Source organism: Herbiconiux moechotypicola, assembly GCF_024979255.1.
Classification (GTDB): domain Bacteria; phylum Actinomycetota; class Actinomycetes; order Actinomycetales; family Microbacteriaceae; genus Herbiconiux; species Herbiconiux moechotypicola.
Genome location: NZ_JANLCN010000002.1, coordinates 454,514 through 499,772 on the forward strand (window position 1 = coordinate 454,514; position 45,259 = coordinate 499,772).

Consider the following 45,259-nt stretch of genomic DNA (forward strand, 5'->3'; position numbering starts at 1 on the left):
CTGGGCCCTCGGGGGCGCGACGCGCGCGCGTCGTGGTGGTGGGCAGCGGCATCGCCGGGCTCGTCACGGCGCTCGAGTGCGCTCGCGCCGGGCTCGACGTCACCGTCGTGACGAAGGGTGCGATCGACGAGGGCAACACCCGGCACGCCCAGGGTGGCATCGCGGCGGCCGTCATGCCCGGCGACACCGTGGCGTCGCACGTGGCCGACACGCTCGTGGCCGGCGCGGGCCTCAGCGACCCGGATGCGGTCGGCGTGCTCTGCGAGGAGGGCCCGGCGGGGATCGCGGCCCTGGTGGAGTGGGGGGTGTCGTTCGACCGGGTCGGCGGGGTGGACGCGGCGCCCGATGCCCCATTCGACTCCGGGCTGGAGGGCGCGCACTCGTTCCACCGCATCCTGCACGCGGGCGGCGACGCCAGCGGGCTCGCGGTGGAGCAGGCGCTCCTGCGGTCGGTTCGGGCGGCGGGGATCGCCGTTCGCGAGCACACGTTCCTGATCGACCTCGTTCGGGAGGATGTGCCGCAGGGCGGAGCGGCTCGGCGCGACGCTTCGCCGAATGTCCTCCCGAACTCCACGAGCTCGACGGCCGGGGGCGGCATCGACGCGGCGGTGTGCGGTGTTCGGGTGCGCACGCCGGCCGGCGTCGAGACCCTCCGTGCCGATGCTGTGGTGCTCGCGAGCGGCGGGCTCGGGCAGCTCTACGCGCAGACCACCAACCCCGCGGTCACCACCGGCGACGGCGCGGCGGCCGCATGGCGCGCGGGTGCCGTGCTCGCCGACGTCGAGTTCGTGCAGTTCCACCCCACGGCGCTCGCGGTGCCGGGCTCGTTCCTCGTGTCGGAGGCGGTGCGCGGCGACGGCGCCGTGCTGCGCAACACGCGGGGCGAGCGGTTCATGACGTCCGTGCATCCGCTCGCCGAGCTCGCGCCGCGCGACATCGTGGCGCGGGCCATCGCGGCCGAGATGCGCCGCACGGGTTCCCCCGTCTACCTCGACGCCACCGCGCTCGGAGCCGAGGAGCTGGAGCACCGCTTCCCCACCATCTCCGCCGCCTGCCGCGAGGCCGGATTCGACTGGGCGCACGACCCCGTCCCGGTGGCGCCCGCGGCCCACTACTGGATGGGCGGGGTCGCCACCGACCTCGACGGCCGTACCAGCATCCCGGGCCTCTACGCGGTGGGCGAGGTCGCCTGCACCGGCGTGCACGGCGCGAACCGGCTCGCCTCGAACTCGCTGCTCGAGGGCCTGGTGTTCGCCCGTCGCTGCGCTCGCGCGCTCGCGGCGCTCCCCGCTCCCTCCGCGCTCGCGCCCTACGCTTCCCCCGTCGAGTGGGCGCAATCGGTCGCTCAGGCTGGTCGGGATGCGACGGATCGCGCCCACTCAATCGCCAGCGAGGGGCGCGTGACGACGCGACACGAGCTCCGTGAGCTCATGCAGCGCGCCGCCGGAGTGGTGCGGGATGCGGACGGGCTGCGCTCGGCGCTCGCCGCCCTCGAGGGGCGCGCGGCGGTCGACGGCGACCGCGAGTCGGCGTCGGTCGAGCAGCTCGAGACCGAGAACCTGCTGCAGCTCGCCCGCCTGCTGCTGCACTCTGCGCTCGCGCGGGAGGAGTCGAGGGGTGCCCACTCCCGAGACGACTTCGCGGAGACGTCGCCCGCGTTCGACGGCCACCTCGTGGTGTCGCGGATGCGCCCCCGGCCCGCGCTCGCCGCCACGGTCGCCGAGGCGGTGGCGCCCTGGCCGAGCAACCCGGCCCGCGCATCCGGTCTCACCTCCACCATAGCCCCGACCGCCATCGACCCCAGCGAGAGGATCGCCAGCTGATGCTCACCACCCAGATCGTCGACGACGTCGTCTCGCGGGCGCTCGCTGAAGACGCGCCGTGGGGCGACATCACCTCCGAGCTGCTCATCCCCGCCGAGGCGCGCGCCACCGCGGCCCTCGTCGCGCGGGAGCCCGGTGTGCTGAGCGGCGGCTCCGTGTTCGCAGCGGCGATGCGGCTGGTCGACCCGGGCATCCGGTGCGAACTGCTCGTCGCCGACGGCTCGCGGTTCGAGGCGGGTGAGCGCTTGGCCGTGGTCGACGGTCCGGCCCGAGGGGTGCTGCGCGCGGAACGGGTGGGCCTCAACCTGGTGCAGCGGATGAGCGGGGTCGCCACGCTCACCGCGCGGTACGTGGCCGAGGTGCAGGGCACGCGTGCCCGCATCGTCGACACCCGCAAGACAACGCCGGGCCTGCGCGCGCTCGAGCGCCAGGCGGTGCGTGACGGCGGCGGGCACAACCACCGCTTCTCGCTCTCGGACGCGGTGATGGCCAAGGACAACCACCTCGCCGTGCTCGCCGCGCAACACGACGGCGACGTGACGGCCGCCCTGCGGTCGGTGCGCGAGCGGATGTCGCACACCACGCACCTCGAGGTGGAGGTCGACCGCATCGACCAGATCGAGCCCGTGCTCGCCGCCGGGGTCGACACGATCATGCTCGACAACTTCTCGGTCGATCAGCTGCGCGAGGGCGTCGCGCTGGTGGGCGGACGGGCCCTCGTGGAGGCCAGTGGCGGCGTGAACCTCGACACGGTCGCGGCGATCGCGGCGACCGGGGTGGACGTGATCTCGGTGGGCGCGCTCACCCACAGCGTGCGGGCGCTCGACCTGGGGCTCGACGTGGAGTTCGCGGCGGCGGGGCCGGCCGAGGCCGTGAGTCCCGCTGAGGCCGTGAGTCCCGCTGAGGCCGTGAGCCCCGTCACCGCCCTCGGCGACGGGGCGAACTGAGCCGGCCGTGATCTACCTCGACGCCGCTGCCACGACCCCCGTGCGCCGCGAGGTGCTGGAGGCGATGTGGCCGCACCTGACGGGCGACTTCGGCAACCCGTCGAGCCACCACGGTGTGGGGGAGTCGGCGGCGCGCGCGCTGGCGGCGGCGCGGGCGGGCGTGGCGGGCGTGCTGGGCTGCCGGCCTGCCGAGGTGGTGTTCACCTCGGGGGGCACGGAGGCCGACAACCTCGCGGTCAAGGGCATCGCGCTCGCGGCGGTCTCGGGGCGCGCGGTGGCAGGTGCGGGCGCGGTGGCGGGTGCGCGTGCGCCGGATGCGGTCTCCGGAGGCCGCCCACCTCGTGACCGTCACGTCGTGATCAGCGCGGTCGAGCATCCGGCGGTCGTGGAGTCGGCCGAGTACCTGCAGCGCGTGCACGGGTTCGAGGTCACGACCGTTCCCGTCGACTCCGACGGACTCGTCGTGCCCGCCGAGTTCGCGGCGGCGCTCCGGCCGACGACGGCGCTCGCCGCCGTGATGTACGCCAACAACGAGGTGGGCACCGTGCAACCGATCGCCGAGCTCGCGGCCCTCGCGCGCGAACAGGGCGTGCCGTTCCACACCGACGCCGTGCAGGCCGCCGGCTGGCTCGACCTGCGGCTCGACGCGCTCGGCGTCGACTCCCTCGGACTCTCCGGCCACAAGCTCGGCGCACCGAAGGGCGTGGGGGCGCTGGCCGTGCGCCAGCGCGTGCGGGTCGAGCCCCTCGTGCACGGCGGCGGGCAGGAGCGGGGGCGGCGCTCCGGCACCGAGAACGTGGCGTTCGCCGTGGGGCTGGCGGCGGCGCTCACGCTCGCCGAGGCGGAGCGTGCCGAGGCCGCAGCGCGCACGACCGCGCTGCGCGACCGTTTCATCGAGGCGGTGCTGGCGCGGGTTCCGGATGCGCGTCTCACCGGGCATCCCACGTCGCGTCTGCCCTCGGTCGCCTCCTTCACCTTCGGCGCCACCAGCGGCGAGGCGGTGCTGCTCCAGCTCGAAGAGCGCGGCGTGATCGTCTCCAGCGGGTCGGCGTGCGCGGCGGGCGACGACGACCCGTCACCCGTGCTGCTCGCGATGGGCGTCGACCCCGTCGAGGCGCAGACCGCAGTGCGCTTCACGCTCGCCTCCTCCACCACTGCTGCCGACCTCGACACCGCCGCCGACGCCCTCGTCGCCTCGGTCTCCGCGCTCCGCGCCCTCCGTTGAGGAGCGTGACCGCTCGCTCGTCGTGATCACTCGCTCGCGGGGAGCGAGTATCCTTCATGTTCTGTGAGCCGGAGTTCGTGGAAGACCGTGCTGCGGGGGCCCGCGGGTCAGGTGGCGGCGGGCAGCGGGCTGTCGGCGGCGGTCGGGTTCGTGGTGCTGATCGTCGCCGCGCGTTCGTTGGCGCCGGCGGAGAACACGGTGTTCCTCACCTTCTGGTCGATGCTGCTCACCGGGTTCGGGGTGCTCGGAGGGCTCTCGACGGAGGCGATCCGGTCGGTGAGTCTCGCCGCCCGCGGTGCCCGGTCTCGTCACGGCGGTGCGGATGTGCGCCGGACCTCCCTTCTCGCGGCGGGCGCGATCTGGGGCGCGGTGCTCGGAGGGGTGGTCGCCGTCGTGTGCCTGCTCGGTCGGGAGGCGCTCCTCGGGGCCGACTGGCCGGTGCTCGCGGCGGCGCTCGTGGTGGCGATGGTGCTCGGGTCGGGATGGGCGGTGGTGGTCGGCGGTCTCGGTGGGCGCGGACGGTGGTCGGTCTTCGCTGCGATGACCGGTTGCGACGCACTGCTGAGGCTGGCGGTCGTGGCGGTGCTGACTTCGAGTGGTGCGGGCTCGACGGCGATGGCGATCGGGGTCGCGGTCACGCCGGGGATCTGGGTGATCGCGTTGTCGGCGTCCGCATCCGTTCGGCGCGCTGCCCGGGCCGAGGCGCCGGCGAGGCTCACGCAGGTGCTCGCGCTTGACGCGCACGCGATAGCGGCCGCCGCGTCGAGCGCGGTGCTCGTAGCGGGGTTGCCGCTGCTGATCGCGCTCACGGCCGGCGAGGGGGAGGGCGGGGTGGAGGGTCTCGGTGCGCTCATGCTGGCGGTCACGCTCGTGCGCGCGCCGCTGTTGGTGCCGCTGACCGCGTTTCAAGGGTTGATCGTGCGGCGGGCGGCGCTGCAGCCGGAGGGGGTCGAGCGGATGCTCGCGTGGGCGGGTGCCGGCTTGGCGGCGGTCGCGGTGCTGGGCACTGGAGCTGCGGCTGCCTGGGGTGAGGGAGTTCTCCGGTGGGTCTCGGGCGTCGGCGTGCCGGGCCTGGCGCTCGCCACCCTCGTTCCCGGGGCGGCGGCGCTCGCCGGGCTGACCCTGACGGGGGCGCTGGCGCTCGCGCGGTCGCGCCATCGTCGCGCCACCGCGGGCTGGCTGGTCGCGGCTGTCGTGACGGGTGGTGCGCTCTGTCTTCCGCTCCCATTGGAACTCCGCGTGGCCGGTGCCACCTTCGTGGGGCCGGTCGCCGGGATCGTCGTACACCAGGTGAAGTGGATCCGGTTGCACAGCGCTGAGCATTAATCAGATACTGAGATCTCGCTAGGTAAGAAGTTCAACGATGATTTCGAGAGGTGGGGTGGCCGCGGTGCTTTCCAGATGCGGACTGATGGGCACACTGTTCTTGGCTGCAGTGTGCACCGCCGTCGGGGTCGCCGGTCCGGCAGCCGCCTCGGACTCGACCGGTGTCGATGCCAGAGGCGTGGCGGCGTGCACGAGTGGTGGGTCGTTGGTCAAGGAACTAGTCGGCCAGACGTTGTATGTGCGGAACTGCAGCGGTGCGACCAGACGTGTGACCGCGCAGTACTTCTCGCCAGGGAACCCGCTCCCCAACGATTACGCGTGCACGTCGGTGAGAGCCAACGGTGTCGCGTCTTGGTTCGTGCACGCTGGCTTCAGCGTGGGCTCCGCAAAGTTCTGCTGATACAGCGGCGACAGGTGGGTGCGGTCAGGCGGTGAGCCAGATGGAGTCGGTGGCGTCGGGGGTGAGGGAGACGCCGGCGGGAGCAGCGATGGCGGCGGGCAGGGGGATGAGGGTGGCGCCGGGTGCGGCATCCGGGTCGGTGGGTTCTACGCGGACGCGGGTGCCGGGGCCGATGCCATGGGCGGCGAGGGATTCGAGGAGGGAGGGGTCGCGGTCGCTGATGCGCACGACGGTGCCCTCGTGGCCGGGGCGCGCATCCTGGAGCACCACGGCGTCGAACACCGGCACGGTGCCGTCGGCGGCGGGGATGGGGTCGCCGTGCGGGTCTTGGGCGGGGCGGCCGAGGCGGGCGTCGATGGCGTCGAGGAGGCGGTCGCTGAGGGCGTGCTCGAGCACCTCGGCCTCGTCGTGCACTTCGTGCCAGCCGTAGCCCATCTCCTGCACCAGCCAGGTCTCGATGAGGCGGTGCCGGCGCACCACGCCCATGGCGCGCATCCGGCCCGCCGCGGTGAGCGTGAGCGGCCCGTACGGCACGTGGCTGAGGTAGCCGGCCGCCGCGAGCTTCTTCACCATCTCGGTGACCGACGAGGGGGCCACTCCGAGCCGTGCGGCCAGCGCCGAGGGCGTGATGGGGTCGGGCTGCCACTCGGTGTGCGCGTAGATCGTCTTGAGGTAGTTCTCGGTGGCGGTCTCGGGCTCAGGCATGATGCCTCAAGCCTAAAGCCGGGGCTGGGTGCTCACGCCCCGAGATACCTGCCCGGCCGGTGGTTCACCGCGAGCACGAGGTTGAGCACCACCGCGCCCGCGGCCGACAGCAGCACGGTGAGCGGCGCCACCACGGCGAACGAGACCAGCACGATCGCCACGTCGAGCCCCATCTGCACATATCCGGCGCGCCAGCCGAGACGCTCCTGCGCGAGCAGCGCCAGGATATTGAACCCGCCGAGACTCGCCCGGTGCCTGAACAGAACCAGCAGTCCCACACCGGCCAGCAGGTTGCCCGCGATCGCGGCGTACACCGGGTCGAGGCGGTCGATCACGAGCGCGAGCGGGTTGAGCAGCGAGAACGCCGACACCAGGGCGACGCTCGCGGCGGTGCGGAGGGTGAAGTTCCAGCCCTTGCGCCAGGCGGCGAGGGCGAAGAACGGCAGGTTCACGGCGAGGAAGATCACGCCGAACGGCACGGGCACGACGTAGCTCACGAGCAGTGCGAGCCCCGCGGTGCCGCCGGTGACCGCGCCGCTGGACTTGAGCAGGAAGATCCCGATCGAGGCGATGACCGTGCCGGTGAGGATGCCCAGCACGTCGTCGAGCGGCGAGTGCGCCAGCGGGTCGCGACCGGGGTGGGGCGTGCGGGAGTCGCGCGTTGCCGCCGGGGTGGCGCCGACGGCGTCGGCGCCCGGGCGGGTGGCGCCGGGCGTCGGCGTGGCCGCATCCGTCGACGTGGGCGTGGCCGCATCTGTCGTCGTGGTCATCGCGGGGCTCCGGATGCGCTGAGCGGCCTCGTGGGACGCGCGCCGGCTGAGCCTTCGAGGCCGCGGCGGCTCTGCAGTTCGAGCGGGTCGAACCCCGCGAGGACGGCCAGCACGCGGTCGCCGGCGGCACGATCGGCCACCGAGATGCGCACCCCGGCGTCGGCGTAGCCGCGCACGAGGATGTCGTCGGCGGCGAGGGCGGCGATGACGCGGTCGCGGGCGTCGTCGCGCATCCGGAGCCAGATGAAGTTGGCGGCGCTGTCGGTGGTGGTCCAGCCGCGCGCGCGGAGGGTGCCGATGAGACGGGCGCGTTCGGCGCGCACCTGGGCCAGCCGTTGCGCGATCTCGGTGTCGGCCGCCGGTTCGAGGGACGCGATCGCCGCCTGCTGCGCGAGCGCGCTCACCGCGAAGGGCATGGCCGTGCGGCGCAGTCCCTCGGCGACCTGGGGGTCGGCGACCGCGTACCCCACGCGGAGACCGGCGAGCCCGTAGGCCTTCGAGAAGGTGCGCAGCACGCACACATTGGGGTGTCGGCGGCGCAGGGCGATGGCGTCGATCGTGTCGGCGGTGCCGGGGGGTGCTTCTGCGTACTCGAGGTAGGCCTCGTCTATGACGACGAGCACGGTGGGCGGAAGCCGGTCGAGGAAGTGCTGGAGCTCCGCGGCGCCGATCGAGACCCCGGTGGGGTTGTTGGGGGTGCACAGCAGCACCACGCGCGTGCGTTCGGTGACCGCGTCGAGCAGGGCGTCGAGGTCGTGACCCTCGTCGGCGCCGAGGGGCACCTGCACGGCGGAGGCGCCGACGAGGCGGGTGAGGATCGGGTAGGCGTCGAAGGAACGCCAGGCGAACAGCACCTCGTCGCCGGGCTCGCAGTAGCCGGTGAGGATCTGCTGCAGCACGCCGGTGCTGCCGGGACCGACGGCGAGTTCGTCGACGGTGACGCCGGCGCCGAGCCGGGCGGCGAGGCGGGTGCGGAGCTCGAGCGCGGCGTTGTCGGGGTAGCGGTTGAGGCGGCCCGCAGCCTCGTGCACGGTGTCGAGCACGGAGGGCAGCGGAGGGAAGTGACTCTCGTTCGAGGCCAGAGCCGCCACGAGCCCGGCATCGACGAGCGCGGAGTCGGCCCGGCGGCCGGGCACGTAGGCGGGCAGGTCGCGCACAGCGGTGCGGGGCAGGGGCGGGGGAGTCATGGGTCCAGCTTGAGAAGCGGATGCGGGTGTGCGCAAGTGAGATGGATTCTGCTGGGCATATTGCCCTCTTTGGGTGGTCTGTGTGTCAAAATGCCCAGCATGGAGCAGCTTGACGATCTGGATGCGCGCATCCTTCTCGCCCTCGACGCCGACCCGGATGCGACGGTGCTGGGCCTCGCCCACGCGCTCGGCGTGGCGCGCAACACGGTGCACGCGCGGCTCAGGCGCATGGCGGCCAGCGGGGCGCTCGGCTCGTTCAGCAAGCGGATCGACCCGGCGGCGCTCGGCTACCCCCTCGTGGCCTACGTGTGGATCGCGGTGAGCCAGGCGTCGAACGACCCCGTCGTGGAGGGGCTGCAGAAGATCGCGCAGATCGTCGAGATCCACACCACGACGGGCGACGCCGACCTGCTCGTGAAGGTGGTGGCGCGCGATCCGGCGCATCTGCACCGGCTCACGCGGCAGATGCTCGCGGTGGAGGGGGTGATGCGCACGAACACGACGCTGTCGCTCGTGGAGTCGATGCCGCACCGTGTGAGGGCGTTGCTCGAGGAGCGGGCGCGGGAGTAGGTGCGGAGTGGCGCGATCCGACGGAGGGATCGGCCGATGTCGGTGGCATGGTGTTGACTGATGCTCATGAACGATCGGATGCTCCGCCTGGACGCGATCCTCGACGAGCTCGTCGAGGTGGAGCGCTCGCTCGCGCGCGGTGCGGCCCGGCGGGCCCGCCTGCTGGCGGAGGCGACGGCGGTGCGGCTCGCCCAGGCGGAGCGGGGTTCGGAGGGGCTCGCGATGAGGTCGCTGGTGGCCGAGATCGGATGCGCGACGCGGGTGTCGGAGGGAACGGTCGCCCGTCTGGTCAATGAGGCGGAGATCCTCGTCGGTTCGTTGCCGGGAACGCTCGAGGCACTGTCGTCGGGGGCGATCTCGTATCGGCACGCGCAGGTGGTGGCGCGGCACGCCGTGAGTGTTCCGGTCGGGGCGCGTGCCGGGTTCGAGGCTGTGGTGTTGCACGAGGCGGAGGTGCTCACGCCGTCCCGGTTCGAGCGGGTGGTGCGGCGGGAGCGGGAGCGGGTGCATCCGGAGTCGATCGAGGAGCGCACGGTGGCCGCGCAGGCTGAGCGGAGTGTGCGGTTCGAGCCTGATGTCGACGGCATGGCGTGGTTGGTGTGCCATCTGCCGGCCGTGGTGGCGGTGGCGGTCGATGACCGGCTCGATCGTCTGGCGCGGGCTGCTCGCTCGGCCGGTGAGGGGCGCACGCACGGGCAGTTGCGAGCGGATGCGTTGGGTGAGCTGCTGCTGGGCGGTGGCGCAGGCGCGGGCGCAGGCGCGGGCAGCGACACCGGCTCCGGTTCGGGCGTGGGTGATGGTTGCGACCGTATCGTGCCGACGGTGGTGCTCACGGTTCCTGCGCTGACACTGCTGGGGCATGATGCAGGGCAGGCGCGGCTCGAGGGGTATGGTCCAATCGATGTGCCGACCGCGCGCCGTCTTGCTGCGAGGGCTCCGAGTTTCGTGCGAATCCTGACTCATCCTGAGTCGGGGGAGACGGTCTCGGTGGGACGAACCCGGTACCGGCCTCCGGCTGATCTGCGGTTGGCGTTGGAGCTCGCGGACGAGTTCTGCCGGTTCCCTGGGTGCGCGCGGCGGGCTTCCCGCTGTGAGCTCGACCACACGGAGGACTGGGCGGGTGGGGGCGAGACCTCGCGGGCGAATCTGCATCACCTGTGTGTGCGGCACCACCACGTGAAACACGACTCGACCGGGTGGAGGGTCGCGGCGGGTCGTGATCGCATCCTGCGCTGGACCTCCCCGACCGGTCGCACCTACGAGACCCGGCCGTCGGGGTCGCCGGCGTCTCCATGGCCCCGATCGGCGGTCCGCGCTCCGCTGCCCGCCCGCTCGACCCCTCTGGATTCGTGCACCCGAGGTCCCGAGCGTCGGCGAAGGCCTGTCTTCCGCGACGAGAGCGCTCGAGACCACCTGCTCGTGGGTTCGCCCGGGAGGTCACTCACCACCGGGCGGCCAACCACGCGTGGAACGAGCGCGCCGGATCCACGACTCGACGAACCGCCTCCGTTCTAGCGGCGGCACTCTCCTCTCGCGCTCGACGCTTCCCCTTGTGTGCTCGGTGTCTCTGCGCGAGCCCCTCGGCGTAGGGTGCCGCACCCGCACCCGCACCCGCACCCGCACCCGCACCCGCACCTGCACCTGCGCTGACTGCTGACGCTGGGTGCTGATGTGGACGCGGTGTCAGTGGGGGCGCGCGATGAGTTCGGGGGAGCCGAGGAGGCGGGTGGTCTCGAAGGCGAGTGCGACACGGAGGGGGTTGGGGCGTGGGGCGCGGTAGCGCACGGTGTAGCGCTCGACGGCGTCGCGCACGGAGGCCTCGTCGGTGAGCACCTGGGCTCTGCCGCTGAAGGTGAGCCAGCGGCCGCCGTCGACCTGGCTCACGGCCACCCGTGGATCGCGTCGCGCGTTGAGCGCCTTCTGGCTGGTGCCCGAGGTGATGACGCGCACGATGCCCGTGGCGGCGTCGAAGGTGAAGCCGACCGGGACGACGTGGGGTGAACCGTCACCGAGAAGGGTGGTGAGGGTCGCGAGGTGGTACTCGCTCACGAACGACAGTCCGGCGGGGGTGAGCAGCTCGGGCATGCCCTCAGCCTAGGCGCGACACGCCGGACGAGAGCCCAAGGGTTGCGTGCCCCTCGGCCGATCGCTAATTTTTAGGCATGCCTAAAAATGCGCCGCCGACGTTGCCGACGCCACCGCACTCCCGCGCCGGCGAGCTCGACGGGGGTGCCGTCGTTCGCCCTCGCTGGTGGCACGGCGTCGTGCTCCTGGGCCCGGCCTTCGTCGCCTCCATCGCCTACGTCGACCCGGGCAACGTAGCCGCCAACCTCACCGCGGGCGCGCAGTACGGCTACCTGCTCGTGTGGGTGCTGGTGCTCGCCAACCTCATGGCCATGCTCATCCAGTACCAGTCGGCGAAGCTGGGCCTCGTCACCGGCCGCACCCTGCCCGAGCACGTCGGCGCGCGGGCACGACCCTGGACCCGCCGCGCCTACTGGCTCCAGGCCGAGCTCGTCGCCGCCGCCACCGACATCGCCGAGGTCATCGGCGGGGCCCTCGCCCTCAACCTCCTCTTCGGCCTGCCGCTGGTGCTGGGCGGGCTCATCGTCGGGGTGGTGTCGCTCGTTCTGCTGATCGTGCAGTCGAGTCGCCGTCAGCGCAGTTTCGAATTCGTGATCATCGGGATGCTCGCGGTGATCGCTTTCGGCTTCCTCACCGGCACCTTCGTGTCGGGCGTCGACTGGCCCGAGGCGGTCGATGGACTCGTCCCCCGGTTCGAGGGCACCCCCACCGTGCTGCTCGCCGCGAGCATGCTGGGCGCCACCGTCATGCCGCACGCCATCTATTTGCACTCCGCCCTCGCCCGCGACCGCCACCACGCCGCCTTCGCCGCCACCGCCGAGAAGACCGACTTCACGCGTCGCGCCGCTGCCAATCCGGCAGCCGCGACAGCGAACCCGGCTGCCGACGCCGCCGTGAACCCGGCCCCCGACCCAGCGAGCATCGGCACCGAGCTCGACGTCGCGCCGAGCCGCGTGCGCCGCCTCCTCAGGGCCACCCGCTTCGACGTGATCGTCGCCCTCCTCCTCGCCGGCGCCGTCAACATCGCCATGCTCCTGCTCGCCGCCTCCAGCCTCCGCGGCGTCGAGGGCACCGACACCATCCCGGGCGCCTACGACGCCATCGCCGCCGCCCTCGGCCCGGCCGTCGCCACCATCTTCGCCATCGGCCTCCTCGCCTCGGGGCTCGCCTCCACCTCGGTGGGCGCCTACGCCGGCTCGGTCATCATGAAGGGGCTCCTGCGGGTGCGCATCCCGGTGGTGGCCCGCCGTGCCGTCACGCTCATCCCGGCCCTCGTCGTGCTCGGCGCCGGCATCGACCCCACCTGGGCCCTCGTGCTCAGCCAGGTGCTGCTGAGCATCGGCATCCCGTTCGCCCTCATCCCGCTCATCCGCCTCACCGGCAACCGGATGCTCATGGGCGAGTTCGCCGACCGCCTCCCGGTGCGCCTGGTCGCCTGGGCGGTCGCGGCGCTCATCGTGGCCCTCAACGTGGTGCTCATCGCCCTCACGCTGACCGGGTCGTGACACTCACGGGATCCTGACGCCGCCCGCACCCGTGGCGTCGCCGGCCGTTCACCCACGCGTCGTATCGTCGAGCCCATGACCCTCATCGACAACGCCGTGTACGTCGACGGCGTGCGCGTTCCCGACCCTCACACGCTCGACGAGACCTACTCGCTCATGCACGAGCGTGGAGGCATGGCGTGGATCGGCCTCTACCGGCCCGACGCCGGGGAGATCCACTCGATCGAGACCGAGTTCGGCCTGCACCACCTCGCCGTCGAAGACGCGCTCACCGGCCATCAGCGCGCCAAGCTGGAGCGCTACGGCGACACCCTGTTCGTGGTGTTGCGCCCCGCCCGCTACCTCGACGCCGAGGAGCGCGTGGAGTTCGGCGAGGTGCACGTGTTCATCGGCCCGAGCTTCGTCGTGACCGTGCGTCACGCCGAGAAGCCCGACCTCGGCGCGGTGCGGCACAGGCTCGAGGGCAACCCCGAGCTGCTGAAGCTCGGGCCCGAGGCGGTGCTCTACGCGATCGTCGACGAGGTGGTCGACGAGTACGGCCCGGTGGTGGCCGGCCTGCAGAACGACATCGACGAGATCGAGAAGCAGCTGTTCGGCGGAGACCCCGACGTGTCACGCCGCATCTACGACCTCATCGGCGAGGTGATGGACTTCCAGCGCGCCGCGCATCCGCTCGCCGCCATGCTCGAAGCGCTCCTGCGCGGCGCCGAGAAGTACCACGTCGACCTCGAGGTGCAGCGGGGCCTGCGCGACGTGCTCGACCACGCGCTCTCGCTGGCCGGCCACGCGGACGCGTTCCGCGCCACCCTGCAGAACGCCCTCACCGTTCACTCCACGCTCACCACGCAGCAGCAGAACGACGAGATGCGGCGCATCTCGGAGGCCAACCTCACCCTCGCCGAAGACACCCGCAAGCTCGCCGAGGCCAGCATCGCGCAGGGCGACCAGGTGAAGAAGATCTCGTCGTGGGCGGCCATCATCTTCGCACCGAGCCTCATCGCCGGCATCTACGGCATGAACTTCGACTACATGCCCGAGCTGCACTGGGTGTTCGGGTACCCGATGGCGATCGGTGGGATGGTGGTGCTGGCGGGAGCGCTGTATACGGTGTTCCGGCGCAACCACTGGCTGTAGCAGGGGTGCGGATGTGCGGGGGTGCGGATGCGCCGGGTTGCGGATGCGCGAGGTTGCGGATGTGATTGACGAGCCTCAGCGCGGTCGGCTCAGCCTCAGCGCCGTCGCTCGAGCGCCGCGTCGAGCCCGAACCGCACGGTGGGCCACTCGTCGTCGAGGATGGAGTAGACCACCGTGTCGCGCACGGTGCCGTTCTCGAACACGGTGTGCTTGCGCAGCACGCCGTCCTGCTTCGCGCCCAGCCGCTCGATCGCCGCGCGGGACTGTCGGTTGTGCCAGTGGGCGCGGAACTCCACCGCGAGGCAGCCGAGCGTGTCGAAGGCGCGTTCCAGCAGCATTCGCTTCGCCTCGGTGTTGACGCCCGTGCGCTGGAAGGCGGCGCCGAGCCAGGTCGACCCGATCTCCACCCGGCGGTTCGCGGGGTCGAGGGTGCAGTAGCTGGTCATGCCTACCGTGCGACCGCTGTCGAGATCGCGCACGGCCCACGGCGCCATGCGGCCGAGCGTCTGCAGCCCGAGACGGCGGTCGATCTCCGCCTCCATGGACTCAGGGGCGGGGATGTGGGTGTACCAGGTGCGCCAGAGCGCGTCGACGGCGACGGCCTCGGCGAGGTCGGCGGCGTGGGTGTGGGCGAGCGGTTCCAGCGCGACCCGCGTGCCCGTCAGCGTCGGGGTGGTGGAGTACTCCTCGGCGACCATGCGCCCAGCCTAGAGCGGGATGTGACCCCGCGGCCCACTACAGCGGCCGCACCCCGAAGGCCCGGGCGAGCTTGTCGATCTTCTCGGCGCGGCCGAGGCGGGGCAGGTCGCTGCCGTCGCGGATGACCCGGCCCCTGGCCTCGAAGTCGTCGAGGAAGTCGCGCGCCCAGGTGACGTCGGACTGCGTGGGGCTGATGACCTCGTTGATGACCGGCAGCTGCTCCACGTCGAGGCAGAGCTTGCCCGTGAGCCCGAGCGCGACGGCCACCGCCGACTGCTCGCGCAGCACCGGGTGACTCGACGAGACCGTGGGGCCGTCGATCGGGCCGGGGAGCTTGCCCACCCGGCTCGCCACCACGAGGCGGGAGCGAGGGTAGGCCATCGCGATGTCTTCGGCGCTGGTGCCGGTGTCGCGGCGGTAGTCGCCGCTGCCGAACGCGAGCCTGAAGGCTCCGCGGGCCCGGGCGATGGAGACGGCCTCCTCGATGCCGAGGGCCGACTCGATGAGTACGAGCACGGGCGTGGTGCCGCCGAGCCGGTCGAAGGTCTCGGTGACGTCGGCCGCCGACTCGGTCTTGGCGAGCATCACACCGCGGAGGCCGGGCACGCCCTTGAGCTCGTCGACGTCGTCGCTCCAGAAGTCGCTGGCGCGGTCGTTGATGCGCACCCAGCCGCTGCCGCCACCCGACAGCCAGTCGACCACGTCGCCTCGGGCGTGAGCCTTGTGGCTCGGGTCGACCGCGTCTTCGATGTCGAGCACGATCTGGTCGGCCCGCGAGCGCGCCGCAGAATCGAAGAGCTCGGTGCGCCGGCCCGAGACGAGCAGCCACGATCGTGCGATCTCCGGAGGGACGGTCGCGACGGCTGCGGGGGCGGTTCCGGGCTGCGGAGTCGCGTCGGTCTGGATCTCGTCGTTCTGCGTCACGTCGTCTCTCAGCATCGGGAGTGGTGGGCGTCGGGGGTGGTGAGTGGGCGCCGCGGGCGCACGACCTCCAGTCTAAGCCGAGCGCGGCCTCACGCCGGGGTTGCGACCGCCTCGGACGCCTCGGGTGCGGTCGCGCCGGCGGGCTCCTCGAGCGCATCCTGGGCGGGCAGGATGGCGCGGTTGCGCGCGTGGCCGACCGCCATGAGCACCACGCCGAGCGCGATCCAGCTCGCGAGCACGAGCCACGGCTGCAGCGTCGACGCCGACGGGAAGTACGACAGATCGCGCAGCAGCGTGGCCCCGGCGCCGGGCGGGAAGAACTGCCCGATGGCGCCCCACGGCTCGGGCAGGAACTGCCAGGGCTGCGCGGCACTCGAGATGGGGTTGCCGATGAGCAGCGACAGCACCGCGCCGATCGCGATGCCGCGCGGGCCCAGCACCGCGGTGAGGCCCACGATGAACGCGCTGATCGCGAGGATCGACGCGGCGACGGCGAGCGCGTTGAGCACGGGCGAACCCTGCAGGATGCCGAACCAGGCCTGGCCGATGAGGGTCACGACCACCCCACCGGCGACCCCGTAGAGCACCACGGCGGTCAGGCGCCGCCAGACGCCGGCCACGAGCAGGCTCACCACGACACCGCCGATCATGCCGCCGATGACGAGCGGGAACGACATGGTGGTGAGGCCGGTGCCCCGCGCGTCGGTGTCGGCGAGCGGCACGACGTCGGTGACGGTGATCGTCGGCACCGCATCCGCCGCGACGCCCTGCGCCGCGAGCTGCTGGGTGAAGCTGCTCTGCAGCGTGGCGGCCAGCTGCGAGAGCACCTGGCTCACGACCACGCCGTTGGCCGAGGCGGTGAGCACCTCGGGAACCGACTCGTCGAGCACGACCGCGCCGTACGCATCCCGGGTCTCGATGAGGTCGACGGCCTCGGCCCGGGTGTCGACCCGCACCACGTCGAACTGCTCGCCGGCGTTCTGCTCGATCTGCTCGGCCACCGTGTCGGCCGTAGTCGAGTCACCCGAGACGGCGAGCGGGATGCTGTGCACGGTCGACGTGATGGACGGCCAGGAGAAGGCGAGCACGAACACCCCCACGATGAGTGAGGCGCCGAGGCCGATGAGCAGCACGCGGCTCCATCGGGTGTGGGGACGGTTCATGGATAGGCCTCCGAAGAAAAACGAATGATCGTTCTTTATGATGCGTCAGAAGCGCTAGAGTGTCAACATGCCGAAGGTCACCGAAGATCACCGTGTGGAGCGCCGACGGCAGATCGCCCGCGCCGCCCTGGTGTGCTTCGCGCGCAAGGGATTCGACGCCACCTCGATGGCCGACATCATCGCCGAGTCGGGGCTCTCGGCCGGGGCCATCTACCTGCACTACGCCAACAAGCACGACCTCGTCACCCACGTGGTGTCGGATGTGCTGCGTGGCAAAGCCGACGACCTCGCGGCGATGATCGCGCGCGATCCGCTGCCGGCGCCGGTCGAGGTGGTGAAGGTGTTCGTGGGATCGATCGACGCCACCATGGGCGGGCCGTCCATTCTCGTGCAGGTGTGGTCGATCGCGGCGCGAGAGCCCGTGCTCAGCGACGTGGTCGCCGGATTCGTGAGCGAGCTGCGCACCCTCTACGAGCGCTATCTCACCGCCTGGTTCGAGCGTGGCGGCTCCGAACCTGCCGTGGCCGCCCAGCGTGCGGAGGCCCTGGTGCCTGTCGTCGTGGGCATCTGCCAGGGTTACATCGTGCAGTCCGCGATCTTCCCCGGCTTCGACCCCGACGACTATTTCGCAGCGCTCGGCCTGATCGATCTCGCCGCGGTGCCCTCGTGACCGAAGTCGGGCAGGCCGGGGACGCCGGGCATCCCGGGCCGCCGAGCCCCGAGCGCACGGCGGGAGGCGTCGGGCCGTGGGTGGGCCCGCATCCCGAGGGCCCGCAGTACGACCCCGAACTGCTCGCCCAGGGCGACACCCGCAACGTGATCGACCGCTACCGCTACTGGAGCATGGAGGCGATCGTCGCCGACCTCGACCAGCGGCGGCATCCCTTTCACGTGGCCATCGAGAACTGGCAGCACGACCTCAACATCGGGTCGATCGTGCGCAGCGCGAACGCCTTCGCCGCCGACACCGTGCACATCATCGGCCGCCGGCGCTGGAACAAGCGCGGGGCGATGGTCACCGACCGCTATCAGCACGTCGAGAACCACCCCGACGTCGCGACGTTCGTGGCGGCGATGAAGGAGGCGGGGCTGCCGATCGTGGCGATCGACAACGTGCCGGGGAGCGTCATCATCGAGACCTTCGACTTTCCCGAGCGCTGCGTGCTGCTGTTCGGGCAGGAGGGCCCTGGTCTCTCGGCCGAGGCGATCGCGGCGGCGGACGCCGTGGTGGAGATCTCGCAGTTCGGCTCGACGCGCTCGATCAACGCGTCGGCCGCGGCCGCGGTGGCGATGCACGCGTGGATCGTGCAGCACGTGCCGTTCGGCGGAAGAGGGAGCGCCGGTCAGGCCTGATCGGAGCGGGTTCGCGAGCGACGCGACGAGATCGCCGCTCCCGCCCCCACGGCGGCTGCGCCTGCCGCGACCGCAGCGGTCGCCGTCACGGCACCCGTCAGTGCACCCGCACCCGAAGCGCCGGTCGCCGCGAGCGCCGGCGGCGTGACCGGAGCGGGCGGCACCACGGGCGTGGGCGTCGGCGGCGGCACCGGCGTCACACCCAGCACCGAGTCGAGCCAGTCGAACACCACCTCGTTGCGCACCTGCGGCGCCATCGGCGCGCAGTGGAACTCGGTGCCCGTGGCGTAGCCGAACAGGTGATTCGACACCGAGGCCGCCTTCGTGAGCCACGCCTCGACCTGCGCACCCTGCCCCGAGAAGAACACGTCCGACTCGTACTCGTTCAGCAGCACGTGCGAGGTGACCTCGCCCATCAGCGCGGCGTCGGCGTTGAGGGCGGTCAGCGCATCCAGCAGCCCCACGATGTCGGAGACCACCCCGCCGCTGCGGGCCTCGTCGTGCAGAGCCGAACCGTAGATCTCGCCGCGCTTGTTCACCAGGAACTTCAGCGCATCCTGCCCGTCGGTGCCGTAGGCGGGCGTGGTGCCCTCGAACAACTCCATCCAGTTCGCGTTGCTGACCGACCCGAAGTACTGCTCCATCGCCTCGACGAGCGGCTGCCAGGGCTGCGTGTTGTCCCAGAAGCCGGGGTCGGCCACCACCGCGGCCAGCCGGTGCTCGGTGGCGGCGGCCCGCATCACGAGCAGGCCGCCGAAGCTCCAGCCGGTGAGTGCGAGCCGGCTCGCATCCGTCTCGGGCTGGGAGAGGGCGAAGTCGACCAGCGGGGTGATGACGTCGCCCCAGTAGGGCGTGAACGGGATGTTCTGCTCGAACAGTAGTGAGCCCTGCCCCGGCCCCTCGAACATCAGCACGTTGTAGCCGCGTTCGAGTGCGGCGGCCCCGCCGAAGGCCCAGAGGTCGACCAGCTGGGCGTCGCTGCCGTTGTTGATGATGACGGTGGGGTGGCTGCCGGCTCCGGATGCGCGGCCCCAGTACGCAGGCAGGGTGACGGTGCGTGTGGTGACGGTGCCGTCGAGCTCGCGGAAGCGAACGGATGCGGGCACCTCCACCCGCTGCAGCACCGGGTTCATCAGCGAGGCCGCCGCGGCCCAGCACCGCTGCATCGCCGCGTAGACCTCGGCCTCGCGGCCGGGGGCGTCGGTGCCGAGCACGAAGAACAGCACGCAGTTGTAGTACGACGCGGCGCGCAGGTAACGGGCGCGCGCGGTGACGAGACGGCCGGCCGCGAGCTCGGCGTCGGCCTCGCCGGCGAGCTGGGCGGCCAGCGCCTCGAACGAGTCGGCGTAGGGCTGGTAGGCCGGGATCGCCTCGGCGCCGCCGGCTGTGATCGCGGCCTGCACCGCGGCGACTGCGCTCGCGACCTCGCCCACCTCACCGGCCTGGTAGGCGGCCTCGCCGTAGGCGGTGAGGGTCTGGAAGTTCAGGTCGGTCTGCTGGGGGAAGGGGGTGAGACCGGGGTCGGGGGTGGCGGCGGCGGTGACCGCGGGGGCGAGTGCCGAGGGGGCCGTGGTGCCCGCGGTGGCGGTCGCGCGGCCGGCGGCGCCCGCGGAACGGGCAGCGCCCAGCGCGCTCGCGGCGGCGGGAGTCGCTGCACCGGGCCCGAAGGCGCCGGCGGCGCCGAGCGCCACCCCGAGTCCGCCCGCGGCGGCGAGCCCCAGTACTCCGCGTCGGGTCAGGTCGGTCGTCATGCCAGTCCTCCGGTCGTGTCGCAGCGTGGGCCGCGCATCCTGCCGCGCCGCCGCTCTGTCGCCGAGCCTAGCGGCGCATCCGGTTCGCCCCGGGTTCACTAAACTCGTCAGCATGTCCAAAGTCCTCACCTCCCTTCCCGTCGGCGAGCGCGTCGGCATCGCGTTCTCCGGTGGCCTCGACACCTCGGTCGCCGTCGCGTGGATGCGCGAGAAGGGTGCGGTGCCCTGCACCTACACCGCCGACCTCGGCCAGCCCGACGAGCCCGACGTGGAGGCCGTGCCCGGCCGCGCCGGCGAGTACGGCGCCGAGATCGCGCGCCTGGTCGACTGCCGGGCGCCGCTGGTGGAGGAGGGTCTGGATGCGCTGCGCTGCGGTGCGTTCCACATCCGTTCGGCGGGCAAGACCTACTTCAACACCACGCCGCTCGGCCGCGCCGTCACCGGCACCCTGCTCGTGCGCGCCATGAAGGAGGACGACGTCGAGATCTGGGGCGACGGCTCCACCTACAAGGGCAACGACATCGAGCGGTTCTACCGCTACGGCCTGCTCGCCAACCCGCGCCTGCGCATCTACAAGCCGTGGCTCGACGAGGCCTTCGTCACCGAGCTCGGCGGTCGCCAGGAGATGAGCGAGTGGCTCGTGGAGCGCGGCTTCCCGTACCGCGCCTCGGCCGAGAAGGCGTACTCCACCGACGCGAACATCTGGGGCGCCACCCACGAGGCGAAGACGCTTGAGCAGCTCGACACCGGTGTGGAGATCGTCGAGCCGATCATGGGTGTGCCGTTCTGGCGCGACGAGGTGGAGATCGCCTCCGAGGTGGTCAGCGTCGAGTTCGAGGCGGGCCGGCCGGTGGCGCTCAACGGCGTCGCGTACGACGACGCGGTGGCGCTGGTGCTCGAGGCGAACGCCATCGGCGGGCGCCACGGCCTGGGCATGAGCGACCAGATCGAGAACCGCATCATCGAGGCGAAGTCCCGCGGAATCTACGAGGCCCCCGGCATGGCGCTGCTGCACATCGCCTACGAGCGCCTCGTCAACGCGATCCACAACGAGGACACCGTGGCGAACTACCACCTCGAGGGCCGCCGTCTCGGCCGCCTCATGTACGAGGGCCGCTGGCTCGACCCGCAGGCGCTCATGCTGCGCGAGTCCATCGGGCGCTGGGTGGGCTCCGCGGTCACCGGCACCATCACGCTCCGGCTGCGCCGCGGCGACGACTACTCGCTGCTCGACACCACAGGCCCCGCGCTCAGCTATCACCCCGACAAGCTCTCCATGGAGCGTGTCGGCGACGCCGCCTTCGGGCCGCTCGACCGCATCGGGCAGCTCACCATGCGCAACCTCGACATCGCCGACACCCGGTCGCGGCTCGAGCAGTACGCGCGTCAGGGCATCGTGGGCGGGGCGACCGCGCAGCTCGTGGGCGACCTGCAGGCGGGCGAGGGCGCGGCCATCACCGCGGGCCCGGCCGAGACCGAGCTCGAGGCCGCCACTGACGCGGCCAACGAGGCCTCCGCCTTCGACCTCGGCACCGACTGAGGCGACACCGGTTGAGCCCGGTGCCGACTGAGTGCGGCGCGGGCTGAGCTCAGCCGGCGGTCGCGGTGGGGGACTCCTCGGCGTCGAGATCGCGGGGGAGGCGGCGGCGCGGGCGCCAGGCGACCGTCGCGATGAACACGCCGGCCACCACGACGGCACCGCCCACGAGGTCGCCGACGGCGGGCACCTCGCCGAGGATGAGCCACGCGCTCGTGAAGCCGGCCACGGGCACGAGCATGGAGAACGGCGCCACCCGGCTCGACGGGTTGCGCTTCATGAGGGCCGTCCAGATGCCGGTTCCCACCACGGTGCCCAGGATGCTCGTATAGGCCAGGCCGAGAACGGCCGGAAGCGCCTCGATCGTGAACACCGTGCCGAGCGCCTGCCCGATCTCGGCGGGCCCCTCCACCAGCAGCGACAGCGCGAGCATCGGCAGCGGCGGCACCACCGACATCCACAGCGTGAGCCGCAGCGGGTTCTCGGGGCGGGCCTGCCGGCTGCAGATATTGCCGAACGCCCAGCCGAGCGCCCCGCACAGCGTGAGGATGACCGGCAGCAGCGCCGAGACGCCCGCCCGTTCGGCGGCGATGATGCCGAGCCCCGCCACGGCCACCCCGATGCCGATGCCCTGCACGAGACTGAGCCGCTCGCGCAGCCACACCGCCGCGAGCACCACGGTGAACGGCGCCGACGCCTGCAGAACCAGCGAGGCCAGCCCGGGTGGCATGCCCGCATCCATCGCTGCGAAGAGGAACGCGAACTGCAGGATGCCGAAACCGAGACCGTAGCCGAGCAGCCAGCGCAGCTTCACGTTCGGCCGCTTCACGAACAGCAGCGTGGGGATCGCGATCACCGCGAAGCGGAGCGCCACCAGGAAGAACGGCGGGAAGTGCTCGAGCGAGAAGTGGATCGCGACGAAGTTCACGCCCCACAGCACCGCCACGAGCACGGCGAGGAGGCGGTCACGGGCGGGCACCCCTCAAGCCTCGCCGTCGCCGGCTCGCGCCACAAGCGAGCGTCGCTTCACCCTGCCTGTGGCGGAGCTTGACAGTCGGGTGCCCTGCGCGGCCCCGCGCTACTTGCCGTGCTCGGCGAGGATGGTGTCGAGGTCGATGCGCGAGAGCACGCCCGCCCAGTCGAAGGCGCGGGCCGCCTCGATCGCGTGGTCTTCGGCCAGCACCTTGCCCGAGCGCTCCACGGTCACCCCGGCGGGGGCCGCGGCGTTGACGATGCGGAGGATCTCGTCGTTCACCGCCTCCGGGTCGAAGTCGGCGCCGTAGCGCGCGTAGACGTCGGCGTTCACGGTGTAGGGCAGGACGGTGATCTCGGTGTGCGTCACCTGTCCATCATCGCCCCTCGGGCTCTCCCGCGGTAGCGGTGTGGGTGGTGGCGGGTGGGCGACCCGGGCGGGATGCGCGGAATGCGCGGGCGGATGCGCGTGCCGGGCGGACGCGCGGCCGGGCGAGCCTAGACTCGTGCGGTGAGCAGATCGTCGCGCGTCGGAGCCGCGGCACCGCCCTGGGTGGCCGTGCTGCTCGACACCGCACTGGTCGTCGTGTTCGTCGCCATCGGCCGACGGTCGCACGACGAAGACGCGGCGTTGCTGGGCTTCCTGGTGACCCTGTGGCCGTTCCTGGTGGGCGCGCTCGCCGGCTGGCTCGTGGCCGCCGCGCTGAGACGGCCGCTCGCCGCCGTCGTGCCGTCGGGGCTCGTGGTCTGGGGCGCATCCGTGCTTCTCGGCATGGTGCTGAGGGTGCTGTCGGGCCAGGGCGTGCAGCCGAGCTTCGTGCTGGTGACGGCCGTGGTGCTCGGGGTGTTCCTCGTGGGCTGGCGCGCGGTCGCGTCACTGGTGCAACGGCTTCGCGGGAGGCGCTCAGCCGCGTGAGCCTACGATGGCGCATGCGTTCGAAGCTGTGGGCCTCGGCGGCCGGTCTGGTCTCGGCCGCGGTGGTGCTCGCGGTCGCTGAGATCGCCGCCGTGGTCGCCGGCGCGGAGACGAGCCCGCTGTTCGCCGTCGGCTCCTTCGTGATCGACCTCGCGCCGGCCGGCGTGAAGGAGTTCGTCATCGCCCTGTTCGGCACGGGCGACAAGGCCGCCTTGCTCGTGCTGCTCGGGCTCGTGGTGGCGGCGCTCGCCGTGGCCGCGGGGCTGCTCGAGCGTCGTCGCCCACCGTTCGGCGTGGTGGTGCTCGTGGCCGTCTCGGGCGTCGCGGTGCTCGCGGTCACGACGCGCGCGGGTGCTTCGGGCTTCGCGGCGGTGCCGACCGTGCTCGGCATGGTGGCCGGTGTGCTGGTGCTGCGGATGCTCATCGGCCGGCTCGCGGCGTGGGAGCGCGCGGAGAGCGTGGAGCGTCTCTCCCCCTCCGTCGGCACCACGGGCCCGTCGACGCAGGCGCGGCTCGACCGCCGGCGCTTTCTCGGTGCCACCGGCGTGGCCGCGGTGGCCGCGGTGTTCGGCGGGGTGCTGGCACGGAGCATGAACGCCACGGCGACCGCGGTGAGCGCCGTGCGCGAGGCCATCACGCTCCCGGTCGCCTCGACCGCCGCCCCGGCCGTGCCCGCCGGCGCCTCGCTCGACGTGGCGGGCATCACGCCGTACGTCACCGGCAACGACTCCTTCTACCGTATCGACACCGCACTGCAGGTGCCCCAGGTGGACTCCTCGAACTGGGCGCTGCGCATCACGGGCATGGTCGAGCAGGAGATCGAGCTCGGCTACGACGAACTGCTCGCGCTCCCGCTCGAGGAGCACCTCGTGACCCTCGCCTGCGTCTCGAACGAGGTGGGCGGCGACCTCATCGGCAACGCGCTCTGGCTCGGCTACCCCATCCGGCTGCTGCTCGAGCGGGCGAAGCCGCTCGCCGGTGCCGACATGGTGCTCTCCACGAGCACCGACGGGTTCACCGCAGGGTCTCCCCTCGAGTCGCTCACCGACCCCGACCGGGTGGCGTTGCTGGCCGTCGGCATGAACGGCGACCCGCTGCCGGTGGAGCACGGCTTCCCGGTGCGGATGGTCGTGGCCGGCCTGTACGGCTACGTCTCGGCCACGAAATGGGTGGTGGAGCTGAAGGTGACCCGCTTCGCCGACGCCGAGGGGTACTGGACACCGCGCGGCTGGTCGGCGCTCGGCCCCATCAAGACCGAGTCGCGCATCGACGTGCCGAGCGCCGGGGCCTCGGTAGAGGCGGGCACGGTGGCCGTGGCGGGGGTGGCCTGGGCCCAGCACACCGGCATCACCGCCGTGGAGGTGCGCATCGACGACGGCGAGTGGAGTCCGGCCCGCCTGGCCGACACGGCGGGGGTGGACACCTGGGTGCAGTGGGTCTACGAGTGGGACGCCCCGAGCGGCGAGCACATGATCTCGGTGCGCGCGACCGATGCTTCGGGCTACACCCAGACCTCGGCCGAGGCTCCTCCGGCTCCCGACGGAGCCACGGGCTGGGACTCGCACAGAGTGATCGTGACCTGAACGATGCCGAAGCGGCGTCCGGCCTGGGCCGCACGGGTGGACCCTGCTGATAGTCTGCGGCCACAGCCCAGGAGATGAGAGTGCCCGGGGCGGTTCCAAGGGGGTGCGGTGGTGGGATCCGAACGGGCCTCCGGCCGGCCCGCGCACATCGTCGCCGTCCCGTCCCCCGCGGCCGGGCCGCAACCGGGTGAAAGCCTCGGTGGCATCCTCGAGTCGGGCACCGCGCATCCGCGCCTCGACCGCCTTGGCGCCCGTATCGCCGGCGCCCCCCGTCTGCCGCGCCTGCTCGTGGACCGGCCGCGATTGACGAGCCTGCTCGACTCGCCGTCGCCCCTCGTGGTGGTGCAGGGCATGGGAGGCGCGGGCAAGACCGTGCTTCTCGCCGACTGGGCGCGGCGAGTCCCGCCCGAGGGCGGGGCACCGCAGAACGGGGCGTGGGTGCCGATCCGCCGACGGCATCCCTCTCGGCAGAGCTTCTGGGCCGAGGTCGGCCAGGGCCTGCTCGACGCCGGGATCGTGGGCGCAGGCTCCCCGGCGGCCGAGCTCGGCGTCGCGTTGGGGAGCTCCACCGACCCGCGTTCCACGATCGTGCGGGCCTTCGCGGCCGTCGACCAGGGTGTGCATCTGGTCATCGACAACTATGAGCGGGTCGTCGATACCGAGGTGCATCTCGACCTGATCGAGTTGCTCGAGTTCGACGAACGGATGCGCGTGACCCTGGCCACGCGGTCGATCAGCCGTCTCGAGCACGACCTCGCGTCGTTGCGCGTCGACACCGACGTCATCCCGGCCGCCGCCCTCCGTTTCACCGAGGCCGAGATCGCCGAGTTCCTCACCCTCGGCGGGGCGTCCCCCGCAGCGGCCTCTTCGTCGGGGGCGCTCGTCGACTCCATCCAGCACACCACCGGCGGGCTGGCACTGCCCGTGCGCGCGGCCGTCACCGCGTACCTGGCGGGAGGCGATGTGATCGGCCCGGCGAGCGTGCGTCTGCCGCAGGCACTCATCGGATACGTCGCGAGCACCGTGGAGGGTGAGAGCGAGGGGGACGGCTTCCGCGAGTTCCTCACCCGCATCGCCGTGCCCGAGGGGGTCACCGCCGAGCTCGCCGAGACGCTCTCGAACGACCCTGCCGTGCGCCAGCATCTCGCGGTGGCCGAGGCGAGGGGCCTCGGGTTGTGGTCGACGGAGGAGGGCGAACGGGTCTTCCATCTCTCTGCCGTCGTGCGCGCTGCGCTCCGCGACGAGATCGCTGCTCAGGCGCCGGCCCACCTGGCGGAGCTCCGACGGCGCTACGCGATCTGGGCCGACGAGCACGGCCGGCCGCTCACCGCGCTGCGTGCGGCCGTCGAGGGAGGCGACCTCGAGCTCGCCTCCCACATCGTGCTGCGCGACTGGGCGGTCCTGGTCGAGAGCGAGCTCGCCGCGACCGTGGAGGTGCTCTCGGTGCTGCCGCTCGGCCGCATCCGCCAGCAGCCGCTGCTCGCCATGATGCTCGGCATCGGTCTCACGACGCTCGGCGAGTCCGCGATGCGGGCGATCGACCTGTTCACCCTGGCGATCGCCGCGTCTCGAGTGAGGGGGTCGCGCTCGGGGTCGGTGGAACGGTTCGTCCTGCTCGTGGGCGAGAGCACCGCCTACCGGCTGACCGGGCGCTTCGAGCAGGCCGGGCGGTCGGCGGAACAGGCGCTGCGGCTCTACGACGAGCTCGCGCCCGCCGACCGCGACGAGCTGAGCCGCAACGCCCACGTCCACCTCGGCCAGCTGGGGCTCTCGATGCTGTACTGGGGCGACGGGGCACGGGCGCTCGAGGCCTTCTCGTCGGCGTATGCCTCGGCGAGCCATCTTCCGCAGCAGCGAGCCCGCATGCACCCCCTCTCGCTCATGGCGGGAACCCTGGCCATCTCGGGCGACCTCGCCCGGGCCGAAGAGCTGGTGCGCCGGCTCGACGCCGCCCACTGGCCCGACGGCTGGCGGTCGGGCTACATCGGGGCCTATTACCATCTCGCGCGCGGGCTGCTCGCCGTGCAGGCCTTCGACTTCGACGAGGCCACGCGGCAGCTCGCCGCGGTCGACGGGGCGCGGTCGTCGGAGCATCGAGCCGTGTTCCTGCTGCTGCAGGGGCAGATCGACCTCGGCACCGGCCGGCACCGCGCCGGCAGCATCGAGCTCGAGCTGGAGCTCGATGCCACGCGAACACCCGAGTTCGCGCGCGTGCACGCCGACGCCTTGCGCGGGGTGCTCGCGATCGAGTTCATCGCCTCGGGCCGCACCGCGAAAGCGGAGTCGGTGCTGGCGGCGGGCTCGATCGACGCCCCCATCATCTGCCTGGCGCGGGCGCTCATCGCCCTGCTGGCCGACGACGCCTCCGAGGCGCTGCGGCTGCTCAACGGCATCAAGCACCGACCTGGCGCGTCGCAGCACATCGGTGCGGCACTCAGCTGGGCCCGCGCCGCCGTGTTCCTCCGGCTCGGCAGCGAAGAGGTGGCCATCGACATCGCCATCGAGACGGTGGCGCTCGTGGAGCGGCTCGGGCTGCCCTTCTCGGTGCTCTTCCTCCCCAGGGTCGACCGCGATGCGTTGCTCGAGCTCGCCTCCCGTCGTGGGGTGCACGAGGTGGTCGACTTCTTCGCATCCGTCTCGGAGCGACCGTCTTTTCTGCCCGACTCGCTGGAGCGCGTGCGGCTCACCGAGCGCGAGTCGGCTGTGCTCGTGCAGCTCCTGGATACCGGGAGCGCCGCCGAGATCGCCTCAGCGCTGTTCGTGTCGGTGAACACCGTGAAGTCGCAGTTGCGCAGCCTCTATCGCAAGTTGAACGTCACCTCGCGCGAGGAGGCCCTCATCGCGGCGGCCGAGCTGGGGCTGCTGGCCGGCTGAGCGGGGCTCACCCGATCAGCGACGGCCGCAGGTCGCGCAGGGTGCGGTGGCGGGTGAGCCGCCGGGCGCCGAGGTACGACACGAGCAGGGCGCCGACCAGCCAGAAGAAGAGTGCCCCGGCGTCGGCTCCGGCCATCTCGAGGTTGCCCCCGTACATCAGCTGACGGATGCCATCGACGGCGTGACTCATCGGCAGCACCTGGTGCAGCACCTGCAGCGGGCCGGGCAGCGTCTGCCACGGGAAGGTGCCGCCCGCGGTCACCAGCTGCAGCACCATGAGCACCAGGCCCAAGAACTGGCCGACGCTGCCGAGCAGGATGTTGAGGGCCAGGATGATCGTGGCGAACGTCGCCGAGGTGAGCGCCATGAAGCCGAGCATCCCCCACGGGTGCTCCACCTGGTAGCCGAGCGCGAGGGTGATGATGCCGAACACCACCACCATCTGGATGGCGCCGAGAACGGCGGGGGTGGCCCAGCCTGCGGTCGTGACGGTGAACGGGCGCTTGAGCGCGGTCACCGCGCGGCGCGAGAGCGGCTTGACGATGAGGAAGAGCGCGTAGATGCCGATCCAGGCGGCGAGGCTGATGAAGAACGGCGCCATGCCGGCGCCGTAGTTGCTCGCCTTGGTGACCGCGCTGGTGTCGAGCGCCACCGGGTCGGAGATGGTCTGGGCCGAGGCCTCGCGCTGCTCGGCGGTCTGGTTCGGCACGTCGTCGAGACCGGCGGCGAGGCCGTCGCGCAGGGTGCCCGCGCCGCTGTCGATCGAGTTGAGGCCGCTGCTGAGATCGGCGCTGCCCTGGCGGAGCTGCTGCATGCCGGTGCTGAGGTCGAGGGCCCCCTGAGCCACCTGCTGCAGGCCGCCGCTCAACTGCGACGAGCCGGCGGCGGCGGAGGCGATGCCGTTCGTGAGGGCGGGAGCGCTGTCGGCGAGCTGCTGGGTGCCGGCCGCGAGCTGGGCGCTGCCCGTGGCGAGCGCGCCGATCTGGGCGTCGGCCTCCTGCACCTTCGCGTTGCCGTCATCGATCGCGGTGCCTACCTCGTCGAGCCGCGCCAGCACGGCGGCCTTCTGCTCGGGCGTGAGCGAGGAGGCGTCGAGGATGGCGACGATCTCGGCGCGGGCCGCGGGAACCTGGTTCACCGCATCCTGAACCGCGACGGCCACCTGGTCGGCGGTCGTGGCCAGCTGGGCGTTGCCCGCGGCCACCTGCTGGGCGCCGGCATTGAGCTGCGCGGTCTGCGAGGGGAGGTCGGCCGAGCCGGCTCGCAGCTGCTGCAGCCCGGCGTCGAGCTGCTGAGCGCCCACGTTCGCCGAGCCCGAACCCTGAGCGAGGGAGTAGGCGCCGTCGCTCGCCGTGGCGATGCCCGCCGCGAGCGTCGCCGCGCCCTCGGCGGCCGTGGTGGTGCCGTCGGCGAGGGTGGTGGCGCCGTCCACGGCCTCCACGAGGTTGCTGCGCACGGTGGCGAAGCCGTTCAGCAGGGTGAGCGCGGCCTCCTTGCCCACCCGCTCGGTGATGCTCGCGCGCACCTTCTCGGCCACCTGGCCGGCGATGGTGGTGGCGAGGAAGCTGTTGGTGTCGTTGGTGGTGAGCTGCACCACGGCCTGGGTGGGGGAGTCGCCGCTCGCCGAGGTGAGCGCGCTCGAGAAGTCGGGTCCGAGGGTGAGGATGAAGTCGAACTCGCCGTCGCGCACGCCCGCGGCCGCCTCTTCGGCGGTGGTCACGTGCCAGCCCACGCTCGCGTCGTCGAGCAGCTGGTCGCGCACCTCTTCGCCGTAGTTGACGGCCTTGCCGTCGAGGGTCGACCCGGTGTCCTCCACGACCAGGGCGACGGGCACGTCTTTGAGGCTGCCGTAGGGGTCGTTGTTGGCCCAGAGGTAGAGCCCGGCGTAGAGCACGGGCACGAGCATGAGCGCCACGAGCGCCAGGCGGGCCATGCCGGTGGCGGTGAGGCGCCGCAGCTCGGTGGCGACCAGGTGGAGGATCTTCATGCGTCGGTCTCCAGAGCGAGGGAGTCGTTCGGTTCGAGGAGTGCCAGCAGCTCGGCGGAGGCGGCGCCGGTGACAACCAGCACGGCCACGTCGCGGGAGGCGAGGTCGTGAGCGATGGCGTTCCAGACGAAGGGGGAACCGCCGTGGCGGTCGGGTGAGGAGAGCACCAGCGCCTCGACGCCCGGGCGGGAGAGCGCGAGCTCGGTGAGGAGACGGATGCGGAGGGCGGGTGGGACGTCGCGCACCGGGATGCGGGCGAGCTGGGCCGGGGTGCGGTCGTCGATGTCGCCGTCGACGTCTCCCTCGACGGTCAGGCCGAGCTCGCGGTTGGCGTGCAGCGCATCCGTGATGGCCTGCTCGACGGCGCGGCGGCCGGAGGGGCGGTTCGCGTAGGCGAGCTCCTCGCGGAGGACCGTCGCGAGGGCGAGGTCGGGGGCGGGCTCGCTCACCTCGGGCGCGTCGACCAGGGCGACGCGGTCGCGCAGCGGGGCGGTGGCCGGCGCACCGTCGAGGGTGACCGAGCCGGAGTCGGGGTGCATGCGGCCGGCCGCGATGAGCGCGAGCACGACCGGCTGGTCGCCCTGCTCGGCGACCGCCACGGTGACGGCACCCGACTCGTAGGAGAGGGTGGTGGACGGCAGGGGGACGCCGTTCTTGCCCTTGGTGATGCCGATCGCGTCGATTCTCATGCGTGTTCCCCGTCCCGTTCATCCCACTCGTCCAGCAGCGCCGCGGTGTCGCGCCACGACAGTCCCGCCACCGACAGCCCGACCGACATCACCAGGCGCCGGCCGTCGTTCTCACCCAGGTCGGAGCGCACGGCCTCGTCGAGCACGGCGATGGCCGCGTCTTCCACGAGCCGCGCGAGCGACTCGACCGACAGGTCGGGCCGGAACCAGCCGGCCGCGATCCCGTCGCGGGCGGCCTCGCGCACCGCGGCGCGCACCGGTCGCAGGGCGTCGGCGACGGTGCGTTCGAGCGGGCCGTGCAGGGCGAGCTGGGCGATCACGCGCACCTCCTGCACCTCCTGCCAGAGCGCGGCCCCGATCAGGGCGAGCCGCCGGCGGGGGTCGTCGTCGCGCACCTCGGCCACGGCGGAGGAGATGCGGGCTCCGCCGCGGGTGAGGAGCTCGGCGAGCAGCTCGTCGCGCGAGGCGAAGTGACCGTAGAGCGCGCGGCGGGAGAGGCCCGCCTCGACGGCCACCGCATCCAGCGACGCCTCGGGTTCGCGCCGGAACACGCTCGACGCGGCGCGCAGGATCGCCTCGCGGTTCTCGGCCGCGTCGCGCCGCGGGGCGCGGGCTCGCGTGTGCAGGGTCGTGCTCGTCACTCCGCGATCGTACTAAAGTGCACACAGCTGTGCAAGTTAGCGTTCACCGCGTCATCGCCGGCCGAGGGCTCAGATGCCGATCGACAGCCGCACGCCCTCCATGACGCGATTGAGCAGATATCGTGGCGTCTTGCCGACCGGGTAGGGATCGAGGAACTCGCGGCTCACCGGGCCGAGCTGGGAGACCACCGCGACCGAGTCCTTCTCGAGTCCGGAAGCCTCCGCGGGCAGCAGCACGTTGCCGGGGAAGGCTTCGAGCCCAGTATTGGGGGTGAGGGGAACCACGGTCACCGTGCTGATCGTGGTCTCGAGCAGCCAATCCTCCTGCAGCACGATCGCGGGCCGCACCTTCGCCGGCTCGGACCCTCGGGGGGTTCCGAAGTCGACCCAGACGATGTCGCCGCGCGCGATCACCACTCGGTGCCGGCCTGGATGCGCGCCTGCGACTCGGAGAGGAACGCGCCGTCTCGGCTCGGCTGACCCGCCCGCTCGATCGCGGCGTTGGCGAGGGCCGTGAGCTGCTTGTCTCCCTCGAGATCGTCGGCGAACCTGCTCGCGGCGACGCGGAAGAACTCGGACCGGTTCATGCCGTTGCGAGCCGCCACGCGATCGAAGCGCTCGAAGTCGCCGTCTGAGAGGGAGATCGCTGTCTTCATGCGCTCAGTATAACGAGTTATACCGGCGGACTCCAGGGTCACGTCAGGCGGCGGATGAGGTGCAGCTCGACGTCGTCGCCGACGGCCTTGCCGAGCTTCTTGCGCAGGGCGGCGCTCACCGAGACCATGTGGCCGCCGCGACCGGTCGGCATGAAGCCCGAGGTAAAGGGGATGCCGTCGATCGTGCCCTCGATCTTCACCGAGCGGCCGGTGCCGAAGAACTCGGCCGAGCCGCGCATCTCGACGCAGCTCCACGTCTCACCCTTCACGTCGACGCCGATGGGTGCTGTGAAGCGATGGTCGAGGTCGTGGGGCGGAGCCGGCGCGTCGGTCATGTTCCGACGGTACGGGAGGATGTGTACGATGTCCACATATCGCGCGAGTGCTGTCGTGAGGCGAGCGGATGCGCGGTGGGCGCGGCGAGGAAGAGGGTGACGGTCGTGATGGAGCGGACGGTCTCGAAGGACGGCACGTCGATCGCCTACCAGCGGTCGGACGTTGGCGCCGAGGGTGGGGCGGCGATCGTCTTCGTCGGCGGGGCGTTCAACCTCCGCGACACCTGCCTCCCGATCGCCGAGTTGCTCGCCCCCGAGGGCATCGCGACGGTGGTCTACGACCGCAGGGCCCGCGGCGACAGCGGCGACATCCGGCCGTACGCGATCGAGCGCGAGATCGACGACCTCGCCGCGGTCATCGATCTCGTCGGAGGGCGCGCATCCGTGTTCGGTTTCTCGTCGGGCGGCGTGCTGGCGCTGGCCGCCGCCGCGGCGGGCGTGGGGGTCGACCGGGTGTTCCTCTACGAAGCACCGTTCCGGTTCGATCCGGATGCGCGGGCGCAGCTCGACCCCGGGCTCCCCGCGAGACTCCAGGCGCTCGTCGACGACGGCCGCCCGGGTGACGCGGTGTCGCTGTTCCAGCGCGAGGGCATCGGATTGCCGGCCGAGGTGGTGGAGCAGATCAAACACGCCCCGTTCTTCCCGGCGCTCGAGGCGATCGCCCAGTCGGTCGTCTACGACGCCACGATCACCACCACTCTGGCGGTGCCCACCCGGGAGATGGTGGCGGTCACGACCCCCGTGACCGTGATGCGCGGCGAGCGCACCTGGCCACTGCTCGAGTCGGCCGCCGAGGAGCTCGTGCGCCTGCTGCCCGGCGCCCGCCTCGAGGTGATCCCGGGCGCCGCCGACCACGGTCTCCCCGCCGAACCGCTCGCCGCCCATCTCCGCGCGGCCCTCGCTCGCTGACGCTGGGCGCGGACGCCGTCGCCGCCGCTCCGGCCGTCACGGGGTGTGGGCGAGACCCCAGAGGCGCTGCAGCGTGAGCTCGTCGAAGCCGTCGTCGGCGAGGTCGGAGGCGCCGTGCACCTCAGCGTGCAACTGCTCCATCCGATCGTCGAGCGCCGCCGCCGACGCCGCTGCGGCAGCGAGCTCGGCGCGCAGCCGCTCGGGCACCTCGCCGTCGTACTTGTAGAAGATCTTGTGCTCGAGACTCGCCCAGAAGTCCTGCGCCACCGACCGGATCTGGATCTCGACCGCCAGCGGCAGCGCCCCCGACGAGAGGAACACCGGCACCTCGACGATGGCGTGCAGACTCCGGTACCCGTTCGCCTTCGGCTCGGCGATGTAGTCCTTGATCTCGAGCACCCGCAGGTCGTCCTGCGCCGTGAGCGCCTCGAGCACCCGGTAGCAGTCCTGGATGAACGAGCACGTCACCCGCACTCCCGCGATGTCGCGGATCGATGCCCGGATCGCCTCCGCATCCGGTGCGCAACCCTTGCGCAGCACCTTCTCGATGAGGCTCTTCGGCGACTTCACCCGCGACTTCACGTGCTCGATCGGGTTGTAGCGATGCAGGTGCAAGAACTCCTCGCGGAGGATCATCACCTTCGTCTCCACCTCGGCCACGGCGAAGCGGTGCTCCATCGAGAGCCGCTGCACGGTGTCGCGCAGGCCCACCGCGAAGGCGAGCATCTCCTGGGTGCCGACGGCGGGGCGGGTGGCGAGGGTGCCGGCTGGTGCGGCGCTGACGTCCATGAACCCAGTCAACCGTGGCGCTCTTGCGGTCTCCGGGGCGGTGCCTGGGATGCGCCTGAGAGTCAGCGGGGCAGGCCCAGAACCCGCTCGAGGTACGGGTTGCGAAAGCGGCGCCCGGGATCGAGCTGCTCGGCGAGCTCCGCGAAGCGGCCGAGCGTCGGGTAGCGCGCCGCCACGGCCCCGCCGTCGAGCGCGAACCACTTGCCCCAGTGCGGCCGCGGCTCGAACGGCTCCAGCGCCGCCTCCACCACGGGGAGCAGCTCGCGCACCGCCTCGGGGTGGTTCTGCCAGGTGAAGTGGATGCCGACGCTCGCCGCACCCCGGGTGGGGCTCAGCCATTGCCCGTCTCCCGCGACCGTGCGCACCTCCGACACGAGCAGGTGGGGCCGGATGCGCGACGCCAGCGACCGCACCGCCTCCAGCGCGGCGGGCGCGACGGAGCGGTCGACGAAGTACTCGGTCTGGATCTCGTCGCCGTTCGACGGGGTGGCGTCGATGCGGAAGTGCGGCAGCCGCTCGCACCAGGGGCCCTCCACCCCGCCCTGCACGGTCGTGTTGTCGTGCCCCTCGTCGGCGGGTGACATCACCTTCGCGCCGGCGGAGCGCGCCCCGAACCAGCCGGCGTCCGCATCCACGGGCCCGTCGTCGACGCGCGACTTCACCCACACCTGGTGCACGCCCGAGTCCCGCCAGTCGGTGAACAGGCTCACGCTGTAGGCGCCGCCCATCACCTCGTCGAAACGGCCGAGCGCGGTCTCCCAGGGCAGGTCGAGGTACACGTCCTGCCGCATGCGATAGCTGGGCCGGATGCGCAGGGTGAGCCGGGTGGTGACGCCGAGGGCGCCGAGGGCGATGACGGCACCGCCGAACCGCTCGTCGCCGTCGTCGATCCGCACGAGCGATCCGGTGCCGTCGATCAGCTCGACTCCGACCACCGCGGCCGACAGGTTGCGGTTGCGGTCACCCGAGCCGTGGGTGCCGGTCGCGACGGCGCCACCGACCGAGATGTGCGGGAGCGACCCCATGTTCTCGAGCGCCCAGCCGGCCGCCTCGAGGTGCGTGGCCAGCGTGGCGTAGCGGGTGGCGGAGGGTACGGAGACCGTGCGGGCGAGGGGGTCGATGCGCAGCTCGCGGTCGGCCTCCGCGTCGAGCGCTTCGAGACTGAGCAGCACTCCGCCGTCGCCCGGGTCGGCGAGGTCGTTGAAGGAGTGCCGTGACCCGAGGGCGCGCACGCGCCGGGACGCCGCGACCACCTCCTGCGCCTCGGCCACCGATCTCGGCTCGACGAGCGCGCCGGCGGCGAAGCGGTGCGTGCCCGCCCAGTTCGATCCTGGCCAGTTCGATCCTGGCGAGTTCGATCCTGGCTGCATCCCGGCTCCTCTTCGCGCCTGTCTCGGCCTGCCCGGCCTACCTGCCTGCTTACTTTGCTCGCCCGGCGCTACGCCGTGCGGCCGGTGCCGTGCACCGCGTAGGGCTCGATCGCGGCGATCTCGTCGGCGTCGAGCGGTGCCGCGTCGAGGGCGGCCACGTTCTGCTCGAGCTGGGTCACGCTCGAGGCGCCGATGAGCGCCGAGGTCACCTGCGGGTGCCGCAGCACCCAGCTCAGCGCGAGCTGCGCGAGCGTCTGCCCACGGCCCGCGGCGATCTCGTTGAGTGCCCGGGCGCGGCCGAGGTACTCCTCGTCGATGCCCTTCTGCGAGAGGAAGTGCGAGGTCGCCGCCCGCGAGTCGGCGGGCACGTGGCCGTCGAGGTAGCGGTCGGTGAGCAGGCCCTGCGCGAGCGGTGAGAAGACGATGCTGCCGGCTCCCACCTCGTCGAGCACGGGCAGCAGCCCGTCTTCGATGTGGCGGTCGAACATGGAGTAGCGGGGCTGGTGGATGGTGAGCGGGATCTTGTGCTCGGCCAGGATGCGCGCGGCCTCCCGGGTCTGCTCGGGCGAGTAGTTCGACACGCCCACGTAGAGCGCCTTGCCGGAGTGCACGGCGGTGGCCAGCGCCCCCATGGTCTCGTCGAGCGGGGTGTCGGGGTCGAAGCGGTGGGAGTAGAAGATGTCGACGTAGTCGAGGCCGAGACGGCCGAGGGACTGGTCGAGCGAGGCGAGCAGGTTCTTGCGCGAGCCCCACTCGCCGTACGGCCCGGGCCACATGTGGTAGCCGGCCTTCGACGACACGATGATCTCGTCGCGGTAGGGCCCCAGGTCTTCGGCGAAGATGCGGCCGAAGTTCGTCTCGGCCGAGCCGGGGGGCGGCCCGTAGTTGTTCGCGAGGTCGAAGTGGGTGATGCCGAGGTCGAAGGCGCGGCGCAGGATGGCGCGCTGGGTGTCGATCGGGCGTTCGTGCCCGAAGTTGTGCCAGAGGCCGAGGGAGAGGCCGGGCAGGAGCAGTCCACTGCGCCCCGAGCGCTTGTAGACCATGGATTCGTAGCGGGCATCGGCGGCGATGTAAGTCACCCCTCGATCATGGCACGCCCCGCGCATCTCATGTTCACGTCACCATGGGGCGGATGTCCCCCTTGCGGGGGTGGCTGAACCGGTCTAGGGTTCTTCTAAACCGGTTCAGAGTGGAGCGAGGAGGTGGATGACGTGAATCAGGCCGTGAACCCGAAGCCCACCATCACCGACGTCGCCCGCGCGGCGGGGGTGAGCAAGGGCCTCGTCTCCTTCGCCCTCAACGACCGGCCGGGCGTCTCCGCCCGCTCGCGCGATCACATCCTGCGGGTCGCCCGCGAGCTCGGCTACCGCCCGAGCGTGAGCGCGCGCTCCCTCTCCACCAGCACGTCGTACGCCTGCGGGCTCGTCATCGCCCGCGACCCCGAGATCATCTCGGCCGACCCGTTCTTCCCGTCGTTCATCGCCGGGGTCGAGCGGGTGCTCGTCGCCGAGGGGCGGGCCCTCGTGCTCAGCGTGGTCGGCGGAGACGAGCACGAGGATGCGGTCTACCGCACCCTCGCTGCCGACAAGCGGGTCGACGGGGTCTTCCTCACCGACCTGCGGCGGGATGACCCGCGCATCCCGCTGCTCGCCGAGCTCGGGCTCCCCGCCGTCACGCTCGGCCGCACCCCCGGCTCGCCGTTCCCGGCCGTCGCGCTGGACGACACCCCGGGCACCGCCGCGGCCACGCAGCACCTCATCGAGCAGGGGCACCGCCGCATCGCCCACGTGATCGGCCCGCTGCGCATGATGCACGCCCAGCGCAGGCACGCGGCCTTCGCCGCGACCATGGCGGCGGCCGGGCTCGATGCCGGGCTCGTCGAAGAGACCGACTTCACCGCGGCCCACGGCGCCGCCGCGACGGCGCGGCTGCTCGATCTCGCGAACCCGCCCACCGCGATCGTCTACGACAACGACCCGATGGCCATCGCCGGTCTCGGTGTGGCCCACGAGCGGGGCCTGCGGGTGCCGGGCGATCTCTCGATCACGGGGTTCGACGACTCCGAGATCGCCCGCTACGTCTACCCCGCGCTGACCTCGGTGCGGTCCGACCCTCAGTTGTGGGGCGAGGCGGCCGCCCGGTCGCTGCTCGCGGCCATCGCCGACCGTGACCCGGTCGCCGACGTCGACCTCCCGCCCGCGCACCTCGTGGTGCGCGCCTCGACCGGCCCGGTCTCCACCGGGCCCTCCCCGTCCGGCCCCGCGCCCACCGGCGCGCGCGCCTGAGAACCGCGGCCCCGGCCGCCACCGAAAGGAGCACCACCGTGCACATCCGCAAGGCCTCAGCGACGAGGCCGCCTGAGGGCATCGCCCCGCACGCACCCCGCCCATCCGTCACCCGTTCCGCCCGGCGCTCCGCCGGCCGCACCGTCGCGGTCGCCGGCGCGCTGGCCGCCTCGCTCGTGCTGGCCGCCTGCTCGGGCGGTGGCGGCGGTTCCTCCGACGACCTCACGGCCACCGGCCCCATCACCATCTGGTACTCCAACAACGAGGCCGAGGTGACCTGGGGCAAGCAGATGGTCGAGGCGTGGAACGCCGAGCATCCGGATGAGCAGATCACCGCCCAGGAGATCCCCGCCGGCAAGTCGAGCGAAGAGGTGATCGGCGCCGCCATCACCGCGGGCAACGCGCCCTGTCTCGTGCTCAACACGGCTCCGAGCGCCGTGGGACAGTTCGAGAAGCAGGGCGGACTCGTCGACCTCTCGAGCTTCCCCGACGGCGCCTCCTACATCGAGGAGCGCTCCGGCGCGCTCGCCGAGCAGTACCAGAACGCCGACGGCGACTACTTCCAGTTCCCGTGGAAGTCGAACCCCGTCGTCATCTTCTACAACAAGGCCCTGTTCGCCCAGGCCGGCCTCGACCCCGAGAACCCGGCGCTGTCGACCTACGACGACTTCCTCGCCACCTCGAAGGCGCTGGTCGACGCCGGGGTCTCGCCCTACGCCATCCAGCCGGCTCCCACGAGCGAGTTCTACCAGATGCAGTTCGACTTCTACCCGCTCTACGCGGCGGCCACCGGTGGCTCGCAGATCGTGGAGGACGGCGCAGCAACCTTCGCCGACGACGCCGGCTACGAGGTGGCGCAGTTCTGGCGCGAGCTCTACGACCAGAAGCTGGCCGGCCAGGAGATGTACCAGGGCGACGCCTTCGCCGACGGTCAGGCCGCGATGGCCATCGTGGGCCCGTGGGCCATCTCGGTCTACGGCGACATGGACTTCGGTGCCGTTCCGGTGCCCACCCCCGACGGCACGCCGGCCGACGAGACCTGGACCTTCAGCGATGCGAAGAACATCGGTCTGTTCTCGGCCTGCGAGAACAAGGGCACGGCCTGGGAGGTGCTGAAGTTCGCCACCAGCGAGGAGCAGGACGGCGCCTTCCTCGAGGCCACCGGCCAGATGCCGCTGCGGCAGGACCTGCCGACCGTCTACGCCGACTACTTCGCCGCGCATCCCGAATACGTGCAGTTCGGCGACCAGGCGAGCCGCACCGTCGAGGTGCCGGCCGGGCCCAACACCGTCCAGATCATGCAGACCTTCCGCGACGCGTGGAGCAAGGCCGTGATCTTCGGCGAGGGAGACGTCGACACCGCACTCGACGACGCCGCCGCGAAGATCGACGACCTGGCCTCGCAGCCCTAGGAGTCACCATGAAGCGCCTCCTCGGGCGCCAGCCGCTCGGGCTGCTGTTCAGCTCGCCCTACCTGGCGTTCGTGATCCTCGTGTTCGCGTTCCCCATCGTCTACGCGGTGTGGATCTCGTTCCACGACTTCTTCTTCGCCGCTCCGGGGGCGGAGCCCGACCGGCCGTTCGTGGGGCTGGACAATTACGTCTACGCCTTCACCAACGACCAGGTGCTCCGCTCCTTCGCGAACGTCGGGGTGTTCCTCGTCATCAACGTGCCGCTCACGGTGGTGCTGTCGCTGCTGCTGGCCTCCGCCCTCAATCGGGCGGTGCACGCCCGCACCTTCCTGCGGGTGAGCTACTACGTGCCCTACGTCACGGCGAGCGTGGCGGTGGTGGCGGTGTGGCTGTTCCTGTTCAGCGGCAGCGGCCTCGTCAACACGATCCTCGGGCCGCTCGCGCCCGACCCGTCGTGGCTCATCAACGAGCAGCTCGCCATGCCGGTGATCGCCCTCTACGTCACCTGGAAGCAGCTGGGCTTCTACATCCTGCTCTACCTCGCGGCGCTGCAGAACGTGCCCAAGGAGCTCTACGAGTCGGCCGCGACCGACGGCGCCGGGCGCATCCGTCAGTTCTTCGCGGTGACGGTGCCGGGAGTGCGGCCGGCGACCCTGCTGGTGCTGCTCATCTCGACCGTCACCGGGGCGAACCTCTTCACCGAGCCCTACCTGCTCACCGCGGGCGGCGGCCCGAACGGGGCCTCCACCTCGCCGGTGCTCATGATGTACCAGCTCGGCATCCAGCAGGGGCAGCCCGACGTGGCCGCGGCCATCGGCATCGTGCTGGTGATCGGCGTGCTCGTCATCGCCTTCATCCAGAACCGCTTCGTGGGGGAGAGGGAGTCATGACCAGACGCGGCGCCGTGCTGAGGTACGTCGTGCTCTTCGCGGGCGCGATCGTGTTCCTCTTCCCCTTCTACTACATGGTGATCGGGTCGTTGCAGAAGGAGACCGACCCCACCCTCGCGGGTGCCTTCCCGAACCCGGCGAACCTCACCCTCGACAACTACGTCAACGTGAACGAGCGCATCGACCTCGTGTCGGGCCTGGTGAACTCGGGCATCTTCACGGGCGGAGTGCTGCTCGGCACGGTGGTGTTCGGCGTGCTCGCGGGCTACGCGCTCGCCATGCTGCAGTGGCGCGGGCGCAACGCCACCTTCGCGCTGGCGCTGCTGGTGCAGGTCATTCCGTTCCAGCTGCTGCAGATTCCGCTCTACGTGCTGATCGCCCGCGACTACGGGCTGAGCGACACCCACCTGGGCATGATCCTGCCCTTCCTCATCAACTCGACGGCGGTGATCATCTTCAGGCAGTACTTCTTGCAACTGCCCAAGGAGCTGTTCGAGGCGGCCCGGATCGACGGGGCGGGCGAGCTGCGCCTGCTCTGGAGCGTGGCCCTGCCCCTGGTGCGCCCGGCGCTCGTGACGGCCGTGCTGCTCACCTTCATCGGCCCGTGGAACGAATTCCTCTGGCCGTTCCTCATCACCAAAGACGCCTCGATGCAGCCCCTGGCCGTGTCGCTGGCGAACTACATCTCCACGGTCGCAGCGTCGACCGACAACCCCTTCGGCGCGATCCTCGCCGGCGCGGTGGTGCTCGCGGCCCCGGTGGTCGTGCTGTTCATCGTGTTCCAGCGGTACTTCGTGTCGAGCGACCTCGGATCGGGAGTGAAAGGATGACCATGACCCCCACCACCAGCAGCAGCACCGCCGGCGCAACCGGCGCCACCGGCACCGTGTCCACCGAGGTGCCCTACCGCCTCGAGCGGGCCGGCATCGTGATGGAGCCGGAGCCCGGCAGCGAACTCGAGGCCGAGGGGGTGCTGAACCCCGCCTCGGGCCGCGGCACGGACGGCGAGCTCTACCTGCTGCCGCGGCTCGTGGCCTCCGGCAACGTGTCGCGGGTCGGCCTCGCCAGGGTCGTCGTGGAGGGTGGTGTGCCGACCGGAGTCGAACGGCAGGGCGTCGTGCTCGCACCCGACCGGGAGTTCGAGCGGGGCGCCCACAACGCGGGCGTCGAAGACCCGCGGGTCACGTTCATTCCGTCACTCGGCGCATCCGGTCTGCACCTGATGACCTACGTCGCCTACGGTCCGCTCGGGCCGCGGACGGCGCTCGCCGTGTCGGACGACCTGCGGTCGTGGCGCCGCCTCGGGCCCGTCACCTTCGCCTACGACGACGAGCTGTCGATCGACCTCGGGCTCTTCCACAACAAGGACACCGTGTTCTTCCCCACCCCGGTCACGGCCCCCGATGGCACGCCGTCGTACGCGGTGCTGCACCGGCCGATGTGGGACCTCGGCGAGACCAAGCCGGGCGAGGGCGTGCGGCTGCCGGCGGGGGTGACGGATGCGCGTCAGAGCATCTGGATCTCGTACGTGCCGGTCGAGGCCGTCGCGCGCGACCTCTCCGAGCTCACGCGCTGGACGAGGCACCGCTTTCTCGCCGGCCCCGCGTTCCCGTTCGAGGAGCTCAAGATCGGTGGAGGACCGGCGCCGCTGCGGGTGCCAGAGGGCTGGCTGCTCATCCACCACGGCGTGACCGGGGTGATCGACAGCGCCTTCTCGCAGCAGCAGAAGGTGAACTACGCGGCGGGAGCCCTTCTGCTCGACGCCGACGACCCGTCGATCGTGCTGGCGCGCACGGCGGAGCCGCTGCTCGCCCCCGAGACCGAGGAGGAGCGCAGCGGCATCGTGCCGAACGTGGTGTTCCCCACCGCGATCGAGGAGATCGACGGGCAGCACTTCGTGTTCTACGGCATGGCCGACTCCAAGATCGGGGTCGCGAGACTGCTGCACACCTGAGGCATCCCACCCACCACCCCCTTCTGGAAGGCGCTCGACGATGAGAAACCTGTCCTTGCGGCTCGCGGCGGCCGCCGCATCCGTCACCCTCGTGCTCGGAGGAGCGGGGGTGGTGGGGGCGTCGGCGGCGGCCGCTGCACCTGCCGCGCCTGCTTCGCCCGCTGCGCCTGCGACCGACACTGCCGCGCCCCTCACGAACCTCGACCACCTCGACTTCCTGCTCGACGAGGTGTCGCCGGGCACCGTCGAGGGTCACACGAGCTACCGCCTCGACACCGAGCCCTCGCTCACCCTGCCGTGGACCTATGCGGATGCGCGCGACGGAGGCACCTTCGAGCGTGTCGGCGGCGGCCCGCTCGACCCCGAGACCGGCGACTACGCCCAAGGTGCCTTCAACAGCGACGACGTGGCCCGGGCGGCCGTCGTGTACCTGCGTGCCTGGCAGCAGGGCGATCCCGCTGCTCGTGACAAGGCGTATGAGGTTCTACGCGCGCTCGCCTACTTCCAGACCGACTCGGGTGAGGATGCGGGCAACGTGGTGCTCTGGATGCAGCCCGACGGCGAGCTCAACCCGAGCGCCGAGCCGGTGGAGCTGCCCGACCCGAGCGACTCCGAGGAGAGCTACTGGCTGGCGCGCACCCTCTGGGCCTTCGGCGAGGGGTGCGCGGCGTTCCGCGACACCGATCCCGAGTTCGCCGCGTTCCTGCAGGAGCGGCTGCGGCTCGGGGTCGCCGCCGTCGACCGGGAGGTGCTCGTGCGCTACGGCGAGACCGTGCAGGCCGACGGCGTCGAGGTGCCGGCGTGGCTGATCGTCGACGGGGCGGATGCGACGGCCGAGGCGGTGCTCGGGCTGAGCGCCTACGTCGCGGCGGCTCCCGACGACGACGCCGTGCGCGCGTCTACGGCCAAGCTCGCCGAGGGGGTCGCGGCGATGGCCGCCACCACGGCCACGCCGGCCGCCGCCGAGTCGTGGCCCTACGGGGCCGCGCTGCCGTGGGCGCAGTCGCGGTCGATGTGGCACGCCTGGTCGTCGCAGATGTCGGGGGCGCTCGCCCGCGCATCCGTCGCCCTGGGTGAGCCCGCACTGCTGGAGCCCGCCGTCGTGGAGTCGGCCCGGTTCGCGCCCACGCTGCTCGCCGCCGGCGGGCCCGACAACGGGTGGTACCCCACCCCCACCGAGACGGTGCAGATCGCCTACGGGGTGGACTCGCGGGTGCAGAACCTGCTCGCGACGGCCGATGCCTCGGGCTCAGGCGGCTTCGACGAGCTGGCGGGGCTGCAGGCCGCCTGGTACTTCGGACTCAACCCGGTGGGCGAGCCGATGTACGACCCGGTGACCGGGGTGACGTTCGACGGCATCCAGCCCGACGGGTCGATCAACCGCAACTCGGGGGCCGAGTCGACCATCCACGGGCTGCTGTCGATGCTCGCGCTCGACGCGCATCCCGAGGTGGCGGCGCTGGCGAACTCGGTGAGCGTGCTCGACTCGCGATCGGGGCTGTCGGTGGTGCAGGCCGAGGACGCGGTGGTGACCGACGGCGAGGTGGTGACGCCGGAGTCGAGTTGGACGGAGGAGTCGTCGTGGAACGGGGCGGTGCTCGAACTCGAGGCGGGGGAGAGTGCGACGTTCGGGCTGGATGCGGCGGAGGAATCTCGTTCGCGCGGGAGCGGGTCGGCGGGTGCAGGCCACGGTGCAGCGGCGGGCGAACTGCTCGGCGCGGTGGCGGATGCGGTGGCGGGCCTCCGGATCGTGGAGCCGGTGACCTGGCACGTGGAGAGCGGATCGGAGACGACGCCGGTCACGCGATGGACGGCCGGGCGACTGCCGCTCGGCACGATCGAGTCGGAGGTGGGCGCGCAGGGCATCACGCCGGTGCCGGGAGCGCTGCTGCCCGTTCGGCTGCCGGTGCCCGTACCGGCCGGCGCTCCGGAGGTGCGCGTGACGGCGACCGACGGCACCGCGCAGCTGGACGCTCTGCTCGTGCGGCCTGCGGTGGCGACCTTCGCGGCCTCGGGTGAGCACGCGGCGGTGCAGCTCGTGCAGAACGGGCTGCGGACGCCCGTGCCCGTGCGTATCGGGCCCGCCGATCGGGAGGCGACCGTGCACGTGTACGACTCGTCGGGCGTGCTCGTGCGCGAGGTGCAGACCTCGGGGCCGCGGACGCTGGTGCTGCCGCCGTCGGGGTTCGCCGTCGCGCTCGGGTGACAGCTGAGGCGCGGGGGCCGAGCCGCCGGTGCGGGACCGGCTCGGCCCTCGCGCTAGCGTGGAATCATGCGTGCCGAGCAGCTCACCGATCCGATCACGTTCCACGGCGAAGGTGCCGTCTGGCACGAGGCGTGGGGCGGGCTGAAGCTCGTGGACATGTTCGCGGGCGACGTGCTCTCGCTCGCACCCGACGGCGCGGTGACGCGGCTGCACACCGGCTCGCTGATCGCGGCGATGGTGCGACCCCGCGCATCCGGTGGCTTCGTGGTGGCGACCGAGCGGGCGTTCGAACTCTTCGATGCCGACGGTGAGCGGGAGTGGAGCTCGGGGCCGGTGATCGCCGAAGGTTTCCGGATGAACGAGGGGTCGTGCGATCCGTTCGGGCGGCTGCTCTGCGGGTCGCTGCAGTACGGGTTCGCCGACGGGGCGGGCACGATGTACCGCCTCGGTGCGCCCGGCGAGCCGGTGGAGGCGCTCTTCGGCGGGCTCACGATCACGAACGGACTGGGCTTCACCGGCGACGGCTCGCTGGCCTTCTACGCCGACACCCCCACTCGCCGCATCGACGTGTTCGACGTGGATGCGCGCGGCGAGCTGACCTCGCGGCGCCCCTGGGTGCACCTGCCCGAGGGCGTCGGCAACCCCGACGGCCTCTGCGTCGACTCCGCCGGTGGTGTGTGGGTGGCGCTCTACGACGGCTCGGCCGTGCACCATTACGACGCCTCGGGCGCCCTCGTCGAGGTGGTGGAGCTGCCGGTCTCGCGCGTCACTTCGTGCACCCTCGGCGGCCCCGATCTCCGCACCCTCTACATCACCACCTCGCGCGAGAACCTCCCCGCCGACGCCGAACCCGAAGCCGGCGCCCTCTTCACCACCCGCGCCGACACCCCGGGCCTCCCCACCCTCACTTTCGCGGCCTGAGCCTCCGGGCCCGCCCGCGTGTCTCTCTCGGCCCGCTGGCGCATTCGGCGTCGCGCGGGGGGTGCACCCGTCCGAGCTGCCTTGGTTCAGCAGCCGGCTGACTCTTGCCCGTGCTCGTCGAGGGTCTTTCGGATGCGCTGCGCGGCTTCGTAGGGCGTCTGCGCGTCGGGGAACCCGACCGCGTTCGCGGCGGTCATGTCGGCTGACGCGGCCACTGCTCCCCAGCTCTCGGCGAGCTGGGCGGAGGTCTCGCCGAGGAAGTGGATGTCCACCTCGATCTCGGCCGGCCACGAATTCTCGAGGAAGACGTCGGCGGCTGCATCGAACGCACTCGACGCGGACGCCGCCACAGGTGCGAGTTGGGCGATGTCGTTGGTGTCGAGTGCCTCATAGAGCTCTTCACGAGCGGCGTTCGTCGGGCAGACGGCCTCGGCGTAGAGCGAATTCGCCCTGACCCACTGGGCATCGCCGGTGTCCGCGGCGGCATTCGTGGGGGACGGCTTCGGCGCGGCCTCGGATGGACGTGCGACCTGCGTCGGTGCGATCGTGCACCCTGCCACCGTGAGCGATGCGCCCACCACCAGTGCGCCGAACATGGCCACTCTCCCCGTCACAGCCACGGCTACCCCCTCGAATCTCATTCCCCAGCCCCCACCCTCCCATACCCACCGATCGACCGGTCACGAAATGCCCCCTCATCCAGCGCAGGTTCTAGCGGTGTGTGCAACGCCTGACGATTGAGGGGTGTTGATGATGGCGTATTTCT

At 71.8% G+C, this 45,259-nt stretch carries 42 protein-coding genes; 22 read left to right on the forward strand and 20 right to left on the reverse strand.

Going from position 1 to position 45,259, the window contains the following annotated elements:
- The first annotated feature begins 32 nt into the window (after window positions 1–32).
- The 4 genes from nadB to N1031_RS04905 all read left to right on the forward strand — a co-directional run bounded on the left by nadB (window position 33) and on the right by N1031_RS04905 (window position 5,321).
- The gene (gene nadB, locus N1031_RS04890) at window positions 33–1,823 is read left to right on the forward strand and encodes an L-aspartate oxidase (protein ID WP_259478467.1); all 1,791 of its coding nucleotides are present in this window, start codon (window positions 33–35) and stop codon (window positions 1,821–1,823) included.
- The gene (nadC, locus tag N1031_RS04895) at window positions 1,823–2,770 is read left to right on the forward strand and encodes a carboxylating nicotinate-nucleotide diphosphorylase (protein ID WP_259478468.1); all 948 of its coding nucleotides are present in this window, start codon (window positions 1,823–1,825) and stop codon (window positions 2,768–2,770) included. The genes nadB and nadC overlap by 1 nt, the downstream gene beginning before the upstream one ends.
- 7 nt (window positions 2,771–2,777) lie before the next feature.
- Entirely contained in the window at window positions 2,778–3,995 is a 1,218-nt protein-coding gene (locus N1031_RS04900; protein WP_259478469.1) for a cysteine desulfurase family protein, read from the forward strand.
- 63 nt (window positions 3,996–4,058) lie between these two features.
- Window positions 4,059–5,321, forward strand: coding sequence for a hypothetical protein (locus N1031_RS04905; protein WP_259478470.1), 1,263 nt, complete (start codon window positions 4,059–4,061; stop codon window positions 5,319–5,321).
- A 424-nt stretch (window positions 5,322–5,745) separates the two neighbouring features.
- On the opposite strand, the gene N1031_RS04910 is transcribed toward N1031_RS04905, so the two are convergent.
- From N1031_RS04910 to hisC, 3 genes are read right to left on the reverse strand one after another with little or no spacing between them, the layout of a single operon-like run.
- On the reverse strand, window positions 5,746–6,426 hold the full coding sequence (locus N1031_RS04910) for a metal-dependent transcriptional regulator (RefSeq protein ID WP_259478471.1): 681 nt from the start codon (window positions 6,424–6,426) through the stop codon (window positions 5,746–5,748).
- Window positions 6,427–6,458: 32 nt separating this feature from the next.
- Window positions 6,459–7,196 (reverse strand): YitT family protein, encoded by a 738-nt coding sequence (locus N1031_RS04915; protein ID WP_259478472.1) that lies wholly within the window; start codon window positions 7,194–7,196, stop codon window positions 6,459–6,461.
- Window positions 7,193–8,383 carry a histidinol-phosphate transaminase gene (hisC, locus tag N1031_RS04920; RefSeq protein ID WP_259478473.1) on the reverse strand — a complete coding sequence of 397 codons (1,191 nt, stop codon included), beginning with the start codon at window positions 8,381–8,383 and terminating at the stop codon, window positions 7,193–7,195. Before hisC ends, N1031_RS04915 begins: the two co-directional genes overlap by 4 nt.
- Window positions 8,384–8,482: 99 nt before the next feature.
- Here hisC and N1031_RS04925 point away from each other — a divergent pair, with 99 nt between their 5' ends.
- Window positions 8,483–8,953, forward strand: a complete 471-nt coding sequence (locus N1031_RS04925; protein WP_259478474.1) for an Lrp/AsnC family transcriptional regulator — start codon at window positions 8,483–8,485, stop codon at window positions 8,951–8,953.
- 66 nt (window positions 8,954–9,019) lie between these two features.
- On the forward strand, window positions 9,020–10,468 hold the full coding sequence (locus N1031_RS04930; protein ID WP_259478475.1) for an HNH endonuclease signature motif containing protein: 1,449 nt from the start codon (window positions 9,020–9,022) through the stop codon (window positions 10,466–10,468).
- A 168-nt stretch (window positions 10,469–10,636) separates the two neighbouring features.
- Here N1031_RS04930 and N1031_RS04935 read toward each other — a convergent pair whose 3' ends face one another.
- The gene (locus N1031_RS04935; RefSeq protein WP_259478476.1) at window positions 10,637–11,038 is read right to left on the reverse strand and encodes a pyridoxamine 5'-phosphate oxidase family protein; all 402 of its coding nucleotides are present in this window, start codon (window positions 11,036–11,038) and stop codon (window positions 10,637–10,639) included.
- A gap of 77 nt (window positions 11,039–11,115) precedes the next feature.
- On the opposite strand from N1031_RS04935, the gene N1031_RS04940 reads away from it, so the two are divergent.
- Together N1031_RS04940 and N1031_RS04945 are read left to right on the forward strand one after the other, a co-directional pair.
- Window positions 11,116–12,543 (forward strand): Nramp family divalent metal transporter, encoded by a 1,428-nt coding sequence (locus N1031_RS04940; RefSeq protein WP_259478477.1) that lies wholly within the window; start codon window positions 11,116–11,118, stop codon window positions 12,541–12,543.
- Between the two features lie 75 nt (window positions 12,544–12,618).
- On the forward strand, window positions 12,619–13,677 hold the full coding sequence (locus N1031_RS04945) for a magnesium and cobalt transport protein CorA (RefSeq protein ID WP_259478478.1): 1,059 nt from the start codon (window positions 12,619–12,621) through the stop codon (window positions 13,675–13,677).
- Window positions 13,678–13,772: 95 nt separating this feature from the next.
- Here the strand turns inward: N1031_RS04945 and N1031_RS04950 are convergent, their stop codons facing one another.
- The 3 genes from N1031_RS04950 to N1031_RS04960 all read right to left on the reverse strand — a co-directional run bounded on the left by N1031_RS04950 (window position 13,773) and on the right by N1031_RS04960 (window position 16,463).
- Window positions 13,773–14,375 (reverse strand): GNAT family N-acetyltransferase, encoded by a 603-nt coding sequence (locus N1031_RS04950; protein WP_259478479.1) that lies wholly within the window; start codon window positions 14,373–14,375, stop codon window positions 13,773–13,775.
- A gap of 37 nt (window positions 14,376–14,412) precedes the next feature.
- Window positions 14,413–15,282 (reverse strand): HpcH/HpaI aldolase/citrate lyase family protein, encoded by an 870-nt coding sequence (locus N1031_RS04955; RefSeq protein WP_375163610.1) that lies wholly within the window; start codon window positions 15,280–15,282, stop codon window positions 14,413–14,415.
- A gap of 107 nt (window positions 15,283–15,389) precedes the next feature.
- Window positions 15,390–16,463: an ABC transporter permease gene (locus tag N1031_RS04960; protein WP_259478480.1), complete on the reverse strand. Its 1,074-nt coding sequence runs from the start codon at window positions 16,461–16,463 to the stop codon at window positions 15,390–15,392.
- Window positions 16,464–16,530: 67 nt separating this feature from the next.
- Between N1031_RS04960 and N1031_RS04965 the strand changes: the two genes are divergently transcribed.
- A complete protein-coding gene (locus tag N1031_RS04965; RefSeq protein WP_259478481.1) occupies window positions 16,531–17,133 on the forward strand; it encodes a TetR/AcrR family transcriptional regulator in 603 nt (200 codons plus the stop codon).
- The gene (locus N1031_RS04970) at window positions 17,130–17,816 is read left to right on the forward strand and encodes a TrmH family RNA methyltransferase (protein WP_259478482.1); all 687 of its coding nucleotides are present in this window, start codon (window positions 17,130–17,132) and stop codon (window positions 17,814–17,816) included. Before N1031_RS04965 ends, N1031_RS04970 begins: the two co-directional genes overlap by 4 nt.
- Here N1031_RS04970 and N1031_RS04975 read toward each other — a convergent pair.
- Complete coding sequence (locus tag N1031_RS04975; RefSeq protein WP_259478483.1) at window positions 17,807–19,567, reverse strand: alpha/beta hydrolase family protein; 1,761 nt, start codon at window positions 19,565–19,567, stop codon at window positions 17,807–17,809. The two genes, N1031_RS04970 and N1031_RS04975, sit on opposite strands and share 10 nt — an antisense overlap.
- A gap of 112 nt (window positions 19,568–19,679) precedes the next feature.
- Here N1031_RS04975 and argG point away from each other — a divergent pair, with 112 nt between their 5' ends.
- Window positions 19,680–21,107 carry an argininosuccinate synthase gene (gene argG, locus N1031_RS04980; RefSeq protein ID WP_259478484.1) on the forward strand — a complete coding sequence of 476 codons (1,428 nt, stop codon included), beginning with the start codon at window positions 19,680–19,682 and terminating at the stop codon, window positions 21,105–21,107.
- Between the two features lie 49 nt (window positions 21,108–21,156).
- On the opposite strand, the gene N1031_RS04985 is transcribed toward argG, so the two are convergent.
- The gene (locus tag N1031_RS04985) at window positions 21,157–22,083 is read right to left on the reverse strand and encodes an EamA family transporter (RefSeq protein ID WP_259478485.1); all 927 of its coding nucleotides are present in this window, start codon (window positions 22,081–22,083) and stop codon (window positions 21,157–21,159) included.
- Between the two features lie 99 nt (window positions 22,084–22,182).
- Entirely contained in the window at window positions 22,183–22,446 is a 264-nt protein-coding gene (locus tag N1031_RS04990) for a hypothetical protein (protein ID WP_259478486.1), read from the reverse strand.
- Between the two features lie 141 nt (window positions 22,447–22,587).
- Between N1031_RS04990 and N1031_RS04995 the strand changes: the two genes are divergently transcribed.
- The 3 genes from N1031_RS04995 (at window position 22,588) to N1031_RS05005 (ending at window position 27,449) form a co-directional block, all read left to right on the forward strand.
- A complete protein-coding gene (locus N1031_RS04995) occupies window positions 22,588–22,992 on the forward strand; it encodes a DUF3054 domain-containing protein (RefSeq protein WP_259478487.1) in 405 nt (134 codons plus the stop codon).
- Window positions 22,993–23,006: 14 nt separating this feature from the next.
- Complete coding sequence (locus N1031_RS05000) at window positions 23,007–24,575, forward strand: molybdopterin-dependent oxidoreductase (protein ID WP_259478488.1); 1,569 nt, start codon at window positions 23,007–23,009, stop codon at window positions 24,573–24,575.
- Between the two features lie 108 nt (window positions 24,576–24,683).
- Entirely contained in the window at window positions 24,684–27,449 is a 2,766-nt protein-coding gene (locus N1031_RS05005) for a helix-turn-helix transcriptional regulator (protein ID WP_259478489.1), read from the forward strand.
- A 7-nt stretch (window positions 27,450–27,456) separates the two neighbouring features.
- On the opposite strand, the gene N1031_RS05010 is transcribed toward N1031_RS05005, so the two are convergent.
- From N1031_RS05010 to N1031_RS05035, 6 genes are all read right to left on the reverse strand, one after another.
- Window positions 27,457–29,436: a YhgE/Pip domain-containing protein gene (locus N1031_RS05010; protein ID WP_259478490.1), complete on the reverse strand. Its 1,980-nt coding sequence runs from the start codon at window positions 29,434–29,436 to the stop codon at window positions 27,457–27,459.
- Window positions 29,433–30,125 (reverse strand): hypothetical protein, encoded by a 693-nt coding sequence (locus N1031_RS05015; protein WP_259478491.1) that lies wholly within the window; start codon window positions 30,123–30,125, stop codon window positions 29,433–29,435. Before N1031_RS05015 ends, N1031_RS05010 begins: the two co-directional genes overlap by 4 nt.
- A complete protein-coding gene (locus N1031_RS05020) occupies window positions 30,122–30,766 on the reverse strand; it encodes a TetR/AcrR family transcriptional regulator (protein ID WP_259478492.1) in 645 nt (214 codons plus the stop codon). The genes N1031_RS05015 and N1031_RS05020 overlap by 4 nt, the downstream gene beginning before the upstream one ends.
- 69 nt (window positions 30,767–30,835) lie before the next feature.
- Window positions 30,836–31,183, reverse strand: coding sequence for a type II toxin-antitoxin system PemK/MazF family toxin (locus N1031_RS05025; RefSeq protein WP_259478493.1), 348 nt, complete (start codon window positions 31,181–31,183; stop codon window positions 30,836–30,838).
- Complete coding sequence (locus N1031_RS05030) at window positions 31,177–31,422, reverse strand: ribbon-helix-helix protein, CopG family (protein ID WP_259478494.1); 246 nt, start codon at window positions 31,420–31,422, stop codon at window positions 31,177–31,179. The genes N1031_RS05025 and N1031_RS05030 overlap by 7 nt, the downstream gene beginning before the upstream one ends.
- A gap of 38 nt (window positions 31,423–31,460) precedes the next feature.
- Complete coding sequence (locus N1031_RS05035) at window positions 31,461–31,757, reverse strand: DUF1905 domain-containing protein (protein WP_259478495.1); 297 nt, start codon at window positions 31,755–31,757, stop codon at window positions 31,461–31,463.
- A 108-nt stretch (window positions 31,758–31,865) separates the two neighbouring features.
- Here N1031_RS05035 and N1031_RS05040 point away from each other — a divergent pair, with 108 nt between their 5' ends.
- Window positions 31,866–32,666 carry an alpha/beta fold hydrolase gene (locus tag N1031_RS05040; RefSeq protein ID WP_259478521.1) on the forward strand — a complete coding sequence of 267 codons (801 nt, stop codon included), beginning with the start codon at window positions 31,866–31,868 and terminating at the stop codon, window positions 32,664–32,666.
- 36 nt (window positions 32,667–32,702) lie between these two features.
- On the opposite strand, the gene N1031_RS05045 is transcribed toward N1031_RS05040, so the two are convergent.
- The 3 genes from N1031_RS05045 to N1031_RS05055 form a co-directional block, all read right to left on the reverse strand.
- Window positions 32,703–33,455, reverse strand: coding sequence for a GTP pyrophosphokinase (locus N1031_RS05045; RefSeq protein WP_259478496.1), 753 nt, complete (start codon window positions 33,453–33,455; stop codon window positions 32,703–32,705).
- A gap of 62 nt (window positions 33,456–33,517) precedes the next feature.
- Window positions 33,518–34,825, reverse strand: coding sequence for an FAD-binding protein (locus tag N1031_RS05050; RefSeq protein WP_259478497.1), 1,308 nt, complete (start codon window positions 34,823–34,825; stop codon window positions 33,518–33,520).
- Between the two features lie 68 nt (window positions 34,826–34,893).
- Window positions 34,894–35,904 carry an aldo/keto reductase gene (locus N1031_RS05055; protein WP_259478498.1) on the reverse strand — a complete coding sequence of 337 codons (1,011 nt, stop codon included), beginning with the start codon at window positions 35,902–35,904 and terminating at the stop codon, window positions 34,894–34,896.
- Window positions 35,905–36,027: 123 nt separating this feature from the next.
- Between N1031_RS05055 and N1031_RS05060 the strand changes: the two genes are divergently transcribed.
- The 7 genes from N1031_RS05060 to N1031_RS05090 all read left to right on the forward strand — a co-directional run bounded on the left by N1031_RS05060 (window position 36,028) and on the right by N1031_RS05090 (window position 44,493).
- Entirely contained in the window at window positions 36,028–37,110 is a 1,083-nt protein-coding gene (locus N1031_RS05060) for a LacI family DNA-binding transcriptional regulator (protein ID WP_259478499.1), read from the forward strand.
- 161 nt (window positions 37,111–37,271) lie between these two features.
- Complete coding sequence (locus N1031_RS05065) at window positions 37,272–38,522, forward strand: extracellular solute-binding protein (protein ID WP_259478522.1); 1,251 nt, start codon at window positions 37,272–37,274, stop codon at window positions 38,520–38,522.
- An 8-nt stretch (window positions 38,523–38,530) separates the two neighbouring features.
- Window positions 38,531–39,412: a carbohydrate ABC transporter permease gene (locus N1031_RS05070; protein WP_259478500.1), complete on the forward strand. Its 882-nt coding sequence runs from the start codon at window positions 38,531–38,533 to the stop codon at window positions 39,410–39,412.
- Window positions 39,409–40,242, forward strand: coding sequence for a carbohydrate ABC transporter permease (locus tag N1031_RS05075; protein WP_259478501.1), 834 nt, complete (start codon window positions 39,409–39,411; stop codon window positions 40,240–40,242). The genes N1031_RS05070 and N1031_RS05075 overlap by 4 nt, the downstream gene beginning before the upstream one ends.
- Before the next feature lie 2 nt (window positions 40,243–40,244).
- The gene (locus N1031_RS05080; RefSeq protein ID WP_375163606.1) at window positions 40,245–41,366 is read left to right on the forward strand and encodes a glycoside hydrolase family 130 protein; all 1,122 of its coding nucleotides are present in this window, start codon (window positions 40,245–40,247) and stop codon (window positions 41,364–41,366) included.
- Between the two features lie 40 nt (window positions 41,367–41,406).
- Window positions 41,407–43,572: a hypothetical protein gene (locus tag N1031_RS05085; protein ID WP_259478502.1), complete on the forward strand. Its 2,166-nt coding sequence runs from the start codon at window positions 41,407–41,409 to the stop codon at window positions 43,570–43,572.
- A 66-nt stretch (window positions 43,573–43,638) separates the two neighbouring features.
- Complete coding sequence (locus tag N1031_RS05090) at window positions 43,639–44,493, forward strand: SMP-30/gluconolactonase/LRE family protein (RefSeq protein WP_259478503.1); 855 nt, start codon at window positions 43,639–43,641, stop codon at window positions 44,491–44,493.
- Window positions 44,494–44,579: 86 nt separating this feature from the next.
- Here N1031_RS05090 and N1031_RS05095 read toward each other — a convergent pair whose 3' ends face one another.
- The gene (locus N1031_RS05095; protein WP_259478504.1) at window positions 44,580–45,089 is read right to left on the reverse strand and encodes a hypothetical protein; all 510 of its coding nucleotides are present in this window, start codon (window positions 45,087–45,089) and stop codon (window positions 44,580–44,582) included.
- Window positions 45,090–45,259: the final 170 nt, after the last annotated feature.

Coding starts and splice junctions, on each gene's coding strand:
- N1031_RS04960 (WP_259478480.1), bottom strand. CDS start 16,463: ATGAACCGTCCCCACACCCGATGGAGCCGCGTGCTGCTCATCGGCCTC.
- N1031_RS05070 (WP_259478500.1), top strand. CDS start 38,531: ATGAAGCGCCTCCTCGGGCGCCAGCCGCTCGGGCTGCTGTTCAGCTCG.
- N1031_RS04965 (WP_259478481.1), top strand. CDS start 16,531: ATGCCGAAGGTCACCGAAGATCACCGTGTGGAGCGCCGACGGCAGATC.
- N1031_RS05085 (WP_259478502.1), top strand. CDS start 41,407: ATGAGAAACCTGTCCTTGCGGCTCGCGGCGGCCGCCGCATCCGTCACC.
- N1031_RS04950 (WP_259478479.1), bottom strand. CDS start 14,375: ATGGTCGCCGAGGAGTACTCCACCACCCCGACGCTGACGGGCACGCGG.
- N1031_RS05040 (WP_259478521.1), top strand. CDS start 31,866: ATGGAGCGGACGGTCTCGAAGGACGGCACGTCGATCGCCTACCAGCGG.
- N1031_RS04940 (WP_259478477.1), top strand. CDS start 11,116: ATGCCTAAAAATGCGCCGCCGACGTTGCCGACGCCACCGCACTCCCGC.
- N1031_RS05010 (WP_259478490.1), bottom strand. CDS start 29,436: ATGAAGATCCTCCACCTGGTCGCCACCGAGCTGCGGCGCCTCACCGCC.
- N1031_RS04935 (WP_259478476.1), bottom strand. CDS start 11,038: ATGCCCGAGCTGCTCACCCCCGCCGGACTGTCGTTCGTGAGCGAGTAC.
- N1031_RS05030 (WP_259478494.1), bottom strand. CDS start 31,422: ATGAAGACAGCGATCTCCCTCTCAGACGGCGACTTCGAGCGCTTCGAT.
- N1031_RS05090 (WP_259478503.1), top strand. CDS start 43,639: ATGCGTGCCGAGCAGCTCACCGATCCGATCACGTTCCACGGCGAAGGT.
- N1031_RS04910 (WP_259478471.1), bottom strand. CDS start 6,426: ATGCCTGAGCCCGAGACCGCCACCGAGAACTACCTCAAGACGATCTAC.
- N1031_RS04945 (WP_259478478.1), top strand. CDS start 12,619: ATGACCCTCATCGACAACGCCGTGTACGTCGACGGCGTGCGCGTTCCC.
- N1031_RS05080 (WP_375163606.1), top strand. CDS start 40,245: ATGACCCCCACCACCAGCAGCAGCACCGCCGGCGCAACCGGCGCCACC.
- N1031_RS04930 (WP_259478475.1), top strand. CDS start 9,020: ATGAACGATCGGATGCTCCGCCTGGACGCGATCCTCGACGAGCTCGTC.
- N1031_RS05015 (WP_259478491.1), bottom strand. CDS start 30,125: ATGAGAATCGACGCGATCGGCATCACCAAGGGCAAGAACGGCGTCCCC.
- N1031_RS05050 (WP_259478497.1), bottom strand. CDS start 34,825: ATGCAGCCAGGATCGAACTCGCCAGGATCGAACTGGCCAGGATCGAAC.
- N1031_RS05075 (WP_259478501.1), top strand. CDS start 39,409: ATGACCAGACGCGGCGCCGTGCTGAGGTACGTCGTGCTCTTCGCGGGC.
- N1031_RS05095 (WP_259478504.1), bottom strand. CDS start 45,089: ATGTTCGGCGCACTGGTGGTGGGCGCATCGCTCACGGTGGCAGGGTGC.
- N1031_RS05045 (WP_259478496.1), bottom strand. CDS start 33,455: ATGGACGTCAGCGCCGCACCAGCCGGCACCCTCGCCACCCGCCCCGCC.
- hisC (WP_259478473.1), bottom strand. CDS start 8,383: ATGACTCCCCCGCCCCTGCCCCGCACCGCTGTGCGCGACCTGCCCGCC.
- N1031_RS04925 (WP_259478474.1), top strand. CDS start 8,483: ATGGAGCAGCTTGACGATCTGGATGCGCGCATCCTTCTCGCCCTCGAC.
- argG (WP_259478484.1), top strand. CDS start 19,680: ATGTCCAAAGTCCTCACCTCCCTTCCCGTCGGCGAGCGCGTCGGCATC.
- N1031_RS05035 (WP_259478495.1), bottom strand. CDS start 31,757: ATGACCGACGCGCCGGCTCCGCCCCACGACCTCGACCATCGCTTCACA.
- nadC (WP_259478468.1), top strand. CDS start 1,823: ATGCTCACCACCCAGATCGTCGACGACGTCGTCTCGCGGGCGCTCGCT.
- N1031_RS04915 (WP_259478472.1), bottom strand. CDS start 7,196: ATGACCACGACGACAGATGCGGCCACGCCCACGTCGACGGATGCGGCC.
- N1031_RS04975 (WP_259478483.1), bottom strand. CDS start 19,567: ATGACGACCGACCTGACCCGACGCGGAGTACTGGGGCTCGCCGCCGCG.
- N1031_RS05000 (WP_259478488.1), top strand. CDS start 23,007: ATGCGTTCGAAGCTGTGGGCCTCGGCGGCCGGTCTGGTCTCGGCCGCG.